Origin of the sequence: Helicobacter sp. MIT 01-3238 (genome assembly GCF_003364135.1) — a bacterium.
Classification (GTDB): Bacteria; Campylobacterota; Campylobacteria; order Campylobacterales; family Helicobacteraceae; genus Helicobacter_B.
The window spans coordinates 1-54325 of sequence record NZ_NXLN01000017.1 but is presented as its reverse complement, the minus strand read 5'-3'; the positions used below and the strand labels follow the sequence as shown (position 1 = coordinate 54325).

Below are 54325 nucleotides of genomic sequence, written 5' to 3'. Positions count from 1 at the left end.
CGTAAAAACCTAATTGCCCCCACCAATTGCCCTACTACGCAAAATTGCCCAGACGCACAAAATCTAAATTTTGCACAAACCTCTGCCAAGACTTACCCACACCACCCCTCAAATCTCATCACAAACGAGGGTAACAACACCCTTATAAACCGCCTAGATTCGCTCATACACTCATATAGTAGCAACGACACAAATAACGCCATAAAGATTGACTTATGCGTGATTAGCGGATTTTACAATGCCAAAGCACTCCAACGCCTTTTCTGCCTAAAAGACAAGCTAAACGCCATTTGCATTATTTTGGGCAAAAGTGAGCAAACCACACAAGCCACACAAAACGCACAAACTAGCACAAGCGACATTGCCTTTTATTTAGATGAAAATATCTTAGATATTGATGCCCAGCTAGATGAGATTAGCGCGAGTAAAATCGCTTATAATTTTATCAAAAACCACTCTATATCATTCTACACTCCCACCGACCACACGCTTATCCACTCAAAAATGTATTTTTTGCACGATAGCACAAACCCCAAAATCGAGCAAAATGTCATAATCGGTAGCTCAAATCTCACTGCAAGTGGCTTAGGGCTTTATGGAGATAGCTCAGATAAAGAGCTAAACCTGCTTTGTGATTCCAAAGAGACAACAAAAGAGTGCAAAATCTACTTTGATGCCCTTTTATCCCAATGCAAAGACTCCACAAATGAGGTGCTAGAGTCCTTGCAAACGAGCTATTTTTATCACAGCCCAAAGGACATACTTGATAAAATCGCACCCTATTTCACAAGCCAAACCCAAGACTTATCCACAAACGAAGAGCGCGATTTGGAGCGCGGGGCAAAGGCTTACGCGCTCTATCCTTTCCAGCTAGTAGCCACACGCGAAATCTACAAACGGCTAAAAACTTACGGCATAGCTTTACTAGCAGACCCTGTGGGCAGTGGCAAGACGCTAAGCGCACTATCCCTAGCCACGCTATATAAGCGCATAGCTATCATTTCTCCAGCCAAGCTAAAAGCGCAATGGCACAGCTACAAGCACGATTCACAAAATCCTTTTATCCTAAGCCAAAATATCGAGTTTTATACTTATGATGAAGCGATAAACAAAAATGAGCGAATCTCGTTTCTAAAGTCCGCAGATTTAGTCATCATCGATGAATCCCACACCTTTCGCAATGATAATCCCACCTATCGCAAACTAAAAGGAAAAATTTCACACGATTCACACCTCCTCCTGCTCTCTGCCACGCCTATAAACAACAGCTACTTAGACTTAGCCCATCAGCTTAGCCTAAAGGGTGAGCGCATTACCATAAATGGTATGCCACTAAATCCCATAGCTATCTGCAAACGCGCCAATGAAATCACCAAAAAAGTTAAAGAAGAGCCACAGCAAGATGCCCTAGATTCTTACGATGAGATTATCTTGCCACCAGATTATTACAAGCTATGCAACCTTATCTTTTCGCGCTCTGCAAAGGAAATAGAGCAGTATCTAAAATCTTTAGGCAAATCCCTACCCAAAAAAGCCATCAATGTAGAAAAACTCTCATCAATCCCGCCACACATAGACTTTAGCATAGATTCACTACTAGAGATTTTGGGTGTAAATGATTCGCAAAACAGCCTATCATTTTGCATTTATGACCCCTATGATGAGAAATATTTGCCAAGTGATATTATCGATGAACTACAAAGCGACAAACTCGCTAATTTGGGCGGATACTCCACACCGCGCGGATTTTTATGTATGTCGCTTATCAAAGCATTAGAATCAAGTGTCGATGCCTTTAGTAGCATTTTGGATAAAATCATCGCATATCATAAAAGTTTCCTAGATTTAAGCGATTCCACGCATTCCACCTCTTGTGCGTCCTCTTCGCCCTCTTTTTCCATATCTTTTGCAGAGTGGGATTTGGCGTGGGCAGATTCCTCTATTGAAGCTTTAGATGAGCCTAGCGCATTCCCACAGCGACTACAAAGCATTATAGATTCGCGCCATATAAGCGCATTAAGCCAAGAATTTTACAATGACGCACAAAGCGATTTAGCAAAGCTAAAAAGCATAAAATCCAAGCTACACTCTTATAATTCCGCGATAGATTTTGCCAAAAGTGCGAAATTCCAAGCCCTAAAACGCATCATAGATTCCGCTTCTATTAAGCACGAAAAGCTCATTATTTTTACAGAGAGTATCGTTACTGCAAACGCACTTACCACCGCACTAAAGGCTTCATTTAGCGACATTATCACAGAATCCATCACGGGCAACACAAGTCCAAGTGAGTTTAGCAACCACAAAAAGCGATTTTCGCCAAAATCACTGCACCACACGCTACAAGAAAATGAGCGCGAAATCGACATTTTAGTCGCCACAGATTGCTTAAGCGAGGGACAAAACCTGCAAGATTGCGCGAACTTGCTAAATTGGGACATTGCTTTTAATCCCATTCGCGCCATTCAGCGAATCGGACGGATTTGGCGCATAGGCTCAACGCACAAGATAAATCATATCACGCACTTTTTCCCCGATATGGACATAGATTCTTATATCGATTTGGAGTCAAAGCTGCGCTACAAGCTAGAGGCGGCAAACTCTGCTACCGCGCTAGAAAATCCATTCTCACAAGAGCAAGAGCAACGCTACCAAACGCACAAAGACTTACGCACAAAGCAACTAAAAGCAATGGAGAGCGAGTTTGTCGCGCTAGAGCAAGAATCAAGCTCTTTTATCGACCTAGCAAATCTTTTTAGCGACTTTGTCAAATCCAAAAAATCCCACCTAAAAGATGGCATATTTTCTATCGCGCTTGATAATGCAGGGCAAAACCTACTCTTTGCCTTACTGCAAGATACTTCTATGCTACGACATTCTAACCAAATCGATTTGCTCTATCCCTGCCTTTATGATATTTCTAGCCAGACACTACTGCCTAGTATTTTGCCAAGTGATAAGCAAAGCAATCTCTCTCAAATCCTTACTTACACCAGCACCACAAAGCCACAAGAGGCGTTTTCACAGCTAGAGCGTATCACAAATGACTACACCGACATAAGTGCGTTAAAAGGCATTTTTAAAAACATTATAGGACAGCTAAATGAACAGATTCAGCACTATCAATCCAGCATACAAAGCCAAAGCAAAAGCGATGGCGGACTTGTCTTTATCGAGGAGGAAAAGACATTTAGGCTTATTGCGTGGCTACTTATCAACCCAGATTTTACAACATTTGGAGGCACAAAATGACACAAGCACTAAACGCACTCTATCCACCAAACAAGCAGAGTTTCAAAGCATTTTTAGACAAATCCCTATCCTTGCAAAATCTAGGACTTGTCTCAAACGCACCTATCGCGAATCTTGATGAGTTTGACTTCAAAAATAGCATTATTTATGCCACAAACGCCGATAGAGAGCAATCCTTACAACCAAGTGAATCTACCGCACATAAAAACTTAGCTTTTAGTCTTGTGAATATAGATTCGCACAAAAAATCAGACCTTATAAAAGCCACTCGCGCCATAAATCACGCTATCCCTAGCTACAACATTATCTTTTTTCTTAGCCCCACGCATTTATCTATCGCCTTTGCCACGCGCCGATTTCACAAATCCCGCACGATTCACACCGACATTGTAGAAAAAATCACGCTCATTAAAGACATAGATTTAGCCAACCCAAGCCAAGCCCACACGCGCAATCTGCAATCTATCGCCAAAATCACACCAAAAGAAGTAGATAATTACTACGGCGAGATTTTAGAGGCACTAAGCATTTCCGCACTAAATAAGGAATTTTACAAAGCAGTCAAATCTGTTTTTGATTCTATCCTAGCTACAAGCCATATCCCATTGCAACCACAAGAGCAAAAAGAATTTGCCATAAAATTACTAGGGCGCATTTTATTTATTAGTTTTCTTAAAGAGTTGCACATTGTCCCAGAGGTGATTTTTAAAGCACACAAAGATTATTATCAAACCACACTAGCACCACTATTTTTTGAAGTGTTAAACACACCTATGGATAAGCGACAAGATTTTATACAATCAAATCCGCTTTTTGCAGACATTCCCTATCTAAATGGTGGATTATTTAGCCCAAGTGCGCTTGATTGTTATGATTCAAGCAATTCGGATTCGCATATAAAAATCCCAGATTCCATCTTTGAATCCATTTTTGATTTATTACAAAGATACCATTTTACTATTGATGAGCAAAGCCCATTTGAACAAGAAGTTGCCCTAGACCCCGAAATGCTAGGACAAATCTTTGAAAATCTCCTTGCCGAAATCGACCCTACTTTAGATGATAAAAGTAATGTCCGCAAAGCTACAGGCAGTTTTTATACGCCTAGAAATATCGTTAGCTTTATGTGTAAAAATGCGATTTTACAATCCCTAAAATCTAAGTTAGATTCATCACTACATAGCCACTTACAATCATTGATTTTTAGCCACGATAGCCAATCTTTATCCAAAGAGAATAAAGCCCAAATCCTAACTACGCTAAACTCCATTAAAATCTTAGATTTATTTTGTGGTTCAGGTGCATTCCCATTAGGCATTTTGCAAGAGATTATCGCCCTGCAAGAAGCCCTAGATTCCACAGATAGCCTATATAATCGCAAATTAGCCATTATCCAAAATCAAATCTATGGCGTAGATATTCAGCCTATCGCTACGGAAATATCGCGTTTGCGTTGTTTTCTATCACTTATCATTGAATCCAATATTGACAAATCAAAGCCAAATTGCGCTATCACACCATTGCCAAATTTAGAGTTTAAATTTATATCCGCAAATAGTTTTATTAAACACCAAGTTGATAAATCAAAGCTAGATGAGAGCTACCCAAAGCTAATCCAAAGCCTAAAAGACATTGCTAAGTCCTACTTTACCACCACAGATTCCAAGCGTAAATCAAAGCTCAAACAAGATTTTTACACCCAAAGAGATTCTATCGCTGATAGTAGGTGGTTATCTCCACAAGCTATATGCGATATTTGCGCCATAGACCCATTTGATGACACCAAAGTAGCGCAATTCTTTGATAGCGGATTTATGTTTGGGCTTGATTACTTTGATATTTGCATAGGCAATCCACCCTATATCTCTACCAAAGGCAAAGCGCACCAGCAAAACAAAGCTACCCTTTTAGCCCAAGATGGATTTTTTGATGACGCCTACAATCACGCCTTTTTCTCAGCGTATAATGCCATCTCTACAAACGGCATTATATCTCTTATCACGCCAAAAACCTTTTGGACTATCTCTACCAAAGCAAATTTACGCAAACTCATCTTAGAAAATACCTTGCATTTCATCTGCGATAGCGCGAATCCTTTCTATTCTGCTATGGTGGATACTTGTATCACGCAATTTGCCAAAAGCGATAGTAAATCAAATGCCAATAATACCATTAGATTCATAGACGCTACAAAGGATTTTGATAATCCACAAGTCCATAAAACTACGCAATCCCTCTATCAAAATGCAAATTCACAAGTGATTTTTAAGCCAAGCCAATATAATCTATCCCTTTATAAGCGATTTAACGAATCTACTAAAGCTCTTATGACGCAATGGTGGAGCAAGATAGACACTTCAGCAAAAATCTCTAAAAATCACAATATCATTCAGCACTATCGCGATTCGCTAAAAGAGGGCGATTTGACTTTGCTAGGGCTTATCACTGATGGCGGACAAGGACTAGCTACTGCAAACAATGGCAGATTCATAGCATTAAGACAAGGTAGCAAAGAAGCACAGCGCACAAAAGAGGCTAGAGCAGAGAAACTTTTTAGCGCAAAGCAAGTATGTAAAGATTTAGGATTAGATTTTGAAAATAAAAAAGAGGCTTTGTCCTTTTTAGATTCAAAGGCAGAGTGTGAGATTTGGGAGATTTTTGATAATGCAAAGGCAAAATTTGGGCGTGATATTTTCGGGCAGGGCTTTATCTACCGCATTATAGATGATGAGCGCATAGCAGATATAGCCACTCTAAGCGATGATGAGAAAATAAACGGCATAGATTCGCAAAAATGCTTTGTGCCTTATGACAAAGGCGACAAAGAAGGCAATCGCTGGTATCTCCCCACGCCTTATTATATAGCGTGGAGCAGGGAAAATGTGAAGTTTTTAAAGGATAATTCTGGCAAAAAAGGCGAGGGAATGCCTGTGGTGCGCAATCCACAATTTTATTTTAGAGAAGGATTTTGCTGGAGTGATATTTCAAGTGAAATTATTAAAAGTAGGTTAAATAACCAAAGTGCGTATGATGTAAAAAGTATGTCTTTGTTCTCACGAAGTGAGTTACTTAGCGGTAAGTTTTTTATTTGTTTAATAAATAGTTCATTTGTGGGTAAATATGTCAAAACTTTTATAAATAACACGGTCAGTTTTCAAATAAATGATGCAAGGCAAATCCCTATCATAATCCCAAGCAAAGAGCAATTAGCCGAGTTTGAAGCCATATTTGATACAGCCTATAAAGCACAAAAAGACAAATTTGAGTGTGGCATAGATAGCACAGAGATTCTAAAATCCCTCCAACCCAAACTCGATAAGCTAGTCTATAAGCTGTATGGATTGGATAACTTATTGTAATTTTTAAGACACAATATTGTATAATTTTTTAATTATTGAATCTAAGGGGAGATTTGTATGCAGAATTCTTTTGCCACAAGGGTAACAGCTAAAACCGTCAAGGGTGATTCATCTATCGCTAGACTCATTCCACTCAATGAGGCTGTAAAAAATGCCATTGACGCAAATGCCAAAAATATTTTTATTTACATTGAAAATTGTGAAAATGATAAAATAATCGGGGAAAGTCTATCGCTAATTGTCGAAGATGATGGCAATGGATTTGATTGTATGAACGATAGATATATGAATGATAGATGGACTCATTATAAAGGTGGAGATTATAGGCAAAATAAATTAGGTGGCAAAAGTAGAGGCAGATATTCATATCTAAAATTTATTGATTATGATGAAAGTAAATTTGCAAACATTAAATTATACACTAGGGCGAGACAAACAAATAATTGTATCACTTTTGGCATTGATAAAAATAACATAGTCTTTATTTCCAGCGATGAACAAACAAATTATAAAAACGAATCTGCAAAAACACAACTTTATGTATATAGACTTGCAGAAAAATTTGTAGATGATAGAGATATTGAAAAACTGATAGGTGATTTAGAAAAAAGCATTATTGTTGAATTTGCTGACAAAATTATCAAAAATATATGTATATCTATCAATGATAAACAAATAGAAGTAGAAAAATATATAGATGATAAAATAGGGCAACGAACTTACTCTTTAACAAATGGGGAAGAATTTATAGCAGATATGATTGTGTGGAATAACGAAATAGATTTAGCCGATAAAAAACATACATTTTTATTCAATAAACAAGGCAATTGTTTAGGGAAGTTAAATTCTGGCTCAAGGAAATCAATTTTTAATTGCCACACTGTATTTTTGACAAGCGATATTTTTAGAGAAGATTCCGAGATGATTGAAATAAATTTAGAATATCAAAAAATTATTGATGAAGTGCAAGAAAAATATAAAGATGATTTAGACAAGCTGCTTTTCAAATCCTTGCTAAAAAATAGAGACAATATAGCTAACAATCTTTTGGAAAATAGTGAATTATTACACAACAGAAATGATATAGACAATATGGTAAAAGAAAAAATAAATGAAGCCTATAAAATTCTAACATTGCCACTAATAATCAATGGGCAGAATATAAATAAAAAGAATGTCGGCTATATTAGTAATTCATTATTAGGTATTATATCTGAAAATCATTCTAATACACTTACAAATTTAGAACTTGTATTTAACTTAAATACAGAACAACAAGAAATGTTAAGCTATGTTAAGCAAAATATGGACATACTAACTCTTATCAAACAATATTATGACATTATAAAAAAACTTGATTTTTTAGAACATTTTGAAAATTTAGTATTAGATGAGGGAAAAGATAAGACTAAAGAAAGAACAGAGCTACATAAGGTTGTAGAAAATAATTTGTGGATATTTGGGGATGAATATGCTGATTTGCCTTTAGTTTTTAGCGACCGTGCCTTAAGTGGTATATTTAAAGAGATTGGATTACCAACAGATTTCAATAATACAAAAGAACTCAATAAGATTCCTGATATTTTTATACCACGCACAAAAGATAAGAAGCTACTACTCATTGAATTAAAAGCACCTAAAGTTGAAATAACAAAGAAAATACTTGATGAAGTATTTGAAAAATATGTTATCACAATTCTAAGAGCTCTACAAAAACAGAGCAATGAAATTGAGTTTATAAAAACTATTTGCATATCATCAACAAAACAAGAATATATAACAACCTTTAATGAATCTAACTATCAAATAAAAGCTATGACTTGGCTGGAAATTATAACAACTAGGCGACAAGAAAACAAAGAAAGATTAAAAAACATTGAACATTCGCTATCTTTATCACACTATACAGATTTAGAAGACTTTAAAAACAAAGAAATAAACAATAAAAACATAGAATAATTTTACATTATCAAAGGATAATTTTATGCAGTGTAATGCAAAAATTTGCTAAACAAATGCCAAAAAATATTGAAATTTATGTTTATTTTTTGCATTCAGTGCAAGGAAAATATGCAAATTTTGCGTTTAGCGCAAAAAAATAGCTACTAAAAAGTTAAAAATTTGCGTAAAGCGTGGAAATTTGATTTTTTGCGCTAATACTTTATTTTGTCATCCAAAAATACCACACATTGTCATACTTAAGGTTTTTTGCCATACTGAGCATAGCGAAGTATCTCAAAAACAACATAGAGATTTTTCGCATTTTGCAAATGCTCAAAATGACAAGATAGGGGAAGCTGATGACAAGAGTATAAAGAATTGTGATGACAAAGTAACGGAATCCAAAAATGACACAAGCAACGACAATAGAAATACTTCGCTTGCGCTTAAGTATGACAAAATGCTATGACACATTCAAACACGAATTGCTTAAAAGTTACTTAAGTCCCATTTTGTGCGGATTGAGGATATTATTTGGGTCAAACGCCCTCTTTATCGCGCCAAAAAGCTCCATTTCCGCTTCGCTAAAGGCTAGGTGCATAAAAGGTGCTTTGCTTAGCCCGATTCCGTGCTCGCCACTTAGCGTGCCCTCGAGCTCCACAGCGATTTTGAAAATCTCCTCGATACACTTATGCCCCCGCGCTAGCTCGGCTTCATCAAGCGGTTTGCTCGGGTCGCCCACCATTACATTTGTATGCACATTGCCATCGCCCGTATGCCCAAAGCAAGGGATTTTAAAGCCATATTTCTCACTCATCTCCCCGATACGCGCTAGCAGCTCGGGCAGGCGAGAGCGAGGCACGGTAATGTCCTCGTTGAGCTTTTTTTTGCCATAGATATTGATACTTTGGCTTGCGTTGCGCCGTGCGAACCACAAATCCTCCTCTTCTTGCGCGTTTTGCGCGATTTTGAACTCCGTGCAGCCATTTTCTCTAAATCGAGATTGCAGACTCGCAATTTGGTCTTCTATCAGCACTTCTAAGTCCCCATCGACTTGGGTTATGAGTATCGCGCCTGCCTCTGTTGGCAAGCCTTTGTGAAATTTCTCCTCCACTGCGCGAATGCTTAGATTGTCCAAAAACTCCATTGCCACAGGCGTTATGCCGCTTGCCATAGTTTTATACACGGCATTCATCGCTGATTCAATGCTTGGAAACACGCCCATAGCGGACTTTTTGAACTTAGGCTTAGCGATGAGTTTAAGCGTGATTTCTGTGATTACGGCGAGTGTGCCCTCGCTTGCAATTAGGATTCCTGCGACATTGTAGCCTGCGACATCTTTTATGGTTTTTTTGCCCGCGCGGATTATCTCACCATTTGGGAGCACCGCTCGCAGTGCCATTACGAAGTCTTTGGTGATTCCGTATTTTGCGGCGCGCATTCCGCCTGCGTTTTCGCTGACATTGCCCCCCAAAGTGCTGTAATCTTGGCTAGCAGGGTCTGGCGGGTAGAAAAGCCCGCGTTTTTCCACTTCGTTTTGAAAGATTTTATTTACCACAGCGGGCTGGACACGGGCGATGAGGTTTTTTTCATCGATTTCTAGAATCTTGTTGAAGTGCTTTTCTAGGGCGAGGATTATCCCACCTTGCGCGGGCAAAGCCCCACCTGTAAATCCACTGCCCGCACCGCGCGGGATAACGGGGATTTTGTGCGCATTTGCGTATTTGAGAATCGCGCTTACCTCGCCCTCATCGCGTGGGAACACCACCGCTTCTGGCTCGTATCGCTCGCGCGTGGCGTCATAGCAGTAAGCTAGCAAATGTGCTTTGTCATCGTAGCAATTCTCCTTGCCTACGATATTTTGCAAGGCTTTTATGTGGGCAGAATCAAGCATTTTATCTCCTTTGTGTGTTGTGATAGGTGAATTTTGTGATTGGTTTGACTTATTATTGTGAGTTTTGTCGTTGTAAAAAATATTTATAGATTTTTTAGATTTGGCAAAGTGGTATGAGATTTTGCTTTATCATCGCCACTTAAGCCAAAAATATAGCGATTGATACAGATTCTCTCGTGCTATACTTGCTTATGAAAAAATATAAATCTTATGCCTTGCCTACTATACAAATCTATATATCTGAAAACTAATCACGCAAAATCTAGCCGTGATAATTTGGAGCTTCTTTGGTAATGTCAACATCGTGAACATGGGATTCTCTTAAACCTGCTGAAGTGATTTCGACAAATTCTGCCCTCTCCCAAAGACTAGATAAATCCTTTGCTCCTAGATACCCCATAGAGCTTCTAAGCCCGCCTACAAGCTGGTGGAGGACATCGCCTATTCGTCCTCGATATGGCACGCGTCCCTCTATACCCTCTGGGACTAGCTTTTCTTGTGCAGTGCCCTCTTGGAAATACCTATCTGCACTTCCTTTTGACATAGCACCGATACTGCCCATACCTCGATAGCTTTTATACTGCCGTCCTTGATATAGCACCAAATCCCCCGGGGACTCTTCTGTGCCTGCTAGAAGTGAGCCTATCATCACGCTTGATGCACCAAGTGCCAAAGCCTTTGCCACATCGCCTGAATACTTTATCCCTCCATCTGCGATGATAGGCACACCGCGTTTTATTGCCACTTGTGCGCAATTGATTATCGCAGAGACTTGAGGCATACCTACACCTGCGACAATTCTCGTAGTGCAGATACTGCCCGGTCCTATGCCGACTTTTATGGCATCTGCACCTGCAGAGATTAGGTCATTTGTGGCTTGTGCGGTTACGACATTGCCAACGATGACTTGGACATCTAGCGTATTTTTTATGCCCTCTAGTGTGGAAATGACATTTTTGGAATGCCCGTGCGCAGAATCAAGCACAAGCACATCTACGCCTGCTTCGACTAGGGCTTGCGCTCTATCAAGCTGCCCTACCCCGATAGCCGCACCCACGCAAAGCCGTCCTTGCGCGTCTTTGTTTGCGTTTGGATATTCGATTCGTTTTTGAATGTCTTTTATTGTAATAAGCCCTTGCAAGATATTGTTTTTATCGACTATGGGGAGTTTTTCGATTCTATGAGCGTGCATTATTTGCTGTGCTTGCTCTAGGCTTACACCCACATTTGCCGTTACAAGTGGCATTTTTGTCATCACATCTCCCACTTTTTTGCTCAAATCCTTTTCAAATCGCATATCGCGATTGGTAAGAATCCCTATAAGCAAGCCATTTTCATCTACCACAGGCACGCCCGAAATCTTGTAATTATCCGTGATGATTTTTGCATCTGCTAGGGAGCGGTTTGCTTGGATAGAGACAGGGTCGCGGATAATCCCACTCTCGCTTTTTTTGACTTTGTTTATATGTTCAGCTTGCATTTGTGGTGGCATATTTTTGTGGATAATGCCTATGCCACCATATCTCGCCATAGCAATAGCGGCTTTATACTCCGTAACGGTATCCATAGCCGCAGAGATGATGGGGATATTTAGACTAATAGTGCGAGTAAGTTTAGAGCTAGTATCCACTTCCTTTGGTAGCACGGCAGAATACGCAGGGATAAGCAAAATATCTTCAAAAGTGAGGGCTTTTGGGAATGATTGAAAGGGGGGTTTTGTGGTGGCTGAAAACTTTGGGTTAGCAAAGTTTGGGCTAGATTTTGTGGCAGATTTTGCACTTGATTGTGAAATGGATTTTGGCTGCGTAAGTGATTTTGAGGTGTGGGATTTTGCATAGTGCTTTTTTGTTTTGGCTGGATTTGGAGATTTTGTTGTGGATTTTGCGGTGGGGTTTGTCATTTGCGCTCCTTTTTGGATTTGCTACTTAAGAGAGTGCGCTCTCAAGTGCATAAGCACAATCTAGCACGGATTGTTCATCAAAATGCTTGCCAATAAGCTGCATACCGATAGGAAGCCCATCGCTATCTTTGCCCACAGGGATACTGATAGCTGGCAGTCCTGCTAGATTTACGCCTATGGTGTAGATGTCGTTTAGATACATTTGCAGAGGTGTTTGCATCGTGCGAAACTTCGGTGCAATGCTTGGAGCGACAGGGCACAAAATCAAATCTGCGTCTTTAAATATTTCATCAAATTGAGCGCGGATAAGGGAGCGCATTTTTTGCGCTTTTAGGTAGTAGGCGTCATAATACCCACTGCTAAGCACAAAGCTACCTAGCAAGATTCTGTTTTTGACTTCTGTGCCAAATCCATTTGAACGCGTGGAGAGATACAAATCTTTTAGGCTACGCTTGTTTGTGTCGGCATTTTGCGCTCGATTGCCATAGCGCACGCCATCAAAGCGCGCCAGATTTGAGCTAGCTTCTGCTGTGCAGATGATATAGTAGGTAGATATGTGGAAGTTTGTATCAAGCATTTTTTTGGGCAAGATTTCATTGCCACTAGATTCTAGGACTTTTATGGTGTTTTCATAGGCTTTTGCCACACTAGAATCCGCATCTTTGATAAAATCCCTTAGCACAGCGATTTTGAACCCTCTCTCTTTGTCAAGTTTGCTAAAGCACTGCAAGGGGGCTTTGCGTGCGCTCGTAGAATCCCTCTCATCGCCACCGCTTATAGCATCTAGCAAAATAGCGCAGTCTTCGACATTTTGCGTGATAGGTCCTATTTGGTCTAGGCTAGAGCTATAAGCGATGAGTCCATATCGGCTCACACGCCCATAAGTAGGCTTTAGCCCTACACACCCACAATACCCCGCAGGCTGACGAATCGAGCCACCTGTATCACTCCCAAGTGCTGCGATAGCTAGCCCTCCTGCCACAGCTGCAGCACTTCCTCCCGAGCTACCACCGGGGACGCACGAAGTGTCGCAGGGATTTTTCGTGCGTCCATAGCAGCTAGATTCTGTGGTGCTTCCCATAGCAAATTCGTCCATATTTGCCCGCCCAAAAGCACTCATTCCATTTGTGTGTAGATTTTCTATCACAGTGGCATTATAAGGGGATTTGTAGCCTTTTAGGATTTTGCTTGCACAAGTGATTTCCCATCCTTTTACGCTTATGTTGTCTTTGATGAGGATTGGCACACCACTCACCTCATCATCACTGAAGTCTATATATGCGTTTAGCTCGGCATTTTCGCTTTGTTTGACTAGATTTTGTATTTGGGATTTTAGCTCGTTTTGCTCAGGCTTGCTAAGGCTTAGGGCTTGCTTTAGCGTTATCATATTTGCTCCTTAAGAAATATGGCTTGTTTAGACTACTATTGCGTGGGATAATCGTGGCGACATTATAGACAAAAATAGCTTAAAGAATCTAAAATTTGGGAGTATTCTTGTGGGCAAGTCTTAGCGTAAATGCAATAAAGCGTAGTAAAGTATTTGATTTGCTTTTGTAATGATTTTTGTAGAGAATTTATGTGGTGTTGCAATAGCACTTGTGAAAAATGATTTATGGCTAGGCATTGGAGTGATATTCATTGCTAATCATCTAAATTTTGTATCCAAATTTTGTTATAATGGCAACTTTTGGTTTGACAGAATCTGCACGATTCACTATTTAATCTATGCACGATTTGACTTGCGATTCACTTAGGAGGTGCAAATGCTAGAATACGCGATTTTCCTAACCAAAAGGGCGATTTTGCAGTTTTTATGCAATTTTATCCCTTTTAAATCTATTCGTAAAAAGGCGCGAAACGCTATCTTTGACAAATTTGATAAAATCATCACACTTGATAAAGTTGATTCGCACTTGCCAAGCGCAGTTTTGGCACAAATCAATGCGCATAATAATGAATATTTCATCACTAAAAATCGCCAAATTACCGCGACTATAGGGGGGGGGGAGGGCGATAATACACACACCGATAACACGCGCAATACCCAAAAGACACATTTTGGCTACTTTGACTTTGATAAAAACTCATCTAATCCACACTTACCGCTTAATCCCTGGGCTTTTATCCGCGTTTGCAACGAGGCTATCACTCTTAGGGCTTGTTTGGAGAGCATACTTCCTGCCATTCAGCGCGGGATTATCACTTATAATAACTGCACGGACGGCAGTGAGGAAATCATCTTAGATTTTTGTGCGAAATATCCCACTTTTATTCCTGCAAAATATCCGCATCATATTGAGATTCACAACCCACAGCGCGAGGAAAATAAGCTACATAATTACTATAATTTCGCCCTATCTCACATTCCTAAAAAGCAATGGCTTATCAAAATCGACTGCGACCATATTTATGACGCGAAGAAATTGTATAAGGCATTTTATCTACCGAAAAGTCGTTTTGATAGTGTGATAAAGCCACGATTTGACATACTTATTAGAGAAAGGCGAGTGTATATTAGAAAACTAAAACACGGCTTGATACAAGATGATTTTTTGTTTCGTGGTGTTGATGATTGGCTGATTTATAATGATGGCTTAGACTTTGTAGTTTGGCATCCAAATGAGAATAGTAAGCACCTATTTTTTGAGACTTTGACTTGTAGAAATCGAAGGCGAAATATATGCACAGAGCTAAATAACTATCACTTTCCGTTTGTGAAAAACTCACGCGTGGGATTTAATGATGATTGGATTAAGGGCGCGTTTTTACTTGATGAAATCCGCCAAAGTCCGCTTGTAGGCACACGAATCGACCCTGCATTGCTTGATAAAGATAAAATCTTAGCGATTTATGATAGCTTTGATTGGGGCAAAGCAAATTATAAAAAGCCTTAAATGCTATTTTGGAAAATGTATGATTTGATAAAGTGGAGAATTTTCCAAACGCAAGGTGCTACCAAACGGTTGCAATGATTTTGATTCTATTTTGTGGGGGTTTGGCGTTTTTGGTATTTTGTTTTGTTGTAAAAGAGATGATTTTGCTATCTAGCCCGCTAAATGAAGTGCTTTTGGATTCTTGTGGGGATTTTTTGGCTGATTCTTGGGGAAATCTTTGCGTGGATTCTTGCGCAAGGTTTTGATTTTGGGGATTTTTATCTTTGCTTTCATCATCATTTTTGCCACTTTCATCACTGCTACTAGCTATCTCGCTGTGCTCTTTGCCCATATCTATAAAGGTAAGTCGCGCTTTGGTGCAAGTATTTTCATTTGATTTGCATACTCCTAGCCAAAAATCAATGCTTAAGCTACTTTTATCATCACTCCAAGAGTAAGTATAGCCGTACCTTATATCTAGGGGCATTTCATACGAAACCACATAATTATGGCTTTTTATGGGTAGATTGCGCTCCAAAGCATAGCCAGATTTTTGGTGAGTTTTGCCGTATTGTCTTAGATAAAGCTGATAGGCTACTAGTATATCTCTAGCTTCTATGATGATTTCTCGTGTTTTGCCCCTTTCGCCACACTCACTTGTGTTGCTAGCAAAGCGCACCTCACAATCCACATACCCCATCTCCTCCCATCGCCATTTGCCCCACTTTAGCTCATCTGCGATAGCTGTAAATCCGCATATATGCGACACTATCGCCACTATGAGAAAAACCTTTTTGTATTGACTGTGCTTTATCATAATCTTGCCTTTTTAGTATTGCGTTTTGCCAAAGATTTAATGCTCTAGTGCGACTTCTATCCTAGAGCAAAGCTCCAAAATAGCGTGCTTTTTAAGCGAGAAGCTATTAAAATTTGCGATTAGATACGCGCTAGAATCTAGGATTTTCTCACTTTCTATGAGGTTGTTTGCCCTCATTGTTTCACCTGTCTCTACAATATCTACAATCCCATCACACAGCCCCACAAGCGCAGCTAGCTCAATAGAGCCATATAGCTTTATCATATCAATAGGTATGGCTTTTTGAGAAAAATACTTTGCAGTGATATTTGGCATTTTTGTAGCGATAGTAATCTTTGGCTTTGAGTAATCAATAGGCTTGTGTGCGTGCGCGCCAACCACCACGCGACATTTGCCTATGTTTAGATTTAGTAAGCGCATAATGTTGTATGGCTGCTCCTCTAGCACATCTAGCCCCACCACGCCTATATCGGCAGCTTGATGATAGACATAGGTGGCGACATCTTGACTTCGCACAAGCATAAAGCAAAAATCGCCCTTTTGCAAGATGAGCTTCCTATCATCAAAGCCAAAATCCTCTCCAAAAATGCGAGAAAAAAGCTGCAAAGTTTCCTTAGCAATGCGCCCTTTTGGAAGTGCAATATTTAGCAAATCTTACTCCCAATCCAAATCCATAGGGGCTTCTTCTAGCTCTTGCACGCTTTGAGCTCTGCGCCTTTTTTCTAATGCCCTCTCAATAGAAATCCTCATACCACGAAATACCATAGTTTCATCATAAATCGCTTGTGCAAAAAATTTCGCTAGATACTTGCCATCGCCACCTGTAAAATACGCTTTTTTTGAGCCAATCGTGTTTTGGATAGTCAAAATAATGCTTTTTAACATTCCATAAGTGATACTATCCTTGGTATTTAGTGGTAGCTCTTTTGGCTCATAAGTGAAGTTTATCCCTCCTACAAGTAGCGGAGATATGCGTCCATAAGCACCTATCATTTCATTAAACCCCGGTAAGATATAGCCACCTTGATGTCTGCCACCACTCATCACATCTACGGTAATAGCCGTCCCCGCATCGATTATCACGCCATCTCGCACGCATAGACACGCAGCTTTTCTATCCACACCAAGCCCCATATACTCCGTAGGCAAATCAATAATAGATTCTAAATCATAAGTGGTTTTAAATGTCTTAGTAAGGATTTTTTCATTTTCTGGATTTACACTAATGTAGTAAATCTCTTCGTTAAACATTCTTCTGTGTAGCGAGCGGGGAAGCAGGTGAGTTACCTTTCCATTGCTCCAAAAGTGAAAATGCGTGTTGCCTATATCGCATAGTAGCATAGTGTCCCCTTTATTGAGATGTTATAAAATCGGCAATTTTGGCAAAATCAAAGTAGTATCTGTTGTAATAAAAAATATTTTTGGTATAGAAATGAAGCTTGTTGCTCATCATTTTGCCAAATGTATCTTGTGCTTGATAGACTTTGTGGCTGAAGTTTTCCAAATCTAGTGCGATGATAAAGCTGCCATTTTTCTCATAGGTGTATAGCACATTGTTTGCTACTGACATTCCCTCCAAACTAGCATATTCAAACTTTTTAGTATTTACTTCTCGCAGTGTGTGGTCAAGCTGTGCGATTTTGCCCTCTAGAGTGAGTGCGTATAAATAGCCATTTGCAAAGGTTATGTCTTTTATATCCTCTTGGTAGCTAAACTGCTGTCCAGAAACAATGCTTATGAGTTTTTTTGGTGTGGCGGCAAATATGCGAACATCATCGCCTTGCAAGTAGATGATGTTGTTAAAAAACTTCTCGCTTGATACAATGATATTTCGCTGTGTTTCATAGTTTTGCAAGCTCACAACCAAAATCCTCCCATCAAGAGTTGGGAAAACCACCAAAGAATCCAAAAATAATGGCGCGGCTATAAGCTGATTTACTGCTAGGACTGCACTACCTTTTTGGCTAAAGACGGATTTGTAAGACTCGCTATTTTCTCCGCTATTTTCAAAATCTTTGTTGGCACTTTCATCTTTTGCCAAATCCACATTTGCAAAATCCGTGCTGGATTCTAAAGAAATGATATGGCTTGTGTTATCGGTGGTTACAAAAGCAAGTAGATTTCCCTTTAGGCTTGCGCTGATAGCACAGCCTTGAGTTTTTAGCTTGATTTGCTCTTGGGTGCAAGCGGAGTTTTCCTCTTTTATCGGGCAAGTCCCGCTATCAAACGCACTCTCATCAATCACGCTAGCCCTCACTAGCAGCATCTCATCACACCCTTTTGCAAAAATATAATACCCTCCAGACTCGTTTAAAAATCTTGCATCTTTGGGGATAATCTCTTTTATTTGCTTGTTTATGGGGACAAATCCACTTTGGGTTAGAAGCGAGCCGTCTTTTAGCGTGGCTACATAGCGATTGTTTTGGGCTATGGGCGTGGGAAGTGATTGAGAAAAAATAATCTCTCCATCGACTTTGGCAGGTGTATAAAATTTCTTTGAGCTACAGCCTAAAAACACCACACAAGAAATAAATACAAGCGTGAAAATCCGTGCAATGTCGATAAATTTAGTCCTATTTTGATTCATTAGTTTGCCCTATTTTATTTCTCTTTTGCTTCTGTGTTTGTTTGGGTGCTAGATTTTTGAGTGTTTTCCTCGCTGGATTTTGTGGATTCTTTGGGTGTTTGAAGTTTTATGGACTCTAGCTTGGTGGATTCTAGTGGGAGTTTATCTATGCCATAATGCTCCATTTGCCTAGCGATAGAATCTAGGCTTGACTCGCTAGAGACACCCTTTAGCACCTCGCGAGCTTTGTCAATGTCGTTATTTTTTAGTAGCAAATATGCTTCTTGGATTTTGGCAAAATCTTTTAGCGAGTCGTTTTGTTTTTTGGGATTTTTAGCAATAGTGCTAAGTGCTTGCAAATCCTCTTTTAGCGAAGCTAGCTCATAGCTTGCGATTTGAGCGATAAGCTCATTTTTTGATTGGCTTAGCTCCTCTAGCTCGGCTATACGAGCCTCTTTTTGGCTAGAGAGATTTGCGTAGATAAATGCGTCATAAAGTTTGGGGGCTTTGCTTTTTAGATTTTCTCTTAGCACGGTGTTTTGCGGAGATACAAGTAGCTCATTATATATTTGGCTAATCTCCTTGGCGTTTTTCTCCTCGACATAGTCGCTTGCCACGACTATGGCTATCCATAGCACCACCACAGCGACAACCCCAAGTAGCACAAACTTGTATTTTTTAAATAGCCTCTCTAGCTTAAAGGCATTTTCTAGTAGTTTTTCATCGTTTTGAAACTCGCTCTTTATGGTTTCCAAATCTTTGCTTAGTTTGCTCAAAACTTTACTCCTTACATTTTTGGTTTTGCTTGAAATCTTTTGCTTTATACAACTCTACGCAAGCTAACTTGTGATTTTGCCTAAAGCATTGGATTTTGGCTTATGCTACATTTTTGGGCTTATTTTTACTTGCTACCAAATCCGCCACTGCTACCAAAGCCCTTTGTCCCGCGCTCGCTCCCACCTAGCTCGCTTACCTCGACAAAATCCACTTGCCACACTCTTTGCACGACTGCTTGGGCGATTCTATCGCCTTTGTGGATAGTGAAATCCTCTTTGCCAAGATTTATCAAAATCACCATTATTTCGCCACGATAGTCGCTATCTATCGTGCCCGGGGTATTTAGCACGGATATTGCGTTTTTTATAGCTAGCCCAGAGCGAGGGCGCACCTGGATTTCATAGCCCCTCTCTATCTCAAAGGCAAGCCCCGTGCGAACTGCTATACGCTCCCCTGCCTTTAGACACACCTCATCAATAGAGTGCAAATCAAATCCCGCAGCCTCAAGCGAATGATAGCGCGGGATAATCGCTTCTTGGCTAAGTCTTTGCACTTTCAAGGTAGGGCTAGATTGCATTTGCTTCTCCAAATTTTTTATTGCGAATTTTAATCTTACTCAAAGCTAATTGGCTTGTATGAAATGCTTAAGATTTCAAAATCACATTCTCCGCGTGGCAAAGCAATATTGACTTCATCACCCACTTCTTTGTCTAGCAGGGCTTTTGCGATAGGTGAACCATAAGAAATAAGCCCACGCGAAGAATCACTCTCTATGCTACCCACAATCGTATATGTGGATTTTTTCTCACTATCCAAATCCAAAATCTCAACCGTGCTACCAAAGCTAACTTTATCGTGTGGTAGCTTGGAGGGGTCGATGACTTGGGCTTGTGCTAGCATCTCACTCAAATCCTTTATCCGTGCGTCAATAAAAAGTTGTTTTTCTTTTGCGGCGTGATATTCAGCATTTTCTTTCAAATCCCCGTGCGCACGGGCAATATCGATTTCTTTTATGATATTTGGACGCTCGACTTCTTTGAGGTTTTTTAGCTCGGAGCAAAGTTTTTGATGTCCGTATTGTGTGATTGGCTGCATAAAATTCTCCTAAAAATATAAGCGCATATAATACCAAAATCTGTTAATCCATTAGCAACATATTTGCGACATTTTGCGCACTTCCATAATATTTTTTGTGTGGGATTTTGTCATCATTTTTATGATTTTTATCCTCTGTATTTTGTGTGCTAAGATACTCCCACAACTCTTTAGCGCATTTGATAAAATGACCATTTTTTGCTCTCTCTAGCTCGCTATTATACGCACTCAAAAGATTATCCATACTCATATCGCCCTGTATTAGCTCCTCGTGTATTTTTGATTCTCCTCTGCCTGCGCTCTCGCCACAAAGCGCGTTGTAAAAAATATTTGCTAGCCCTATGTAGTGCAAGCCTACAAACGCCCTTGCGATGAGATAATCCAAAGTAGCAGCCTTGTAGCACAGCACAAAAGGTGTGCCTAAAAGTGCTGCTTCTAGTGTGGCAGTGCCAGAGCAGATGAAAGCAAAATCTGCTTCTTTTAGGGATTTTTGCGTATCAAAACTTAGCTCAAACCCACTTAAATCGCCATATATAGATTCTAGCTCTTTTTGGCTTTTGTTTGCAAAAAATGTGGGAATAACGAGAGTTTTTGTGCATATATTTTTTTGCTCTAGCAAGTGTGCCACCTCTATAAATGTAGGGAAAATCCGCGCTATCTCACCCCTCCTAGAGCCCGGCATAAACACAATGTGCTTTGCAATATTTTTTGTAGGATTTCGTAGATTTTGATTTTGTGGGCTTTTATCTTGCAAGTTTTGCGTTTGGGAGTTTTTGGCTTGTGTGCTTTGTGATTGCCTAGATTGCCTACTTTCTAAGATAGTGAAATCTAGCTCATCAAGCAAAGGGTGTCCTACAAATTCTATTTTTTTGCTCTGCCTTGCTTCTAGAGAATAGTAGCTTAGCTCAAAGGGTAAAATCGCTAGCAATTTATCAAAAAAGGCTTCTAGCTTTTTTGTCCGCCACGGCTTCCAAGCCCACACTTGTGGCAATATATAATAATAAATCGGGGCTTTTATTCCGCTAGATTTTATCTTTTTGGCAAGTGGTATGTGAAATGAGCTAGAATCCAAAAAAAGAATTTTATCCGCTTCTTTTGCGGTGTGTAGCATAGTTTTTTGCGCTTTTAGTATAAATGGTAGCTTTTTTGCCACATCGACAAAACCCATTATTGAAAAATCTTGCGAGAAAAATAGTGGAGTAAAGGCAAGATGATTTGATATAAAATCATTGATAAAATCATTGGCGATAGTGTCTTTTGGGCTCGCAATTTGCGTAGATTCTAGGTTTTGCGTGGTTTGCTCTTGTTTGAACTCTTGTGATAATTCTTGCAAGATTTGTTGCTCTAAATTTTTATCAAATATACCCATAATTTGGATTTTTGTGCTTTGGATTTTGGATAAATTTATTGGAAGAAAATTTTGCGAAGTTTTTTGCTGCTTATCTTGTGTGTTTTTCTCTTTTGGTAGAGAATTTATAGATTCTTTTATTATTTTTCTTATGATTTCTTTTATGACTTTTTGGGCGTGGATATTGGAGCTTGGCTCTAACGCGCTAAGTAGGAGTTTCATCAGCTATCGCTTTTATGTGAGATTTGGGAGTGAAAATCCCTAAATTGTATAACAATTTACTTAATTTTTTATACGAATGGATAAAAATATTTATTTAATTATGCTAAATTGCTAGGTTAAGTCAAGCCACATAATGTGGCTTATTACAATACAAAAGGAAAAAACAATGGAATTTGAAGCGAGCCTAAAGGCTAAAAATCTCAAATCCACTCCACAGAGAATCGCTATTTTGCGTGAGATACAAAAAAACGGACATATCGGTGTAGAGGACATTTATCACAATATCAAAAAAAACTATCCTTGTATTTCTCTAGCCACTGTTTATAAAAATGTCGCCACTCTCAATGAAGCGGATATACTGCGCGAAATCAAAGCCCCCACACAAAAGCAAAAATATGAACTCGCTTGCGACAAGCACATACATGTGAGCTGTGAAAAATGTGGCAAACTCCAAGATGTCTATGCCAATGTAGACGCGCTATCAAATGAATGCAAAGAAAAAACAGGATTTGATTTGTTTGATATTTCAGCAGTGTTTATCGGCGTGTGCCCGCAATGCGCCAGCAAAGAGAAAAAAGCGATATAAAATCTTTGTGCCAAAATCGGCTCTATTTGCGCACTTTTGGCACAAAAGCTAAAAAACAAGCAATACTTCACACAAGCAAAAACTTCCAAACTTCATAGCCACAAAATCCCTCGCAAAATGCCTTTTGTAAGAATCTCGCAAAGTATTTATTAGGATTTTGGCTTTCTAGGATTCTAAAAAGCACAAACATAAAAACCCACGCAAAATGTCATAAACACTTAAAAATCTATTTTTGTGATTCTATCCGCGCGAAAATGACGCAAACGCATTGATGAAATCTAACAAAGAATCCAAATAAATTAAATCAAAAAAATAAAGAAAAAGTCCAAGAAGTAAAATGCAAGAAGCAAAAAAAGTAAAATCTAGCCTAGAATCCAAACCTAGAATCTATCATAAAAGCGATTCTAGGCTAGAGAAATTATCACGCGCTTTTTGGGGCGTGGCTGATATGGTGCTTAGAATCATCGTGCGTATGATTGCCCTCTTGTAAGCCACTCAAACCACCCTGCGTGCCCTGAACGCTATGAACCCCTTGCAAGCTCCCCAAAGAGTGCAAACTCTCCTTGAAGTGCATATCTTTTATCTGCTTTCTTACGCCATATCGCATCTTTTCTACTTCCATATACAAAAAATACCCGATTACCACGATTGGCAAAGCATACATACACACAACTACAATCACAGACATACCATACTCCTTTATGTTGTTTTTGCAACTTTAGATTTGCCAAATATCAAAATCTGCAAAATCTACCAAATCAAAGTAGCAAGAAGCATTCCAAACCTAGTGCGCAAAAGCAACTAAAACCACCAAAACTACACAAGCCCGAGCAAAACTCACGCAAGAAGCAGAAATAATATGAATGCTATGCCTCTACTAAGTCTAGCCACTCCACACCCTCTATCTCTTCCATAGCCAAGACATCTTCTTTTATCCTATCGCTTACGAAAAATTGGCTTTTAAATCTATATTGTCGCCCCTCCTCTTTGATGATTATGTGTAGCTCTCGCTCGCCCGCGTTTGATTTTGCTGAAGCGGAGATTCTCTCTAACTGTTTTGGGCTTATTTCTCTGCTTAGCACTAGCCCTAGCGGACAGCCGTGCCCAAATCCCACTTCTTTTATGTCTGCTACTTTGAAATCCTCTTTTGAGATATACTGTCCATCTGCTTCCACATAATCATTTCTCTCTTTATACTCTATGCGGATTCTTTGCTTTTTTGCCTCCTCTAGTGGCAAAATATCAAACACCCTCACTTGGTTTTCTTCCTCTCTCTCTTCGATTTTACCTTTTAGCACGACAGGCTTGTTTAAATCTAGCATATCAAGTTTTAGCAGTCCTTGCTCAAATATAGTGATTTCGATTTCGCCCATCAAGTCTATCACTTTTAGGCTACCATAGATTTTGCCACTTTTTTTGCCGACTTTTTTTGCTACGCTCATTACCTTTACGATAAGCATAACGCTAGAGCCTACTTTTAGCTCCTCAATTTTGTCGATTCCCACCACATTTTTTATGGATTTTATCTCTTTTGCGTATTCATCAAGGGGATGTCCTGTGATATAGATTCCTAAGCTTTCATACTCATACTCAAGCATTGTCTTAGTGTCAAATTCTTTTATGTCCCTAAAGTCAAAAATCACTTCAGATAGCTCCTCTTTTGAGTCGCTAAAGAGCGAACTATCGATAGTTTCTTCAAGTTTTTGTTTGTTGCGCCCGATTTCACAAATCGTATCAATATGCTTCATCATACACGCACGGCTAAACCCTAGATTATCCAAGCTACCTGATTTGATGAGTGGCTCTAAAGACCGCTTATTTAGCTTTGAGAAATCCATTCTTTGGACAAAATCTTGCAAGTTTTTAAACTCCCCGCCACTTTTGCGCGTCTGTATAATATCACTTATGACATCTTTGCCCACGCCTTTTATCGCGCCAAGTCCAAAGACGATTTTTTTGGTAGTGCTAGATTTTGGGCTAGAATCCTCACTAGATTCTATGCCAAAATCCACTTGGCTAGAATCTGTATTTTGCGCCTCTGTAGATTTGGCATTATCTTTAGGCTCTGCTACATCTGCCACACCAAAAAATTCCACAGATAGATTGACGTGGGGAGGCAATACTTCTAGATTCATATTGCGCGTTTCTTGGATATATTTTGCTACTTTTGTGATTTTGTCAGACTCTACTGTGAGCTGTGCAGCCATAAACTCGTGCTTATAGTAAGTCTTTAGATATGCGGTTTGAAATGTCAGCATAGCATAGGCAGCAGAGTGAGATTTGTTAAAGCCATAGCCTGCAAATTTTACGATTAAGTCCCACAGCTCACGGGCTTTTTTCTCATCGTGTCCGTTTTTTAGTGCTCCTTGTGCGAACTTCTCTTTATTATCAGCCATTATTTGCTCATCTTTTTTACCCATAGCGCGGCGGATTAAGTCTGCTTCGCCTAGTGAAAATCCACCGATAACTTGGACGATTTGCATAACTTGCTCTTGATAGACGATTGTCCCATAAGTGGGCTCTAAAATCGGCTTTAGCTCTTTAAACATATAAGTTACAGGGGCTAGTCCGTGCTTGCGATTGACAAAGTCATCTACCATACCTGACTCCATAGGTCCGGGACGCCCAAGCGCGATAATAGCGACAATATCTTCAAAGCAAGATGGCTTTAGCCTGCGAGATAGCCCCTGAAACATACCAGATTCTATTTGGAAAACACCGAGTGTATCGCCACTTTGGATAAGTCTATACACTTCTTTGTCATCGACATCTACTTGGGTGAAATCTATGCTTTTGCCATATCGCTCTTTGATTAGCTTTAGCGTGTCATCAATCTGTGTTAAGTTTTTTAGCCCTAGAAAGTCAAATTTGACTAAATCCACAGGCTCTAGATATTTCATCGAATACTGCGTAACAATCACGCGAGAACTATCCTCTGTATTTGTAGCTTGCGAAGTTTGCTCGCTAGATTGTGCTAAATCTTGGCTATTTGAGATTGGTGATTCTGCGCTTTGATTTGCTTCATCTTCATTTGTTTCGTTCTCACTTGTTTGACTTGCGCTAGATTTGGATTTTTTCTTTTTTTTCTTGTTGCGAGAATCTAGTAGCGTAAAAAGCGGAATCTTATTCCACAGCTCTTGAGTGCTATCTAGCACGATAGCAGCAGCGTGCCTACCCGCATTGCGATTGAAACCCTCGACTTTTAGGGAGTTTTCCCACACTTTTTTGGCAAGAGGATTTTGCTCGACTAAGGCTTTGATTTTGGGCTCTAGCTCCCACGCTCCCTCTACAAATTTGCCATCTTTTTCATAGCCTTTTAGCGTGATTCCAAGCTGTTCGGGGATAAGTTTTGCAAACTCATCAGCATCTTTATAGGGCATATCTAGCACGCGAGCGACATCGCGTATCACGCCTTTTGCAAGCATTTTGTTAAAGGTAATGACTTGGGCTACATTGTATTTGCCGTATTTATCCACCATATATTTGATGACTTCTTGGCGTCTGCGCTGACAAAAATCCGTATCAATATCGGGCATACTTACCCGCTCTGGATTCAAAAACCGCTCAAAGAGGAGATTATACTTCATCGGGTCAATATCAGTGATATGTAGGCAAAACGCTACAAGGCTTCCTGCTGCACTTCCTCTGCCCGGTCCTACGGGGATTCCCTGCTGTTTTGCGTAGTTGATAAAATCCCACACGATAAGCATATAGCCCGGGAATTTCATCGAAGAGATGATGTCTATTTCGTATTCTAGTCGCTCTTTGTAGTTTTGGTGCTTTTCTTGCGGGATATTTGCTAGTCTCTCCTCTAGCCCTTTTCGCGCTTTGTATTTGAAATACTCCTCATCACTCTCAATGTCTAGCCCCTCTTTTTGGGCGTATTCTTTGGTAAATTTAAAGCTAGGTGGTGTGGGGGGATTGTGCTTATCATCTTTTAAGTCGATTTTGAAGTCTTTGCATTTATCTGCGATTTCTTGAGTGTTTGCTATGGCTTCTGGTATATCTGCAAAAAGACGCTCCATCTCTTGGGCAGATTTTACATAAAATTCTTTGACAGAATGTCGCAGTCCATTCTCTCTATTTTGTTGCATAGTCTTGCCCATTCCTAGACACATTATGATTTCTTGGAAATCCGCATCATCTTTGGTGGCATAGTGTGCATCATTTGTGGCGATGACTTTTATGTCGCATTCTTTGGCGATTTGCAAAATCTGTGTGTCGATTCTTTCTTGCGCTTTGATTCCGTGCCGCATTATCTCTAGGTAAAAATCATCGCCAAAAATCTTTTTGTATTCTAGTGCTGCTGCCTTTGCTGCTTCATAGCCACCCGCACCACGCATTAGGTTTTTTTCGCTCAAATTTAGATTCCAATCGACTTCTCCAGCCAAGCACGCACTTGAGCAAATCAGCCCCTCACTTCGCTCACGCAGGATTTTTTTGTTGATTCTAGGATAGAAGTAAAATCCATTGATAAACGCTTGTGAGCTAAGATACATAAGGTTTTTATACCCTATTTCATTTTTGGCATAAAGGCATAGGTGAAATCGCTGTGGAGTGGCTTTGTCGCTTAGATTTTCGTTGTTGTGTAGGTAGGCTTCCATACCGATTATGGGATTTATACCGTATTTTTTCATTTTTGTATAAAAATCAATCGCGCCAAACATATTTCCGTGGTCAGTCATCGCAACAGAAGTCATACCTAACTCTTTAAGTCTTTTGGCTAGGACTTCTAGCTTGTTTGCACCATCTAGGAGAGAATACTCGGTATGTAAATGTAGGTGGGTATAGCTCATTTGACACTCCTTTGTTTTGATATAAATTTTGTTGTTTTATGTGGCTTGTGAGGCAATATTTATTGTGCATTTTGACAAAAATATATTACAAAACCACAAATATATCTCACATATTTTTAGATAATTTTTGCTTGTAATTTTTGTATTTTGACAATCACTAGCATTATAATAAAAACTCATTTAAGAAGTCTTTAGAATCTCATAAAAAGTGTAAAAATTTATTAAAATTTTTGTTTTTTAAGCGTGTGTAAAAATGTGGATTAAAAAACTTTTTATCATAATTTGGCTAAAATTGATAAGTTAGAATTTGAGCTAGGAGATTTTGCCAAAATTTTGCCCCGAGATTTTTATCTAGTTTGTTTATGTAAATTTTGCCATAAGGAGAGAAAATGCGATTTCACACTTTTTTGATAACTTTTTTTTCTGTATTGAGAGAGGCTACTACAAGGGTTACAAGGGTTGCTACAAAGACTGCTAGCTATGTCATAGCTATGCTATCGCTACTGTGCTTGCTACCACTGCAAACCACACTACAAGCACAAACTCCTAGAGAACTTATAGAGGATGCTAGAGACGCAGGGCTTTTGCCTATGCCTCAAGGTAAAGACTTGGAGGACTATCAGCGACTACATATCGAAAAACAAAATATCATCAAAAACTATTCGCCCAAATTTACCCCCACTCAAATAGAGCTAGGCAAAAAGCTGTTTTTTGAGCCTAGACTTTCTCGCTCTGGAAATATCTCTTGTGCTAGTTGCCATAATCTAGGGCTAGGTGGCGCGGAGGTTATGCCTGCTGCTATCGGGCATAAATGGCAGTCAAACCCACAGCACCTAAACTCCCCCACTGTGTTTAACACTCTCTTTAATCGTGTGCATTTTTGGAATGGTCGGGTAAAGGATTTGTCCCACCAAGCCCAAGAGCCGATGAAAAATCCCGTAGAAATGGCAAATACCGAGCGAGATATTATCGTTACTTTGCAATCAATCCCTGAATATGTCAAAGAGTTTAGGGCGGCTTATGGGAATAATGTAGTCATAGATTTTAAGCTAATCGCTGATACTATCGCGCTTTTTGAGATGACCCTAAATACACCTAGCAGATATGATGATTTTTTGCGAGGGAATCCAAAAGCACTAAGCATAGAAGAGCAAGAGGGCTTAAGCCTTTTTATCGAAAAGGGCTGCACCAACTGCCACAAAGGCATAAATCTAGGGGGGACAATGCAACCATTTGAAGTCAAAAAACCTTATGAATTTGCCCATATAGGTGGGTTTAAGGGCAATAAAGACGGCGAGGTAAAAGTCCCCACACTGCGCAATATTCTCCACACTGCGCCGTATTTTCACAATGGGCAGTATTGGGACATAAAAAATGCGATAAAAACTATGGGGGAAATCCAGCTTGGAATAAAGATTGATGATGAGGATACACGCAAGATAGAGAAGTTTTTTGAATCCCTAAATGGCAAATACCCCATCATCACCCAACCTATCTTGCCGCCTAGCACGCTAAAAACTCCTAAGCCAGATTACTAGGCGAGGATTTTATAAACGCTATTTGCAAAATCTATACAAAATCCATAATAAATTAGGTGGCTTTTAGTAATTTTTAGTAGCAAAAAACAAGCTAGATTTATTAGTTTCATTTGGGAGTATTTTTGTGCAAAAATTTGATTCTATTTCAAACCTGATTCTCTAAAAAACTCTATGGCTTTTTTGCATTTTTGAAATTTTGAAACCACGCTTTTTAAGTCTTGTCTTTTGCATTTTGCACACTTGGAATATCTTTGGCAGATTTTAAAATAGCAGATTTACACCAAGCTAAGCAAGGCTAATAAAAAACAAAATTTAGCAAAGCTAAAATCTACATTCGATAGTCTCTTGATAGTTGTGCGGCTTGCTCCTCATTTACGATGACAAATTTTGCATCTTTGTTGCGTCTTGATTTTTGCACCTCAATGATAAGTGCATTTGGGTCGCCGTGCGGAATAGAATGGTCTATATATCCTCTCTCAAAAGTGTAGTTATTGATATGAGACATAAACTCCCCATCGCTTTTTACAGGAAATACCTCATAGTCCTTGTTTATCGACATTATCTGCGTTTTTAGCGACATTTCTAGTCTTGGGTCGGTTGTGTAGATTAGAAAAAATTTTTGATGAGCTTTTTTGTATCGCTCATAGAAGTTATATCCCATTTTTTCAGCATCGCTTAGTCGCATTTTATCAAGCCTTTTTAAGTATTGCCAATAAAATGTCATCGTGCAGTAAGCACTATTTATGTTTTGCTGCTTGAAAAAATTGCTATGCACAGAAGTTGAGCCCATACCAGCTTGCCATATTTTGTTATCTAGCACGGTGGCGATAGTGTTTAACGCGTTGCGTATCTCATCGGTTAGCTCCTCCCTGCGTCTTCTTATTTCATTGTCAAAATCCGCTACATAGTTTTGCTGAAAACTCTTGGTAGCTTTTATGAGTCTATCTTTACACGCGGTAAAGATTTTTATCTCCTCTTCAGATTTTGCGATGATGTCTTTGTGCTTTTCTAGCTTGGGTGGGAGGGTGGTATCTTTTTTGTTGCGCTCTATGACGCTACGAAGTCGATATACTTCTTTTGTGGAAAATTTGACTTTGTTTTCAAGCTGAAGCATTCTCTCTTTTATCGCGGAAATCGCCTTTTTTGCTCCATTGAAATGTAGCTGTTTTTCCAAAAACACATCTGTGTAGATATTTTCGCTTTTTTGTGTCTCTCTGCCCTTTAGCTCTTTGAAGCAAAACTCTAGTCCGCGTAGCTTTTGCAAATCCTCTGCAAACATATCTGGAGTGATATTTTTATCACAAAATACCAAAAAATCTATCGCTTTTGTCATAAACCGCTTCACAGCCATATAATTGAGCCTATCCTCACGGGGAATCTCCTCGACATCGGCAAGGGCAAATTTTATGGTATTTGTCTCTGGTGTGTAGTATTGTCGCACGCACTCTTCTACGCCTTGAGTAAGCTCTACATTTTTCATATTAAGATAGTCGGTTTGCTTATATATCTCTTCGGCTTGTTGATAGCGTATGGATAACTCTTTGTAGTTTAGCTCGACATCGGTTTGAGTGCTCCAAAAGTCATATTCTGTTACAAGAGAATCTGGACCGAACTCTTGGTATTCGCTACTTTTTGCATCTGTAATGTGCCCATTGCTATCAGCGCGAAACTCTACAAACATACCCGAAACGGGCAAAAATTTCCTATCCCTCCAATTTTCTGCGCGTAGCTCAAACACCCTTTTTGCAAAATTTATCACCGTGCCTGAGCCTGTCGCCATCGAATAGCGAGTAATCTTTCCGTGCATTTTGCTCTCCCAAAAGACTGATTTTAACTCCAAAATCCCAAAATCACTTCTAAGCAAGCTAGCTTTATAAAATCAACTTCATAAAGTAGTGGCAAGCTAAAGTTTAAGGGCTTTCCTAAATGAAACTTTTAAAGCACTTATGATATAATACTTCTTTAGAAATTTTGCTTAAAAAAGCTCAAAAAAGGGCGTAACATTGAAAAAAATATATATATTCTTTGCTTGGTGTGCTTTTTTTGTCGTTTTAACCATTGCTACGATTTTTGGAGATAGAGGGCTTATGGGCGAGCTTGGTAGGGGGCTTGCTATGCTAAATCTAAGTTTGTTTGGCTATCTTGGCTATGTGTATTTGCTGTTTTTTATTTACCCTGCTTATGCGGTATATAAGGACTCTAGCCTAAGTCCAAAGCGACTTAAAGTCATTGGTGGGATTTTGCTTATTTGTGCGGGGATTTTGGTGGTGCAGTTTGCGTTATTTGGCAGTGAGAGGGGTGGAAAAGCAGGCGAGTTGCTCGTTAGGCAGATTTCGCCTTTTGTGGGTGTGCTAGGCGTGATAATCGCTACATTTTTGAGTTTTTTGGTAGGCATTCTTTTGCTTATGCCAGATAAAATCTTTTGGCTAAAAGACAATCTAGGAGCAATTTTTGAGTTTTTGGGAAAAGGCTTTTTAAGTGTAGGGAAATCTATATTCGCGCTTTTGGGCGAGGGGCTAAAGACTATTTGGAGTGCCTTATCATCGTTTTTTCAAAGCGATAGTATCAAAGCCTTTAATCCTCCCATAAAAGAAAATAGTGCACAAAATACTCAAAGAAATGCTTATAATGCGGATTCTAATCATACACAGCAACACACACAAAGTGTTTATAGCGATTCTAGGCAAGATTTTAGAGATTTAGGGCAGGATTCTAAGCAAAATCTGCAAAATCATTTAGAGCCTTTTTGGGAGCAAAGCATTTATGAAAATCCAAATAAGCCACATCGCACGGAGCTAGACTTTGATGAAAGGCAAGTAACTATCATCTATGAAGATAAAGACAAAGAGCAAAAAGCCCAAGAAAGCAAGGAGCAAAAATACGCCAAAATGGTGCGACTTGTCGAGGAGGGTGAGGAGGGCGAAGTCCTAGAAATTGATGCTAGCGAAGTCCTAGAGCGAGCCAAAAAACGCGAAGCACAATCACAAGTATATAATGAGCCACTTCAGCCGCGATACACAAGGCTTGCTCCTACTTCAGAGAATCAATCAGAGAATAAATATGGTGGAAATCACGAAAATCATTATGCAGAAAATCATCGTATAGATAAGGAAGAGCAAGAATATTTAGCACAAAATGCGCCGCAAGATTGTGTGCAAGATTCTACACAAGAATATTGGCAGGATTTAAACGAAAATGAGCTAGCAAGCCAAAATCTAAACCACCAAGAAAAAAACGAGGCTACACTAGAATCTACACAAGATTTTGCCAAGCAGGATTTTGATGATAAACAAGGCTTTGATAACTCTCAAGCACAATCCAAACTAGCACAATCTAGCACGCAAGATTCCTACCAAAAACAGCAAAATCCACAAAAAGATTCTACACACTATGAAAACAACCCTTTTAAACACACTCCATCTAAGACATTCTCGGCAAGCGATACTCTACTAAAAGAGCTAGATAAAGGCACGCTAGAAAAGCCTAAAAACTACGCGTTGCCTGATATTAGCTTCCTAGCTATCCCGCCCAAAAACACGCAAAGCCCAGAAGAGGACACCATAGATAAAAAAATCCACGACTTAGAGCATAAGCTAAAGACGTTCAAAATCAATGGCAATGTAGAGCAGTTTTATCTAGGACCTGTGGTTACGACTTTTGAGTTTGTTCCTGAAGCAAATGTCAAGGTAAGCAGGATAGAAGCCCTTAGAAAAGACATATCTATGGCACTCTCTGCAAAAGCGATTCGTATCCAAGCCCCAATCCCGGGCAAAAACGCAGTGGGAATTGAGGTCCCAAACTCACATAGAGAAACAATATATCTGCGTGAAGTGCTAGATAGCGAGCTTTTTAAAAACACTGCTTCTCCGCTAGCACTTGGACTTGGCAAAGATTTGGTTGGCAATCCTTTTGTAACGGATTTAAAGAAATTGCCACATTTGCTTGTGGCTGGGACGACAGGGAGCGGAAAAAGCGTGGGGGTAAATGCGATGATACTCTCACTGCTTTATCGCAACTCTCCTCAAAGCCTACGGCTAATAATGATAGACCCAAAGAGAGTGGAATTTAGCCTATATGAGGATATACCTCACTTGCTTACGCCTATCATCACTGACCCCGCAAAAGCAATCACCGCGCTAAACAACCTCACGCGCGAAATGGAGCGCAGGTATGATTTAATGCGTGAATATAAAACCAAAACCATAGATGACTACAATGTCAAAGCAAAGCAAAATGGAGGTGAGATTTTCCCCTTTATCGTGGTAATCATTGATGAATTAGCGGACTTAATGATGACAGGGGGGAAAGAAGCAGAAATGCCCATTATCCGCGTGGCACAGATGGGTAGAGCCTCTGGACTACACCTAATCGTAGCTACACAACGACCAAGCCGAGAAGTCGTAACAGGGCTTATTAAGACAAATTTCCCTGCTAGGCTTGCATTTAGAGTGGGGCAGTCTATTGATTCTCGGGTGATTTTAGATAATGATGGGGCGCAAAATCTACTAGGCAATGGCGATATGCTGTTTTCTACGGGTGGTGTGGGGCTACTACGACTACACGCGCCGTGGGCTACGCCAGAGGAGATAGAATCTATCGTTAGCTTTATCTGCTCTCAAGGCGAGCCCGAGTATGACACGAGCTTTTTAAGCGAGGTAGATGAGGGAATTGGGACACATACAAGTGAGGTAGATGAGAGTGAAGACTTCGGCGTAGAAGATGAGCTACTGCAAAAAGCAAAAAACATAATGCTTCAAGATGGCAAGACTAGCATATCTCATCTGCAAACGTGCGGTTTGGGTGGCTATCCAAAATGTCGCAAAATCGTATTGCAGCTTGAAAAAGACGGCTTTTTGTCTAAGGCAGATTCTAAAGGTGTGAGGCATATTATCGGGGGATAAATTGGGGGGATATATTTTGTCGGTTGTGGTATTTTGCGTTGTTTTTGTGGTGCTTAGGCAGGTGGCTTTGGTGTGTCAGGCTATGTGATTTGTCATATAACAATAACGCAATTTGTCATACTTATGGCTTTCTAGGGAATCAAAATAGTTTATAATGAAATCAATCCACCACCAAATCCCATCCGTGCTAAGAGGTGGTGCTTTTAGAGCACAAAACTTAAAAATATGTTTTAGCTTTTTGTGTAGTCATTTCTTGCGCAAGCGTTTTTTGCACAAGTCAAATTATTTTATGATGCCTTGAAAAACAAAAAAAGCAAAAAAAGAGTTTCAAAGGAGTATTGCAAAAAGTCTAAAAGAAGTTGAAATGTGCGAAAAACACAAGGATATATAAAAACAAAATAAATACAAGAGTCTTAGCAAAATCCAATGCAGAATCTAATAAAAGCAAAAAGTCCAAAAAAAAAATGGCTATGACTTAGCAGTCATAGCCACAAAAAAAGATTAAAGAAAAGATTAAGCGACTAATGCTTAGTCATCATCGTCATCTCTCTTTTTCTTCTTTTTAACCCCAGCTTTTGCTTTTGCTTTTTGGTTGTATTCTGCACGCAAAGCATTGATATGTGCAGAGACATCTTGGATTTCTTGGTCAGTCCACTCATCCATATTCACAGTCATTATGACATTTAGCCCGCCATTATCCGCAGTGCCTGCTCGATAGTCTTGCAATTCTTTAACAAGTGCTGCATAGTCTCTATCAAGGATAGTTCTACCCTCTAGTTGCCCTGGTGCTGTTACATCACCTTTTGAGCCGTGGCAAATCGCGCAAGATTTGTAGCGTCTTTTACCTTTTTCAAGTGTAGCTTCATTGAAGCTTTCTCGTCTTTGGACAGCTTTCATACCGTCTTCTACTCTTTTGCGTTCATCGCCTTTGAGAGCACTTGTAGCTGCTTTTGCTTTTGCTCTGTTGTCTGCTGGTGCAGCACTTAGCAAAGATGAGCTTACCACTACCCCACACATAAGTCCCGCTAGAGAGACACCTTTACCTACTACTTGTAACCGCTTCAAAACATTCACACACATTTTTTGCTCCTTTATGCTGTGTAGAATCACTTCGCCTTATGTCGCGTGGAGTAGAATATCCGCCCGACTAAAAGCTAAGCAGAAAAATTATCTTTCATTTACGAAAGATTAACTTTGATTATAACAAATTTTTTTTGATTTGCGAAAAGATTTTATGCAAAAAGCGTATAAAATCCAAAGTCTTAGCCCAAAATCTCACAAAAATTTAGCAAAACCAACCTTACTTATATAAGCACACCATATACTATAACACATACATTATGTGTCGGGTTGTGCAAAACAAACCTAAAAATCTAATACAAATCTGTATAAAACTCTTTCCAACGCCTATGAAACCAAAACCAGCTTTTTGGGTTTGTCTGTATAGCGTGCGCTGTGATATTGGCTTGGGCTTGGGTGGCTTGGAGTATATCCGCACTAGAGTCTTGTGTGTGTGGCGCAAAGATAGCAGGAAAAAACCGCACAACAAACTTTGAATAGCTCTCATCAAAATCGATAAACACAGGCACGATACCCACACCAAACCTACGAGATAAAATCGAAGCAATAGGCGTGTGTGTGGCTTTTTTGCCCATAAATTCTACCTCTATGCCCTCGCTTTTGTTCATACTTTGGTCTGTGAGTATCCCAGCGAGTGCATTTCCTCCACTATATAGTCGTAGTAAATGCTTAAACGCTCCTGCTTTGTTTATAAACTTCACGCCTTGAAACTCACGCCTAGAGATGATTAAGCTATCCACAGAATCAATCCCTGTAAGTCGCCCTAGACTTGCCATCTGACACTTGCGATAGCGAGGTGGCAAAAATGTCGCCATAGCTTCCCAATACCCAAAATGCCCAGAAATAAGCACCGCACTACCTTTAGAATCTAGGCATTCTAGTAAATAATGCTCATCAATGACTTCAAATCGCTTTTGGTGCTTATGGTAAGGTATATTGGTTACACGGATAGATTCTAGGATTACAAAGGCAAAGTTTTGATAGCATCGCTTGATGATTTCTTTTTTTTGCTCAGGCGTGAGAGTGTCGCCATAGATAAAGTCTAGGTTTGTTTTGGCATCGTTGTAGCGGTTTTTGTTATCTAGTTGATACATAAGTAGTCCTAGAGATTTGACAAATACCAAAAACACACAATGAGGCACAATAGCTAATACCCACCCAAAAAAACTCACAAAGCCAGATAAAAACCTGCCACTTGAGTAAGTGGCTAGCTTTTTTAGCTTGGGAGTTATAGTGTCTTTGCGGTGTTGTGCCATTTGGTATAAAATCCTAGTTTGTTATAAATTCTACTGATAGCTTTGCGGGTGGGATAAGCCTAGATATGTCCTCTCTTGCAAGATATAGCGCGGATTTGCAGTGGATTTGTAGTGATTCTCTTGCATAAGTGTAGGCTAGCTTTTCTTCCCCTGTGGCACACAGCGTATGAGCAAGTGATAGCACGAAGCTAAGCCATTGCAATGACTCTAGTGGTGGCATAATCTCACTGATATGTGCTATGGTAGAATCTTTGGGAATCTGCTTACCCAAATGCTGAACTAGCAGACATATCACAGCTCTTTGGGTATGAGAAAATCCATAATCAAGCCCATTTAGCAAGATATATGCTCCGAGCTCGGATTTGCCATAGAAATTTAGAAAACTACCAATATCACAAAGCTGTGAAGCGACATTTAAGTAGGCTTTATACTCATCTCCTAGCTTATGGAGTGGTGCTAGAGTGTCAAAAATCGCTAAGGCTTGCTTGGTGTGGTTTTTTGCTACTTTTTGGTTGATACCAAACCTATCTTTTAGCGCAATAAGAGATGGCAAAATGCCATTTGGGAATCGGTGCTTTTGCGTGCGAAGCATATCACTAAGGAAAACCCCCTCACGCACACCCACACCGCTAGCGGTAATGTTTTTTGCCCCAAAGTGAGCCAAAAGCATAGAAAAAATAAGTGCGCCACTTCTAATATTGTCTTTTCTATCAAGCGGGACACCTAGCCCCTCCAAATCTTCCTCTTTTGCCTTGTAGATACTATGTATGAGAGGTCGCATTTTGCTTACTTCTACTTCATAGCCGTGAATAGTTTTTATAGGGTATTTTGCCTGCCTGCTTATCATTTTGGCTATCGCCCGAATCGTCCCACCAATCCCAAATACATTCTCACACACAAAATGTGGTGGGAGTTTGGCTAACTCTTCTAAGATAAATTCCTTAGCAGAATCAATATTTTTATGATGGTCAAAAAACAGCTCTTTTAGTCGAATCGTGCCAAGTTTTAGGGAGATTAAATCCTTTAGAGTGCCGTTTTCTATGATAGCGCATTCTGTGCTACCACCACCTATGTCTATGGTGATACCTGTTTTGTTGTGGGAGAGATTGGCGCAAGCTAGCCCACCATACCACGCTTCTTTTTCCCCGTCAATGACTTTTATGTCTATGCCACTTTGCTTCCTAGCTCGGAGCAAAAACTCCGCTCTATTTGGTGCGTCTCGTATCGCAGAAGTCGCCACACAAAAAAGTTTATTTGCCTTGTATTGCTTGGCTATTGCCCTAAATTCTTTTAGAGCTGATATTGCTCGCTGCATTGGGATTTCTTGCAATGCTCCGTTGTTCTCATAGCACCCTTGCGAAATCCTAACTCGCGATTTACATTCATAAATAAGGCGAAATCCATAGCGACTTGTTTTTTCATAAATCGCCATTCTAGCGGAGTTTGAGCCGATGTCAATGACTGCAGTTACTTTTGCCATTTGTTGCCCCTTAGCTTGGTTTGCAAGAAATATGGGCAACATTATATCTCTTATTCTTTATTTTTTAGTTGTTCGTATTTGTATTTTAGCTCTTCCAAACTTTCAGCATTATCAGGGTCTGGCATAATCGCATCTTTTGGGCAAGCACTCACACAGCTTGGCTCATCATAATACCCAACACATTCCGTGCAACAATCAGGGTCTATGCGGTAGATTGGCTCGCCCTCAATGATAGCTTCATTTGGGCATTCTTCTAAGCACGCATCGCAAGCTATACACTCATCATTTATCATCAAACTCATTGTTACACTCCTTTTAGTATGGTGGATTTTGTGGGCTTGGCAAGGCTAGCAAGCACAAATCAAGCAAAAATCAAATGGTGCTTTTTAACCAAAATATTCTTAAAATAAGTTGAAATTTGATAAAAACCTTAGAATCTAAGCTAAATATTTTGCAAAATTAACACAATATTGGCAAATAAATTTGCAAAACAAAATTGAAATTTTTTGTGTGTATTTTATCTTTGGGGGATTTTGAGTTTTATAAAAAACACTAAAACTTACAAATGCCAAAATCAGCTGTCTATGTTTGCCATATTTGTGGTTATTTGCGCTAGATTGGTGTCGCTATTGCGCTACACTATGCTACACCTTATGCTACATTACTGCGGTTGGGAATTTAGCTTTAGGTATTGGTAGCGGAGCTTTTCGCGCTCATTTTGAAGTCGTTTGTTTTCTTCTTGGAGTAAGTCTCTTTGTGTTTGGAGTTTGTTTATATCACGGCTTGTGTAGTATATCGTGCTACTTAGCCAAACCTTTGGCATACACACGAGCAAAAACAGCGAAAGCCCGATATATGCGTAGATAAGATAGCGCACATTTAGTCCCTCATCTTTTTGCTCTAGCTCTAGGGCAAATATCTCATCTCGCTCGTGTGGGTCGATTCTCATTTGAATTGATTGCTCGCTTGTGGTGATTTCGCGCACGCTGATTTTGCTTGGCTGATTTGGTTTGATTCTATGCGGGGCGTTCATTGTGGTATTTATAGAGCGTGGGGCTAAAGCAGAATCAAGCGCGGATAACGACAAATCAACACTAGATTTTTCACTAGATTTTGTGCTAGAGTTTGGAAAGTCTGCATACTCTATGTGAGATTCTATATGCTCTTTTTTTTGGGATTCTAAAGGGTGTGTATTTTGGGCATTTGTGGGCGTGCTTGCAGTGGTTTTGGGGGTTGATTGATTATCTTGTGAGTATTGCATTTGCTTTAGCCCTTAAGCGATTTTTGGCTTTTTTGGATTTTGGCTTTGTTTGACAAAACATTGGCGAAATATAGCGTTTGGCAAAATCTAGCACTGCTTAGAATCTCGCACATTTTGTGGTGCTAAATCCACGACATACAAAATCGGCATTATATCAAAGTTTGATTTTATCTAATGAGGTTTTTTGAAGTTTAATTTTTTATTATTATTTAAGCATAAGCGCATTATAATCACAAATTACTTTTTTAGGAGACTTTATGGAGCAAACTTTATCAATCATCAAGCCAGATGCCGTAGAAAAGGGTGTGATAGGCAAGATAGTGCAGAGATTTGAGGACAATGGATTGCGCATAGCGGCGATGAAAAAACTTTGCTTGAGCGTAAGCGATGCGCAAGGGTTTTATGCTGTGCATAAAGAACGCCCGTTTTTTAAGGATTTGGTGGAGTTTATGGTAAGTGGTCCTGTGGTGGTAATGGTGCTAGAGGGACAAAATGCCGTAGCCAAAAATAGAGAACTTATGGGTGCGACAAATCCAAAAGAAGCAGCAAAAGGAACGATTCGTGCGGATTTTGCAGAGAGTATTGATGCAAATGCGGTGCACGGAAGCGATAGCCTAGAAAACGCCAAAATCGAAATTGCGTTTTTCTTTAGCACACGCGAAATTTGCTAGGCTTTGTGGCTTTTGTCATTTTCTACTCAAAGCAGATTCTAGGGTTTTGTTTGAAGCCTATCCTAGAATGCTTCGCTTAGACTGCGTTTGTTGTGAAGATTTTTGAGTAGGGGCTTCTTTTTACAAATGCTGATTTTGCCAATTTTGCAAACACCAAAATCTAAATGAAAATCCAAGCACGCAAAATCTCCTCCACACCGAAATCTTTTAGCCTAGAAAAAAACATACAAGGAGACATAGTAAAGCTAAGTGGAAAGATACAAGAAGCAAGGGGGCAAGGACAAAAAGGGCTATTTCTTTTGGAGGGCAGGCTAAGTGGAGAAATCACGCTAGTTTGCGACATAAGCGGTGAGGAATACCAAAAAACGCTAGATGAAGAGTTGGTTTTGTATATTTCAGATGGAATCTGGGATGCACAAAGCCAAAGCTTAGAGACATTTGATGTTATTGAGTTTTTTGATGGCTTTATTGACTTAGATTTTATCTTGCAAAGTGAAATCGAGTCAATCAAACTAGACTATCATCACAAAGGAGAATAAAATGGCAGTCCCAAAGCGAAGAGTAAGCAAGACACGAGCAGCAAAGCGCAGGACACACTACAAAATCACTCTTGCAAAACCTATCAAAGACAAAGACGGAAGCTGGAAGCTACCTCATCGTGTAAATAAATTTAGTGGTAAATACAAAGGCTAATTTTTTAGCCAATATTTATTTTAGCGTTAGAATTTAGGATTTTGTCGTTTTTGGTGGTGTGAGATTTGGTGTTTTAGATTTTGATTTGGCAGTGTCATTTGTGTCGCATATTATGATGTCGCCCACAAGTAGATTTTTTTGCACAAAAAATCTAAAAACAAAATCTAAATATTAAGTAGCAAAAACTTAAAATACTTAAAATCAACCACTTATCTTAATTAAGTCTGTTTTTACTTCATTTATACGAATTTTTAAGGAGATTGTATGCTAAGAGTAGCTGTTGATGTTATGGGGGCGGACAAAGGTGTAGCCCCTATCGTTCTTGGTGCGCTAGAAGCATTGAAAAAGCGTGAGTTTGAAGCGATATTAGTCGGCGATGAAAGCCAAATCTCCCCCCTCATCTCAAATCTACCTCAAAATCTCAAATCTCGTCTTAGTGTGCGCAACTGCTCTGATTATATTCGTATGGAAGATGGAGCGACAGAAGCACTAAAGCGCAAGGATTCCTCTATATATGTCGCTACCGAGATTGTCAAAAATGGTGAAGCAGACGCACTTGTGTCGCCCGGACATAGTGGGGCGACTATGAGCCTAGCCACGATGAGAATCGGCAGAATCAAAGGCATTTCTCGTCCTGCTATTTGCACGCTTATGCCTACCACTACGGCTAAACCAAGTATGATTTTGGACGCTGGGGCAAATACTGATTGCAAAAGCGAATACTTGGTAGAATTTGCCATAATGGGCAATGAATACGCTACTTCTGTGATGGGCTATGAAAATGTCCGTGTAGGATTGCTAGCAAATGGCGAGGAAGAATCCAAAGGCAACGAACTCACAAAAGAGGCTTTCAAACTTTTGAAAGAGTATCCATTTTTCATCGGCAATGTAGAGAGTGGCGATATTTTTAATGGCAGCACTGATGTCATTGTTTGCGATGGATTTAGCGGAAATCTAGTGCTAAAAGCAGCAGAGGGCGTAGCAAGTGCGGTAAGCAAAATCCTAAAAGATGACATAAAATCCTCTCCTATAAAAATACTAGGGGGAATCCTACTAAAAGGCTCTTTTGCAAATCTAAAGAAAAAAATGGACTATGCAGAATACGGCGGTGCACCACTGCTAGGAGTAAATAAAGTCGTAATCATAAGCCACGGCAAAAGCAATGAGCGAGCCATAGAATGCGCAGTATATCAAGCACTAAGAGCACTAGAATCAAAAGTATGCGAGCGCATAGAAAAAGCATTTGCAAAGTAGATTCTAAGCGCAAATAAAACATAAAATTTTCTAAAACTCCACCTAGTAAAAGGACAAAAATGTATTACGCCTCCCTGCGCTCTATTGCTTCATTTACGCCATCTAGGTGTGTGCCAAATAGCGAATTTGAAAAAACGCTAGATACAAGCGATGAGTGGATTACCAAGCGCACAGGGATAAAGACACGCTACTTTGCGCTAGACTCGCAGGGAAGTAGTGATTTGGGTGTAGAAGCAGCTAGGCTTGCCATAAAGCGCGCAAACCTAGAACCTAGCGATATTGATTTGGTAATTTGCGCGACTTTGAGCCCAGATTTTGCTGCTATGCCAAGCAACGCTTGCCTAATCAGCGCGAAACTAGGCATACAAAATATCCCAGCATTTGACATAAGTGCGGCTTGCACGGGGTTTATCTACCTGCTAAAAATCGCTAAGAGTTTTATAGAATCAGGCGCATATCAAAATATCCTAATCATCGGTGCAGAGAAAGTAAGCTCGGTGCTAGATTTTAGCGATAGAGGGACTTGCGTGCTATTTGGCGATGGTGCGGGAGCAGCTATCATCTCACGCACGAAAGACAAAACAGAATCTATCCTAGATGTCCATATCAGCGCAAATGGCAAGTATGCTGATTTGCTAATGACACCACAAAAGGCAGACAAAGCCCCTAGCAAAAGTAATAGCGATACAAACCACGACATACACTACAACGGCAAGCTACAAATGAAAGGCAATGAAGTGTTTAAATACGCCGTGCGCACGCTTATCACCGATGTGGAGCATATTTTGAGCAAAAATGCTATTTCGCCAAAAGACATAACACACTTTATCCCTCACCAAGCAAACTTGCGTATCATCAATGCAGTGGGTGAGCAACTCGCACTAAGAGAAAGCCAAATCGTGCTAACCGTGCAAAAATACGGCAACACTTCTGCGGCAAGTATCCCAATGGCAATCGATGAAATCTATCGCAAGCATAGACTAAAAAAGGGGGATTTGTTGTTGTTAGACGCGTTTGGTGGTGGGTTTACTTGGGGCTCTGCACTTTTGCACTTTGGTGGCGAATGCTTGTGATGATATTTGCAGATATGATTTAGAATTGCCATAAAATACTTAAAAGATTCTCACACAAAAACTTACAAAAACTTTTTAACCGCGTTTTAATTGCATTTGCAAACTTTCTTAAAATCTTTTATCTTTTTTACACACCTAGTTTTTATCTAGTTTTGGATTTTGTGCCTTTTTGTAATTTTTCACATTTTTTACGCTTTTGTGCTTTTTGGAAAACGCCGATAAATCCTGCCACAAAGATATGGAAAGATTTTTGCTTAAATTGCCTCATAAACATTTTAAAGGAGTTTTATTTATGAAAAAATTTGCACTAAGCTTTTTGATAGGCTTTTTTCTTATCCACAGCTTCGCTCAAAGCGCGACAAAGACTGCTCCAAAAAACCCTATAAAAGCCACGCTTTATGTGGTAGAGAGTATCGCAGATAGCAAGGTAAGTGCTAGCTTTGGGGTAGTAGAAAATCTAAGCGATGAAATCATCACACTAAATGCGGCCTTTAGCGATATAAGCAATGCCACCGAGCTACACCAGAGCATAAAAAAAGCCGATGGGACTTCGCAAATGCAAAAGGTGGATTCCTTGCAAATCCCACCAAAGTCAAGCCTGCAACTAAAGCCAAATAGTTTTCACATAATGTTTATAGGGCTACGAACTCCGCTAAAAGCGGGAGAAAGCACGCAGCTCACACTCTCCACAGACAAATTCAACACCACACTACAAGTCCCAATCATCACTAGAAAAGACCTTGATAAGCACTTGCAAAATCTTGGGATTACTGATTTGGCTGATTCTCACTCGCAAGAGCATTCACACCACCACTAAAGTTATCAAGCTAGCACACGCAAAATTAACTTTAATTAACCAAAAGGGTTTAAGATTTTATACAAGTAGAGGAATTGCTTAAGAATCTTTAAGGAATGCTTAATGAGTAATAACAACAAGTTTGCTATCTTTGCGGGTATTATGATTGTGTGCGGGATTATCGTGTTTGCACTTCAAAACAGCTCCTTTACTACCACCACAGAATCCATAGCTCATTCAATCACAAGCGTAAGCCAACGCCTAAAAAACAACCCAAAAGCCTCCCAAGCAGCAGAGGAAGAAGATGACAAGCCCAAAAGAAATTGTCTGTTAAATCGCCGTGTGTGTGATTTGAAACTAGCAGGCGATAGCCCACAAGCTCGCAGAACTCGCGCAAAAGAAGCGCGAAAATCTGGCTCCACAGAAGTGGTTATGCCAAATAGCGACCCCATAGAAATCACAGTAGAGATGATACCAAAAAGTGTCCGCGCCCTAAAAAACACAACCTTTCGTGTAGAGGGGGCGGATTTTCGTGCGCTAGAGGGGAGGCTAGTGGGTGTAAATATGGATATGGGCACGACTATCATCACTTTTAAAAAGACGGGGGAAAATCGATATGATGGCAAGTTTATCCCATCAGTGTGTATAGAGGAAGTGATGCAATATAGCCTAAAACTCTATGATGAGGGGCAGGATTTGGGCTTTGCAGTGGATTTTGATATTTATCGATAAGGTTTAAGGAGTAAGTATGGCAGAGACTATCAAACCCCCCAAATCTAACCCAAACTCGGGTATATTTCGCGCTTTGGGGATTTTGCTTAGTATTGCGTTTTTGGGTGCGCTTGCTTATTGGAGTGTGCAAAAAAGTCATTCTTATGACTTCAAAGGCGCGAAAAGTATGCAGGGTGTGGTGGATATGGCAAATTTTGAGGGGAAGTATAAGATTGTGTATTTTGGATTTTTATCCTGCCCAGATGTATGCCCCACGACTTTGCAGCTTCTAGCAGATGCACTAGAAAATCTGCAAGATTCTAGCGAGATTGTCTTGCTTTTTGTCTCGCTTGACCCAAAGCGCGATAGTTTGAGCGCAATAGATAGCTATGCTAAGCATTTCTATGCTCGCTCGTATGGACTGATTTTTGAGGAGGAGGACTTAGAAGCGATAAAAAAGACTTATGGCGTTCACTCTCGCAAAATCGAGCAAAAAGATTCCGCACTAGAATACACCATAGAGCATAGCTCGGTTGTGTATTTGTTTGACAAAAAAGGCAGGCTAATTGAGGAAGTGCGCAATCTCGCTGAAATAGAAAACTCGCTAAAAAACCTTATCTCACGCCACTAGCTAGCAATGCCAAAAAATATTATATGCCAATATAGGATTCTAGGTGGTGCGCGAAATAGGCGATATAGAGGCAAGAAATATAGCAGATTTTCTAGGATTTTTTGCTTTTTTGTTATGCTTGCTTCAAGGGGTAGTCATAGAGATGAGCACATAGCGATTTTTATGATATTTTTTTTGCTAATGCCTTTGCTTGCTTTGTGTGGTTGCCAAAATACCCAAGATAGCAAAAATACTCAAGGCTACCAAGCGCATAATGCAGACTACGAATCTAGCATAGATTCTAGCTTGCAATCTAGCACACAATCCAAATTAGATTTTGCTTATTTTAGCGACTTTGCACAAGAATTTGATAAGCAGATTTTTGACAAGAAAGATTTTGACAAAAGAGATTTTGATAGACAGGATTTTGAGTTTTTTGATAAGCAAAATTTCACTAGATTAGATTCTAGCGACAAAGGCAAATCAGGGCTTGATGATTTGTCTATCAATGATTTGCTTGGTGGTTTATCTAGTGGCAATCAAGTCTTTTTGCAAGATTTGACAATACCAGCCAAAGATAGCACCTCATCTACACGCAAACCTATCTTGCTTTTTTTTGGCTCGCCTTTTTGCACTCCTTGCAAGCATATTATCCAAAACATTGCAGAATCTAAAACCCTGCAAGAAATGCTAAAATCCCGCTACCAAGCCTACTTTATCAATATTTTATCCAAAGAATCCTTGCAGATAAATCTCCCCTCTCTCATCAAAAAAACACAGCAAAAAACTACTCAAAAATCCGCGCAAAAAATCACACCCCAAAGCTCAGCAGAGTTTCTCATCACAAAAAAGTCCCTAGCACACACGCTAAATATCCGCGCTACGCCCACGCTTTTGTTTTTGGATAATAGCGGGGAGGAGATTTTCCGCTTTGTAGGGGGGCTTAGCAAAGAGCATTTACTTATTGCGCTAGATTTTTTGAAATCCCCACCCACTAGCAACAATCAACAACAAATTGCGCTAGAATTACACAAACGATTTCTAGCACAAAACAAATAACCATACACAAAGGAGAATCTATGGCAAAAAAAATCGCGCTTGGGCTAAACATAGACCACATAGCCACCTTGCGAGAAGCCCGCAAAATCAACTACCCAGACCCTCTAGAAGCGGTGTTTATCGCCAAAAATTGTGGCGTAGAGCAAATCACTTTGCACTTGCGTGAAGACCGCAGGCATATCCAAGATGATGATGTCGAGCGAGTAGTCGCTAGCTCAAATATCCCTGTAAATGTCGAATGCTCTTGTGATGAGCAGATTGTAGATATTTTGTGCGAGCTAAAGCCATACAAAGTAACGCTTGTGCCAGAGCATAGAGAGGAGCTGACCACAGAGGGCGGGCTAAATATGCGCTCAAAGAAAATAAAAGAAATCATTGAGGAGTTTAACGCACGCAAGATTTATATAGCTACTTTTATAGACCCCGAGCTAGAAGCCATAGAGCTATCCAAGCAATACGGCGCATCGGGTATCGAGCTACACACGGGCAACTACTCCAATATCTATCAAGCTCTCTACTCAAACATAGAGCGCACGCACAACGCCATAAACTACCTTACACTAACCCACGAGGAACTACACGAAAAGCTACAAGATTCTATCCATTCTCTTAGCTCTTGTGCCAAAATCGCAAATGAGCTTGGGCTTGGCGTGTTTGCAGGGCACGGACTAAACTACCAAAATGTGAGAAATATCGTAGAAAATGTCCCTTACCTAAGTGAGCTAAATATCGGGCATAGTATCATCTCTCGCGCTGTAATCGTAGGGCTAGAGAGAGCTATCAAGGATATGCAATCTTTGCTTTATGTTTGAAGCGTGGGTTTTGGGCTTTTTAAGAGTGCTTACTTGAGCTTTTTTGCGCTTTTTGTGGAGTGAATGTTTTTAATCACTAAGTGCTTTTATCACGCAGAATCGTGGAATATAGATTTTATGTTTAAGGAGTGCTAAATGGGCATTTTTTCTAAATTTTTTGGCAAGTTTTTTGGTGGGATTTTTCGAGGTGTGGTAGGTGTGCTAGATTTTATCACTAAATATTTTAAAGCCCTAGTTTTTGTGTTTATCGTGCTGCTGATTTTGGGGGCAAGTAGCGAGCCAGCCCAAATCCCAAATCTTGCCAAAATCCACCTAAAAGGTGCGATTTTGGATGCAAACTCTGTGCGCACGCAAATTGAAGAGATTAAAAAATATCCTAGCATAAAAGGTGTGCTGCTTGTCATAGACTCGCCCGGTGGCGCGGTGGGTGCGAGTGTAGAAATCGCAGACTTGATAAAAGAGCTCAATGCCAAGCTCCCCGTAGTCGCCCATGTGCAAGGCACTATGGCGAGCGGGGCGTATTATGCAGGTGCTTATGCGCACAAAATCTATGCAAATCGCGGAAGCCTAGTGGGTAGCATAGGCGTGATTTTCGCAGGGGGCAATATCGAGGAGTTGCTAGGCAAAATCGGCTACAAGCCTACCGTGCTAAAAGCAGGAGAGTATAAAGAAATCGGCACGGCATTTCGCGCGTGGAGCGAGAAAGAGAGGGAGTTCCTCCAAAACCTCATAAACGAGGAATACGACACTTTCGTAAGCGATATGATAGAAGCTAGAGGGCTAAAAAAGGAGGATTCTACCAAGTTTGCGGAGGGCAAGATATTTAGTGCCAAAAGTGCGCTAGAGCTGGGGCTCATAGACGCGCTAGGCTCGCAAAATGACGCCATCGAGGAGCTAAAAACCCTAAGCAAAGTCAAAGAGCTGCGGTGGCTAGAAAAAAACAAAATCGACTCATTTTTGGACAATCTCATAGAATCAAGCGCGAGCCTTTTTGTAGGAGTGATTTTTGGCACACTTGGGGGCTTTTCGCTTAGGTAGCTTGGGCAGTTGATTTGCCCACTTCAAATAGCAAACTCATCAAACCACAAGCAAAATGAGATTTTAAGAAACCTGCCCGCTACTTTTACCAAAAAAGTAGCACCACAAAACTACGGCACAAGCACTCATCGTAGCAAGGCTAAAAGCTACCCACAAAGTGTGCTGCTGCCACTGCGCTGCTAGGGAATCAAAAAAGTCCGCAGGGATATACGCGATAATATATGGCAAAGCTAAAAGCACGATAAACGCGGCAATAAAGCAGAGCAAAAAGCATTTTGTCGTCTTTGCTATATCGCTTCGGCTTTCTTGCTTAAGCCTATATGCGCTATGCACTCCTCCCAGCCCAAAAGCAAACGCCATAAACAAAGCTTTCTCCACAAGTAAATCTTTGTCCCTCTCGCCCCATTGCGTAAGATAGGCAATCTCAAAGCTACCCCCAATAAAAGAAAGCAAATATGGAAAAACAAGAAAAAACACAAAGGCAAAAGCAAATTGTGGAAAAAATGCTCTTGCAAACACTTCCACAGCTTGCTTGTTCATTTTTTCTCCTTTTTATTTTGAAACTATTTTAAAAACACCTCTTAAAAAGTGATGACACAGATACTATCACAATTTTCATAACTCTGTCAAGTAAAATGATTATATTTTTCATAATTTATTTTTAATGGACTAATGCGCAATTAAAAATCCTCACAATCTACAATCTTGCCAAATCCAAGATTTAAGATAAACCTGCTATAATGCTAGCTTTTATTAAGAGATTTTGCAAGAGATTGCTATTGTGGCAGATTCTAAAACGGGCGAGTGGAAGTTAAAATCCAAAGACGCAAAATTGTTTGATGATTTTTAGAAAAGGATACACGATGAAAAACCCAAACGATGATGCTATACGCCAAGATTTAGCGGAAAGTATTACAAAAATTTTCCAAGACAATATCAAAGATTTTGATATTGATTATGTTAGCAGTGGGATATTTGAGTATGGCGATGGCTTTGTGCTATTGTTAGCACCATTTGACAGCGAGGAAGCGGAACTAGCCACGAGCGAAATTAAGCGAGTTGCAAAGCAAAATAGCAAATCTATCATTCAAACAATAAAGCAAACCATACAAGAAAATGGCGAGGTTGTAGAGGTTGAGTTTGATTGTGAGGAAATTTTTATGGATAATTATGGCAAAGATGATATTGATTCACTAGATAGAATCGAAATTTCTTTACCCTTTAGGGCTTATGAGCAATAACGCGATTTTGGCTACTTTAGCTTTGATTGAAAAAGCGATTAGCAAAGTTTGCAAGGGCAATGTGCTATAATCACAAAAAATGCAAAGGAGTAACAATGACACTGCAAGTCCAAATCAGCGAGAAAAATAAAAGCGAGATTATGAGCGCGATACGACTACTGCGCGGTGTGCGCGAGGTAAGCGAATCGCATAAATCACGCGAATCCAAAAAAGTAAGCAAAGCACGAGATTTAGACAAATCTAAAGAGGAAAAACTCCCCATAGAAACCAAAGCCGACTACAAAGCGTGGAAAAAGGCGCGAAAAGAACTAGAGAGGGGGGAAACAATAAGTTTAGAAGAGCTAGAAAGGAAATATCTCTAATGTCCTATCGTGTGGAAACTAGCAAAGAGGTTGATAAATTCCTAGATAAGCATAAAGACATAGCCCCAAAGATATTGCAAAGCCTTAGGATAATCGCGCAAAATCCATTTGATAACGCGCTTGATATAAAAAAATTGCAAGGTGAGGAGCACAAATACCGCTTGCGAATCGGAAAATATCGCCTGCTGTATGAAATCATTGATGAGCAGATTTTGATTTATGCTTACAAAGCACAATCTCGCGGCGATGTGTATAAGTGATTTGGCTAGCAAACTTTTTTGCGCGTTTTTATGCGTTGCACTAGAATCTATGGAGTTCGCAAGGCTAGGGAGAAAGGGATAAAAAAAGCAAAGCAAAATCGCGCTTAAAAATTCATTACTTAAAGAGGGAAAATGCACTACACTCTACTAATCGCCACGCAAGATAGCGCGGGGCTAGTCTATAAAATCTCGCGCATACTCTATGAAGCGGGCGCAAATATCGAGCGGCAAGATGAGTATGTCGATAGGGAAAATGGGCTGTTTTTTATGCGCACGAGCTTTGTGGTGGGTAGCCAAAAAGCTAGTGAAAGTCCCACTCTAGAATCTAGAGCTGATTTGGAATGCCAAGTGCCAAATCTGGCGCAAAGCACAAATAAAAATCTAGCACAAAGCACAAAATCTAGCACAAAAACCCACCCCCTAACCCCCTCCGCAAGGGAGGGGGAAAGTGAAGAACGCGCACAAAACTACACCTCGCACACCTTACACACTATAAAATGGGAAAATAAAGAATCTGCCCAAAACTCACACACCGCGACAAAATCTAGCCAAAATCTAGCCACAGATTCTGACATTTCTACAAATAGTAAAAATCCCGCGCTAGATTCTCGCACGCAAGACCCGCTAGAAGCCACGCTAGAGTCCAAGCTCAAATCCGCCCTGCCAAATGGAGCAAAAATCTCTCTCAAAAAAGCGGGCAAAAAATCCCTCATAATCCTAGCCACCAAAGAAAATCACTGCTTAGGCGACTTGCTCTTGCGCCAAGAAAGTGGCGAGCTAAACGCAGATATAAAAGCTGTCATCGCTAATAGAGCCGAGCTAAAAAGCCTTGTAGAGCGATTTTCTATCCCGTTTTTTTGGGTGGATAGCGATGGCATTTCACGCGAGGAGCACGAGGGCAAGATAGGCGAGATTATTGAGCGGTTTTCCCCTGATTTGCTTGCTTTGGCGAAGTATATGCGGATTTTATCGAGTGATTTTACTTCGCGCTATGAGGGCAAAATCATAAACATTCATCACAGCTTTTTGCCCGCCTTTATCGGGGCGAACCCCTACAAGCAGGCTTTTGCGCGAGGGGTGAAAATCATCGGTGCGACCGCGCACTTTGTAACCAACGAGCTTGATGAGGGACCAATCATCGCCCAAGACATTATCCACATAAACCACACTTACAGCTGGCAGGATATGCAAAAAGCGGGGCGCGATGTCGAAAAAAGTGTATTCGCCCACGCGCTTGACTTGGTGCTACACGATAGGGTGTTTATCAACGGCAACAAAACGATTGTGTTTTAGATTGTGGATTGATTGTATTTGGGGGGTTTGGGGATTTTGAAGTGGATTTGTGGGTGATTTGTGAGGTTTGGCAAAGACAATTTTTGCAACACTTTATTATTTGGCACATTTTATATAGTTGTTAAGATTTTGGCAAAATTTTGCAAAAAAGTGCAAACACATATTGTGTTTGTTAATTTTTAATGCTATATTTCCATTTGTAAAACGCACAATTTTTCAAAACCAAAGTTTTTTATAAAACCAAAAGTCAAAAAATATTGTGCGAAATCAAAAACTAAAAGGAGCATACAATGCCAAATTTACCACATACGAACTACGCACCTGAAACGCTTGCTTTACACGCAGGCTACACTTATGATAGAGAGCGCACTTTGAGCGTGCCGATTTATCAAAGCACAGCTTATAGCTTTGAGAGTTTATCTCAAGCAGCTGCACGATTTGGCTTACAAGAGCTAGGCAATATCTACTCTCGCCTCACAAGCCCTACTTGCGATATTTTGGCACGCAGGCTTGCTGACATTGAGGGAGGTAGCTTTGGCACAGTGGCTTCTAGTGGAAGTGCCGCGCTTTTTTATACCTTTGCCAATCTAGCCCAAAATGGCGATAATATCATCTATGCAAACAAAATCTATGGTGGCACGCAAACTTTGCTAGTGCATACGCTAAAGCGATTTGGCATAGAAGCTAGATGCTTTGATGTCGATGATATAAGCACTTTAGAGCCACTTATAGATTCTAAGACAAAGGCGATATTTTTTGAGTCGCTATCAAATCCGCAGATTTCTATCCCTGATGTCGAGGGCATAGTCTCTATCGCTAGAAGCCACAAAATCGCTACGATTTGCGATAACACGGTAGGCACGCCATTTTTGTTTCGTGGATTTGAGTATGGCATAGATATTATTGTTTATAGCCTTACCAAATACATTAACGGTGCGGGAAGCGGACTAGGCGGAGCGATTATCGAGGGGCAGAGCCTTAGCCCACTGCTAAAGGACAATCCACGCTACCCAGCGTTTAATACCCCAGATGAGAGCTATCACGGGCTAGTCTACTCTAGCTTGCCTCTGCCCTTTTTTAGCATTCGTATCATCACAGAGTGGCTACGCAATATCGGTGCTACGCTTGCTCCGCAAGTGGCTTGGATACATTTGCAAGGTTTAGAAACTCTCCCTCTTAGAATCAAAAAGCATAGTGAAAACGCCCTAAAAGTCGCAAAATTTTTAGAATCACACAAAAAAATCAAAAAGGTAGACTGCCCTGCCCTGGAGTCAAATCCCTACCATTCACGCGTGAAAAAATACTTTAGAGATTCTCTCTCTAGCGGGCTTTTTAGCTTTGAAGCGCAAAGCTATGAGGAGGCTCTAAAGATTTGTGATAATCTCACGCTATTTTCTATCACGGCAAATATCGGCGATAGCAAATCGCTAATCATTCACCCAGCCTCGACTACGCACTCCCAGCTATCTCACGATGAGCTAAAATCCGCAGGAATCCACCCTGCCGATGTCCGCATAAGCGTAGGACTAGAAAATGCCGATGACTTAATCGCAGACCTAAAGCGAGCCATAGAGCTATAAAATACGCTTTTAACGCCTTTTTTGTGTGTTTTTGCGTTGCAAAGCTACTTCTCAATAGATTTACTTGCCAATTTTGTGCTACCAAAAATAGTGCGATGTATGGTATAATGCCTTATTTGTATTTCAAATCAAAGCAAAAAGGAGCTTGCAATGCAAACAACACAGACGATTCGACCCATTCAGCACCAAACCATAAATGTAACCTTTAGAATGGATAAGGACGATAAGGCGCGGTTTGAGAGTATCATAAACGATATGGGGCTAAATCTTAGCTCCGCGTTTAATGTCTTTGCCAAAGCCGTGATACGCGAAAATGCGATACCTTTTAAACTGCAAGGCGAGGGGAAGATTCCAAACGAAGAAACGCAAAAAGTGATAGAAAATGCACGAAAAGGGCAGAATTTGGAAAGTTTCACGCTAGAGCAACTAAAAGCCGAGTTTGAAGCACTAAAGGCGCAAAACAAGGCATAAGCGATGAATCTAAAACGCGAGAAAAAGTTTATAAACGACTTATCAAAGGCGAGGTTAAGCGATAGTGAATTTAACAAAATGATAGAATATTTTTCTTTGCTAGCTAATGATAAGCCACTGCCACCAAGCGCAAACGACCACGCATTAAGTGGTGAATACACCGATACGAGAGAGTTTCATATCGGTGGCGATAAGCTAGTGATTTATTTGATAAAAGATGATGAGATTCGCCTTTTACGAATCGGCACACACGCCCAACTTTTTAAGTAGCAATCATAAAGGAGATAGCACTATGCCAATCATTATTCCCAAAGACATTCCAGCATTTGGTGCGCTACAAAAGCGTGCTTTTGTGATGGATACTGCGCGAGCCAAGCACCAAGACATTCGCACGCTAGAAATCCTCATCATAAACCTTATGCCTACAAAGATTCAGACAGAAAATCAGCTTTTGTCCCTGCTTGCAAACTCCCCTTTGCAAATCAATATCACCCTCCTTACCACACAAAGCTATGTAGGCAAAAACACACCCAAAAGCCACCTAGATAAATTCTATGTGCATTTTGATTCTATCAAGCATAGGAGTTTTGATGGTGCGATTCTCACAGGTGCGCCTATCGAGCATTTGGAGTTTGAGGAGGTGGAGTATTGGAAAGAGTTAGTAGACATTATGGAGTATTTGCGCAAGCACTGCACTTCTACGCTATATCTTTGCTGGGGGGCTATGGCTGGGCTGTATCATTTCTATGGTATCCAAAAGCAAGCCCTAGATAAAAAGCTATTTGGGATTTTTAGCCACTCTATTAAGTGCTCTGATGTGCTATTTACAGGGCTTGGCGATAGTGTGAAAATGCCCCACTCTCGCCACTCTACTATGAATCCCGCCCATATCTATGCCCAGTGCAAATGCTCGCAGCTAAAGATTCTCCTAGAGGGCAAAAAAAGTGGCATAACCGCTCTAAAAGATAGCAAAGATATATTTGTGCTAGGACACCCCGAGTATGACGCAGATACGCTGCTAGCAGAATATGAGCGCGACAAGGCTAAAAAGCTACCAATAAAAAAGCCCAAAAACTACTTTGATAAGCAGGGCAAGCCAAAGTTCTCTTGGCGTGCGGATTCTAGCGTGATTTTTAGTAATTGGCTCAATTTTTGCGTGTATCAAGATACGCCTTTTGTTTTGCCAAAGTGAGTTTGAGTTTGTTTTGAAGTCTTTTTTTTTTTTTTTTTTTGGTAAAATGGCTTTTTGGTTCTTTATTTGCATTGAGCGCATTTATTGTTATATTTACGCGTTCATTTGTCATTGCGAGATTTTGCCAAAATCTAAAAGAACCCACCCCCAAACCCCCTCGTGCTAAGGGAGGGGGCTTAAGTGGTTTCTATTTGTCATATTGAGCTTTCGTAAGAAAGCGAAATATCTCTAAAAAATCGCAAAAAGAAAAAAGGCAACCCCCTCCCC

At 40.1% G+C, this 54325-nt stretch carries 45 protein-coding genes and 3 pseudogenes; 27 read left to right on the top strand and 21 right to left on the bottom strand.

The genetic code is table 11. The features are described 5' to 3' along the window. The 4 genes from CQA40_RS07045 to CQA40_RS07030 form a co-directional block, all read left to right on the top strand. Positions 1-3252: helicase-related protein (locus tag CQA40_RS07045; RefSeq protein WP_309544451.1), on the top strand; the 3252-nt coding region annotated here is incomplete at its 5' end. Further along, positions 3249-6611, top strand: a complete 3363-nt coding sequence (locus CQA40_RS07040) for an Eco57I restriction-modification methylase domain-containing protein (protein WP_115520181.1) — start codon at positions 3249-3251, stop codon at positions 6609-6611. The genes CQA40_RS07045 and CQA40_RS07040, both read left to right, overlap by 4 nt. Before the next feature lie 57 nt (positions 6612-6668). Further along, on the top strand, positions 6669-8570 hold the full coding sequence (locus CQA40_RS07035) for an ATP-binding protein (RefSeq protein ID WP_115520180.1): 1902 nt from the start codon (positions 6669-6671) through the stop codon (positions 8568-8570). A gap of 181 nt (positions 8571-8751) precedes the next feature. Next, a complete protein-coding gene (locus CQA40_RS07030; RefSeq protein WP_115520179.1) occupies positions 8752-9021 on the top strand; it encodes a hypothetical protein in 270 nt (89 codons plus the stop codon). A gap of 27 nt (positions 9022-9048) precedes the next feature. On the opposite strand, the gene CQA40_RS07025 is transcribed toward CQA40_RS07030, so the two are convergent. The 3 genes from CQA40_RS07025 to gatA all read right to left on the bottom strand — a co-directional run bounded on the left by CQA40_RS07025 (position 9049) and on the right by gatA (position 13733). Beyond that, the gene (locus CQA40_RS07025) at positions 9049-10446 is read right to left on the bottom strand and encodes an FAD-linked oxidase C-terminal domain-containing protein (protein WP_115520178.1); all 1398 of its coding nucleotides are present in this window, start codon (positions 10444-10446) and stop codon (positions 9049-9051) included. A 262-nt stretch (positions 10447-10708) separates the two neighbouring features. Continuing rightward, positions 10709-12346 carry an IMP dehydrogenase gene (guaB, locus tag CQA40_RS07020; RefSeq protein ID WP_258864491.1) on the bottom strand — a complete coding sequence of 546 codons (1638 nt, stop codon included), beginning with the start codon at positions 12344-12346 and terminating at the stop codon, positions 10709-10711. A gap of 25 nt (positions 12347-12371) precedes the next feature. Continuing rightward, a complete protein-coding gene (gene gatA, locus CQA40_RS07015; protein ID WP_115520177.1) occupies positions 12372-13733 on the bottom strand; it encodes an Asp-tRNA(Asn)/Glu-tRNA(Gln) amidotransferase subunit GatA in 1362 nt (453 codons plus the stop codon). 376 nt (positions 13734-14109) lie between these two features. Here gatA and CQA40_RS07010 point away from each other — a divergent pair, with 376 nt between their 5' ends. Next, positions 14110-15240, top strand: a complete 1131-nt coding sequence (locus tag CQA40_RS07010) for a glycosyltransferase (RefSeq protein ID WP_115520176.1) — start codon at positions 14110-14112, stop codon at positions 15238-15240. Positions 15241-15298: 58 nt separating this feature from the next. Here CQA40_RS07010 and CQA40_RS07005 read toward each other — a convergent pair whose 3' ends face one another. The 8 genes from CQA40_RS07005 to lpxB form a co-directional block, all read right to left on the bottom strand. Beyond that, entirely contained in the window at positions 15299-16036 is a 738-nt protein-coding gene (locus CQA40_RS07005) for a hypothetical protein (RefSeq protein WP_115520175.1), read from the bottom strand. A gap of 36 nt (positions 16037-16072) precedes the next feature. Beyond that, positions 16073-16687, bottom strand: coding sequence for an ATP phosphoribosyltransferase (gene hisG / locus CQA40_RS07000; protein ID WP_023928368.1), 615 nt, complete (start codon positions 16685-16687; stop codon positions 16073-16075). Between the two features lie 3 nt (positions 16688-16690). Next, positions 16691-17377: a type III pantothenate kinase gene (locus tag CQA40_RS06995; protein ID WP_023928367.1), complete on the bottom strand. Its 687-nt coding sequence runs from the start codon at positions 17375-17377 to the stop codon at positions 16691-16693. Positions 17378-17387: 10 nt separating this feature from the next. Then, entirely contained in the window at positions 17388-18623 is a 1236-nt protein-coding gene (locus CQA40_RS06990; RefSeq protein WP_115520174.1) for a hypothetical protein, read from the bottom strand. 14 nt (positions 18624-18637) lie between these two features. Next, positions 18638-19378, bottom strand: coding sequence for a hypothetical protein (locus tag CQA40_RS06985; protein WP_115520173.1), 741 nt, complete (start codon positions 19376-19378; stop codon positions 18638-18640). A gap of 125 nt (positions 19379-19503) precedes the next feature. Beyond that, positions 19504-19956, bottom strand: coding sequence for a dUTP diphosphatase (gene dut / locus CQA40_RS06980; RefSeq protein WP_115520172.1), 453 nt, complete (start codon positions 19954-19956; stop codon positions 19504-19506). Positions 19957-19991: 35 nt separating this feature from the next. After that, positions 19992-20474: a transcription elongation factor GreA gene (gene greA, locus CQA40_RS06975; RefSeq protein ID WP_115520171.1), complete on the bottom strand. Its 483-nt coding sequence runs from the start codon at positions 20472-20474 to the stop codon at positions 19992-19994. Positions 20475-20517: 43 nt separating this feature from the next. After that, positions 20518-22044, bottom strand: coding sequence for a lipid-A-disaccharide synthase (gene lpxB, locus CQA40_RS06970; protein WP_115520170.1), 1527 nt, complete (start codon positions 22042-22044; stop codon positions 20518-20520). 166 nt (positions 22045-22210) lie between these two features. Here lpxB and CQA40_RS06965 point away from each other — a divergent pair, with 166 nt between their 5' ends. Further along, positions 22211-22630 (top strand): Fur family transcriptional regulator, encoded by a 420-nt coding sequence (locus tag CQA40_RS06965; RefSeq protein ID WP_023928359.1) that lies wholly within the window; start codon positions 22211-22213, stop codon positions 22628-22630. Between the two features lie 421 nt (positions 22631-23051). Here CQA40_RS06965 and CQA40_RS06960 read toward each other — a convergent pair whose 3' ends face one another. From CQA40_RS06960 to dnaE (CQA40_RS11870), 3 genes and pseudogenes are all read right to left on the bottom strand, one after another. Beyond that, positions 23052-23318: a hypothetical protein gene (locus tag CQA40_RS06960; RefSeq protein WP_115520169.1), complete on the bottom strand. Its 267-nt coding sequence runs from the start codon at positions 23316-23318 to the stop codon at positions 23052-23054. A gap of 178 nt (positions 23319-23496) precedes the next feature. Continuing rightward, positions 23497-25599: pseudogene (gene dnaE / locus CQA40_RS11875) on the bottom strand (DNA polymerase III subunit alpha); the annotation flags it as partial. A gap of 135 nt (positions 25600-25734) precedes the next feature. Further along, positions 25735-27426: pseudogene (gene dnaE, locus CQA40_RS11870) on the bottom strand (DNA polymerase III subunit alpha); the annotation flags it as partial. Between the two features lie 491 nt (positions 27427-27917). On the opposite strand from dnaE (CQA40_RS11870), the gene CQA40_RS06945 reads away from it, so the two are divergent. Then, positions 27918-28964 (top strand): cytochrome-c peroxidase, encoded by a 1047-nt coding sequence (locus tag CQA40_RS06945; RefSeq protein WP_115520186.1) that lies wholly within the window; start codon positions 27918-27920, stop codon positions 28962-28964. A gap of 328 nt (positions 28965-29292) precedes the next feature. On the opposite strand, the gene CQA40_RS06940 is transcribed toward CQA40_RS06945, so the two are convergent. Then, entirely contained in the window at positions 29293-30771 is a 1479-nt protein-coding gene (locus CQA40_RS06940) for a hypothetical protein (RefSeq protein WP_023928355.1), read from the bottom strand. Positions 30772-30967: 196 nt separating this feature from the next. Between CQA40_RS06940 and CQA40_RS06935 the strand changes: the two genes are divergently transcribed. Next, positions 30968-33865, top strand: a complete 2898-nt coding sequence (locus CQA40_RS06935; protein WP_181882872.1) for a DNA translocase FtsK — start codon at positions 30968-30970, stop codon at positions 33863-33865. Positions 33866-34393: 528 nt separating this feature from the next. Here CQA40_RS06935 and CQA40_RS06930 read toward each other — a convergent pair. The 5 genes from CQA40_RS06930 to CQA40_RS06910 all read right to left on the bottom strand — a co-directional run bounded on the left by CQA40_RS06930 (position 34394) and on the right by CQA40_RS06910 (position 38942). Beyond that, complete coding sequence (locus CQA40_RS06930; RefSeq protein WP_115520167.1) at positions 34394-34945, bottom strand: c-type cytochrome; 552 nt, start codon at positions 34943-34945, stop codon at positions 34394-34396. Positions 34946-35238: 293 nt separating this feature from the next. Further along, on the bottom strand, positions 35239-36201 hold the full coding sequence (locus CQA40_RS06925; RefSeq protein WP_115520166.1) for a lipid A biosynthesis lauroyl acyltransferase: 963 nt from the start codon (positions 36199-36201) through the stop codon (positions 35239-35241). A 13-nt stretch (positions 36202-36214) separates the two neighbouring features. After that, complete coding sequence (locus CQA40_RS06920; protein WP_115520184.1) at positions 36215-37681, bottom strand: Ppx/GppA phosphatase family protein; 1467 nt, start codon at positions 37679-37681, stop codon at positions 36215-36217. 50 nt (positions 37682-37731) lie between these two features. Continuing rightward, positions 37732-37983: a YfhL family 4Fe-4S dicluster ferredoxin gene (locus CQA40_RS06915; RefSeq protein WP_023928346.1), complete on the bottom strand. Its 252-nt coding sequence runs from the start codon at positions 37981-37983 to the stop codon at positions 37732-37734. 359 nt (positions 37984-38342) lie between these two features. Further along, positions 38343-38942 carry a hypothetical protein gene (locus CQA40_RS06910; protein WP_115520165.1) on the bottom strand — a complete coding sequence of 200 codons (600 nt, stop codon included), beginning with the start codon at positions 38940-38942 and terminating at the stop codon, positions 38343-38345. 257 nt (positions 38943-39199) lie between these two features. Between CQA40_RS06910 and ndk the strand changes: the two genes are divergently transcribed. From ndk to sppA, 11 genes are all read left to right on the top strand, one after another. Next, entirely contained in the window at positions 39200-39613 is a 414-nt protein-coding gene (ndk, locus tag CQA40_RS06905) for a nucleoside-diphosphate kinase (RefSeq protein WP_023928343.1), read from the top strand. A 164-nt stretch (positions 39614-39777) separates the two neighbouring features. Further along, on the top strand, positions 39778-40152 hold the full coding sequence (locus CQA40_RS06900) for a hypothetical protein (RefSeq protein WP_115520164.1): 375 nt from the start codon (positions 39778-39780) through the stop codon (positions 40150-40152). Between the two features lies 1 nt (position 40153). Further along, on the top strand, positions 40154-40306 hold the full coding sequence (rpmF, locus tag CQA40_RS06895; protein WP_023928340.1) for a 50S ribosomal protein L32: 153 nt from the start codon (positions 40154-40156) through the stop codon (positions 40304-40306). Positions 40307-40570: 264 nt separating this feature from the next. Further along, the gene (plsX, locus tag CQA40_RS06890) at positions 40571-41560 is read left to right on the top strand and encodes a phosphate acyltransferase PlsX (RefSeq protein WP_115520163.1); all 990 of its coding nucleotides are present in this window, start codon (positions 40571-40573) and stop codon (positions 41558-41560) included. A gap of 59 nt (positions 41561-41619) precedes the next feature. Beyond that, positions 41620-42633, top strand: a complete 1014-nt coding sequence (locus CQA40_RS06885) for a beta-ketoacyl-ACP synthase III (protein ID WP_115520162.1) — start codon at positions 41620-41622, stop codon at positions 42631-42633. Between the two features lie 292 nt (positions 42634-42925). Then, a complete protein-coding gene (locus tag CQA40_RS06880) occupies positions 42926-43450 on the top strand; it encodes a copper chaperone PCu(A)C (RefSeq protein ID WP_181882871.1) in 525 nt (174 codons plus the stop codon). Positions 43451-43552: 102 nt separating this feature from the next. Continuing rightward, positions 43553-44161 (top strand): hypothetical protein, encoded by a 609-nt coding sequence (locus CQA40_RS06875; RefSeq protein ID WP_023928335.1) that lies wholly within the window; start codon positions 43553-43555, stop codon positions 44159-44161. A gap of 16 nt (positions 44162-44177) precedes the next feature. Then, positions 44178-44771, top strand: a complete 594-nt coding sequence (locus tag CQA40_RS06870) for an SCO family protein (protein ID WP_115520160.1) — start codon at positions 44178-44180, stop codon at positions 44769-44771. Positions 44772-44777: 6 nt separating this feature from the next. Further along, complete coding sequence (locus tag CQA40_RS06865) at positions 44778-45809, top strand: thioredoxin fold domain-containing protein (RefSeq protein ID WP_115520159.1); 1032 nt, start codon at positions 44778-44780, stop codon at positions 45807-45809. Between the two features lie 20 nt (positions 45810-45829). Continuing rightward, a complete protein-coding gene (locus CQA40_RS06860; RefSeq protein WP_408941417.1) occupies positions 45830-46621 on the top strand; it encodes a pyridoxine 5'-phosphate synthase in 792 nt (263 codons plus the stop codon). Between the two features lie 135 nt (positions 46622-46756). Then, a complete protein-coding gene (sppA, locus tag CQA40_RS06855; RefSeq protein ID WP_115520158.1) occupies positions 46757-47659 on the top strand; it encodes a signal peptide peptidase SppA in 903 nt (300 codons plus the stop codon). Between the two features lie 63 nt (positions 47660-47722). Here the strand turns inward: sppA and CQA40_RS06850 are convergent, their stop codons facing one another. Next, positions 47723-48199 carry a hypothetical protein gene (locus tag CQA40_RS06850; RefSeq protein ID WP_115520157.1) on the bottom strand — a complete coding sequence of 159 codons (477 nt, stop codon included), beginning with the start codon at positions 48197-48199 and terminating at the stop codon, positions 47723-47725. Positions 48200-48522: 323 nt separating this feature from the next. Here CQA40_RS06850 and CQA40_RS06845 point away from each other — a divergent pair, with 323 nt between their 5' ends. The 8 genes and pseudogenes from CQA40_RS06845 (at position 48523) to metA (ending at position 54058) form a co-directional block, all read left to right on the top strand. Continuing rightward, a complete protein-coding gene (locus tag CQA40_RS06845) occupies positions 48523-48900 on the top strand; it encodes a hypothetical protein (protein WP_115520156.1) in 378 nt (125 codons plus the stop codon). A 95-nt stretch (positions 48901-48995) separates the two neighbouring features. Then, a complete protein-coding gene (locus CQA40_RS06840; RefSeq protein ID WP_115520155.1) occupies positions 48996-49262 on the top strand; it encodes a hypothetical protein in 267 nt (88 codons plus the stop codon). Continuing rightward, positions 49262-49522, top strand: a complete 261-nt coding sequence (locus tag CQA40_RS06835; protein ID WP_115520154.1) for a type II toxin-antitoxin system RelE/ParE family toxin — start codon at positions 49262-49264, stop codon at positions 49520-49522. The genes CQA40_RS06840 and CQA40_RS06835 overlap by 1 nt, the downstream gene beginning before the upstream one ends. Before the next feature lie 633 nt (positions 49523-50155). Beyond that, positions 50156-50815: pseudogene (gene purU, locus CQA40_RS06830) on the top strand (formyltetrahydrofolate deformylase); the annotation flags it as partial. 290 nt (positions 50816-51105) lie between these two features. Then, positions 51106-52395: an O-acetylhomoserine aminocarboxypropyltransferase/cysteine synthase family protein gene (locus CQA40_RS06825; RefSeq protein WP_023928324.1), complete on the top strand. Its 1290-nt coding sequence runs from the start codon at positions 51106-51108 to the stop codon at positions 52393-52395. A 150-nt stretch (positions 52396-52545) separates the two neighbouring features. Further along, the gene (locus tag CQA40_RS06820; protein ID WP_115520153.1) at positions 52546-52866 is read left to right on the top strand and encodes a type II toxin-antitoxin system RelB/DinJ family antitoxin; all 321 of its coding nucleotides are present in this window, start codon (positions 52546-52548) and stop codon (positions 52864-52866) included. 3 nt (positions 52867-52869) lie between these two features. Next, a complete protein-coding gene (locus CQA40_RS06815; protein WP_115520152.1) occupies positions 52870-53136 on the top strand; it encodes a type II toxin-antitoxin system YafQ family toxin in 267 nt (88 codons plus the stop codon). Positions 53137-53158: 22 nt separating this feature from the next. Then, positions 53159-54058 carry a homoserine O-succinyltransferase gene (gene metA / locus CQA40_RS06810; RefSeq protein WP_115520151.1) on the top strand — a complete coding sequence of 300 codons (900 nt, stop codon included), beginning with the start codon at positions 53159-53161 and terminating at the stop codon, positions 54056-54058. The last annotated feature ends 267 nt before the right edge of the window (positions 54059-54325 follow it).

Bases quoted from the DNA above. Each gene is read 5' to 3' on its own strand.
- CQA40_RS07040 (WP_115520181.1), top strand. From the start codon at position 3,249: ATGACACAAGCACTAAACGCACTCTATCCACCAAACAAGCAGAGTTTC.
- CQA40_RS07035 (WP_115520180.1), top strand. From the start codon at position 6,669: ATGCAGAATTCTTTTGCCACAAGGGTAACAGCTAAAACCGTCAAGGGT.
- CQA40_RS07025 (WP_115520178.1), bottom strand. From the start codon at position 10,446: ATGCTTGATTCTGCCCACATAAAAGCCTTGCAAAATATCGTAGGCAAG.
- guaB (WP_258864491.1), bottom strand. From the start codon at position 12,346: ATGACAAACCCCACCGCAAAATCCACAACAAAATCTCCAAATCCAGCC.
- gatA (WP_115520177.1), bottom strand. From the start codon at position 13,733: ATGATAACGCTAAAGCAAGCCCTAAGCCTTAGCAAGCCTGAGCAAAAC.
- CQA40_RS07010 (WP_115520176.1), top strand. From the start codon at position 14,110: ATGCTAGAATACGCGATTTTCCTAACCAAAAGGGCGATTTTGCAGTTT.
- CQA40_RS07005 (WP_115520175.1), bottom strand. From the start codon at position 16,036: ATGATAAAGCACAGTCAATACAAAAAGGTTTTTCTCATAGTGGCGATA.
- CQA40_RS06995 (WP_023928367.1), bottom strand. From the start codon at position 17,377: ATGCTACTATGCGATATAGGCAACACGCATTTTCACTTTTGGAGCAAT.
- CQA40_RS06990 (WP_115520174.1), bottom strand. From the start codon at position 18,623: ATGAATCAAAATAGGACTAAATTTATCGACATTGCACGGATTTTCACG.
- dut (WP_115520172.1), bottom strand. From the start codon at position 19,956: ATGCAATCTAGCCCTACCTTGAAAGTGCAAAGACTTAGCCAAGAAGCG.
- greA (WP_115520171.1), bottom strand. From the start codon at position 20,474: ATGCAGCCAATCACACAATACGGACATCAAAAACTTTGCTCCGAGCTA.
- lpxB (WP_115520170.1), bottom strand. From the start codon at position 22,044: ATGAAACTCCTACTTAGCGCGTTAGAGCCAAGCTCCAATATCCACGCC.
- CQA40_RS06965 (WP_023928359.1), top strand. From the start codon at position 22,211: ATGGAATTTGAAGCGAGCCTAAAGGCTAAAAATCTCAAATCCACTCCA.
- CQA40_RS06960 (WP_115520169.1), bottom strand. From the start codon at position 23,318: ATGTCTGTGATTGTAGTTGTGTGTATGTATGCTTTGCCAATCGTGGTA.
- CQA40_RS06945 (WP_115520186.1), top strand. From the start codon at position 27,918: ATGCTATCGCTACTGTGCTTGCTACCACTGCAAACCACACTACAAGCA.
- CQA40_RS06940 (WP_023928355.1), bottom strand. From the start codon at position 30,771: ATGCACGGAAAGATTACTCGCTATTCGATGGCGACAGGCTCAGGCACG.
- CQA40_RS06930 (WP_115520167.1), bottom strand. From the start codon at position 34,945: ATGTGTGTGAATGTTTTGAAGCGGTTACAAGTAGTAGGTAAAGGTGTC.
- CQA40_RS06925 (WP_115520166.1), bottom strand. From the start codon at position 36,201: ATGGCACAACACCGCAAAGACACTATAACTCCCAAGCTAAAAAAGCTA.
- CQA40_RS06920 (WP_115520184.1), bottom strand. From the start codon at position 37,681: ATGGCAAAAGTAACTGCAGTCATTGACATCGGCTCAAACTCCGCTAGA.
- CQA40_RS06915 (WP_023928346.1), bottom strand. From the start codon at position 37,983: ATGAGTTTGATGATAAATGATGAGTGTATAGCTTGCGATGCGTGCTTA.
- CQA40_RS06910 (WP_115520165.1), bottom strand. From the start codon at position 38,942: ATGCAATACTCACAAGATAATCAATCAACCCCCAAAACCACTGCAAGC.
- ndk (WP_023928343.1), top strand. From the start codon at position 39,200: ATGGAGCAAACTTTATCAATCATCAAGCCAGATGCCGTAGAAAAGGGT.
- CQA40_RS06900 (WP_115520164.1), top strand. From the start codon at position 39,778: ATGAAAATCCAAGCACGCAAAATCTCCTCCACACCGAAATCTTTTAGC.
- rpmF (WP_023928340.1), top strand. From the start codon at position 40,154: ATGGCAGTCCCAAAGCGAAGAGTAAGCAAGACACGAGCAGCAAAGCGC.
- plsX (WP_115520163.1), top strand. From the start codon at position 40,571: ATGCTAAGAGTAGCTGTTGATGTTATGGGGGCGGACAAAGGTGTAGCC.
- CQA40_RS06885 (WP_115520162.1), top strand. From the start codon at position 41,620: ATGTATTACGCCTCCCTGCGCTCTATTGCTTCATTTACGCCATCTAGG.
- CQA40_RS06880 (WP_181882871.1), top strand. From the start codon at position 42,926: ATGAAAAAATTTGCACTAAGCTTTTTGATAGGCTTTTTTCTTATCCAC.
- CQA40_RS06875 (WP_023928335.1), top strand. From the start codon at position 43,553: ATGAGTAATAACAACAAGTTTGCTATCTTTGCGGGTATTATGATTGTG.
- CQA40_RS06870 (WP_115520160.1), top strand. From the start codon at position 44,178: ATGGCAGAGACTATCAAACCCCCCAAATCTAACCCAAACTCGGGTATA.
- CQA40_RS06865 (WP_115520159.1), top strand. From the start codon at position 44,778: ATGCCAAAAAATATTATATGCCAATATAGGATTCTAGGTGGTGCGCGA.
- CQA40_RS06860 (WP_408941417.1), top strand. From the start codon at position 45,830: ATGGCAAAAAAAATCGCGCTTGGGCTAAACATAGACCACATAGCCACC.
- sppA (WP_115520158.1), top strand. From the start codon at position 46,757: ATGGGCATTTTTTCTAAATTTTTTGGCAAGTTTTTTGGTGGGATTTTT.
- CQA40_RS06850 (WP_115520157.1), bottom strand. From the start codon at position 48,199: ATGAACAAGCAAGCTGTGGAAGTGTTTGCAAGAGCATTTTTTCCACAA.
- CQA40_RS06845 (WP_115520156.1), top strand. From the start codon at position 48,523: ATGAAAAACCCAAACGATGATGCTATACGCCAAGATTTAGCGGAAAGT.
- CQA40_RS06840 (WP_115520155.1), top strand. From the start codon at position 48,996: ATGACACTGCAAGTCCAAATCAGCGAGAAAAATAAAAGCGAGATTATG.
- CQA40_RS06835 (WP_115520154.1), top strand. From the start codon at position 49,262: ATGTCCTATCGTGTGGAAACTAGCAAAGAGGTTGATAAATTCCTAGAT.
- CQA40_RS06825 (WP_023928324.1), top strand. From the start codon at position 51,106: ATGCCAAATTTACCACATACGAACTACGCACCTGAAACGCTTGCTTTA.
- CQA40_RS06820 (WP_115520153.1), top strand. From the start codon at position 52,546: ATGCAAACAACACAGACGATTCGACCCATTCAGCACCAAACCATAAAT.
- CQA40_RS06815 (WP_115520152.1), top strand. From the start codon at position 52,870: ATGAATCTAAAACGCGAGAAAAAGTTTATAAACGACTTATCAAAGGCG.
- metA (WP_115520151.1), top strand. From the start codon at position 53,159: ATGCCAATCATTATTCCCAAAGACATTCCAGCATTTGGTGCGCTACAA.